Below are 57,671 nucleotides of genomic sequence, written 5' to 3'. Positions count from 1 at the left end.
TCTGCGCAGGATTCTATACCGGCAACTGGAATAACATTTCCGACGAGGAAGCCCACCAGGATGGTTTTGTAACACCCTACTCCATGGCCAGTTTTGACGAAGATTTTGTAGAGATGGTATCCACTATGCTGGTAGAAGGAAAAGCCGGATTTGATGCCATTGTTAACAGCATCCCGGAAGGTACCAGCATCAATGGTGTGTCTAAAGCAACGGCACAATCACGGTTGCGTCAAAAGGAAGCCCTCGTGGTCAGTTACTTCTCCATTGTATGGCATATCGACTTCTACAGTCTCCAAACACGCACGCGAAGAGAAATTAATCAGCTACTCTATTAATAGCAACGCTCCGCAAGAGTAAAAATAACAGTATGAGAAACAACCTGATCTTTTTATTATTCATCCTGGCCGGCATCTACTCCTGTAAAAAGGAAACAGATCCCGTTTTTGATAAATCACCGGATGAGCGTATCAATGATACGTTGTCACATTACCAGCAGGTACTTACCGGTGCTCCCTATGGCTGGAGGGCGCTGGTATACCCGGCAGGCGTTCCCGGAAGTGTATACAGCTTCTATTTCAGTTTCTCCGATGCCAACCGGGTACAAATGTTTTCTGATTTCGATGCTGCCAGTACCAACAACGTACGTGAAAGCAGCTGGCGACTGAAAGCATTACAACAGCCTTCCCTGCTATTTGATACGTACTCCTATCTGCATGTACTCTGCGACCCTGATGCCAGCCATAACGGCGGTGTTTACGGCAATGGTCTCGGTTCCGATTTTGAGTTTGCCATCAACGGTGCGCAAGGTGATTCTGTATGGCTCACCGGTCGCTTTCATGGCAGTAAAGCGGTGCTGATCAAAGCCACGCAACAGGACCAGGCGAACTACCTGCAACATAAGATCAACCGGTCGATCGACAGCATTGGCGCACTGCTTACTTACTTTCACCGGCTGTCTACCAGCTCCGGCGACTATGATGTAAGCATTAACCAATACCTGCACTGGATAACCTTTACCTGGATAGCAGATGGAAAACCACAACAGGTAACTACCGGTTACACCTATACGCCTGGTGGAATTACCCTGCTTCCTGCATTCAAAGCCAACAACACCATCATCAGCAGCCTGGACCAGGTAAAATGGGAGAACGGTACCATCACCTTTACCATCAACAGTAAGCCGGCTACCATCAGTAACACGGCTACACCACTGGTGATTGACTCTTCAGCGGCCCAGCGGTGGTACCGGTACGCCCTACAAAATGAAAAATATTGGGTAACCGTTACCGGGTTTCATGCAGATGGTAAAGATGATGCCTATCATATCACCCACTTACCCAATTACGCCTTTCTTACCTACTACCCGCGGATCAATGGCCCCGGTACATCACTGGATCTCCTCGGCTTTGTAATAAAGCAAGACGATGGTAAGAATAGTATCGAGTTTGGACCGGGTTACAGCGCGCCCTCTTTTACCACTGATGGACGGATCATTTTTAATGACGATGGTTTTTATGGAGATCCTGCCAACTACACTCCTGCCGTGCAAAAAACAAGGGCACAGATGGCGGATCCGCAGGGCTACTACCTGGTACAAACCAGCGCATCCACCTATGACATGGTCAATGCCAGGGATGGCAAATCGTGGATCAACTGGCAGACTTTCTAATCGCAACAACCAAATTCTAAATAGCCTCATATGAGAAATTGTACGGTTCGTTATTTATATAAAACAACATTACTTATAGGAGTACTACTTATGTTGGTAGGCCGGCTATCGGCCCAAACAGATATCAGCATCGGCCATAGTACTTCCGGTAATTCAGACCTGGGATATCCCTGCCCCTTGCAGGATTACTACGAAGGCAGCCGCGCGCAGTTCCTGTACCGCGCATCTGAGCTACACAGCGCAGGTATGGCTGCAGGCGTGATCAATGCCCTGAAGTTTAATGTGCTTAATCTCAATGCCACAGATACCATTGAGCAATACACCATTAAAATTGGCGTCACCTCCGACACCACGCTGAGCAACACCACCTGGATCACTGTCAGCAACCAGGTATACGGCCCGGTGGATTACCTGCCCAAAACAGGTATCAATATCCTGACTTTCTCTTCCGGCTTTTTCTGGAATGGATCAGATAATATCGTAGTGGAAATATGTAATGGCGCACCCGATTCAGATACGCGTCTTACCTATTCCCACAACCCTGAAGTACCTTTTACAACGGGACTTTCCTTTAATGGCTCGCATACTTACAGAACCGATGGACTCAACTATTTATGCGGCACTACCAATACCAGCAACACGGGTGCAATGACTACCCGCCCCGATATTAAATTTTCCTGGACACCAGCAGTTGCGTGTACCGGCACACCTACCGCCGGTACTGCCACTGCTAACCCCTCCACCGTTTGTATGAACGGACAGGCCACTGTTACCTTATCAGGTACCACGATCGCCTCGGGGATACATTACCAATGGCAATCATCTCCCAATAACAGCACCTGGACAGATATCCCCAACGATACTACCAACAGGCTGGAGATCACACAAACAGTTACTACCTATTACCGTTGTAAAGTAACCTGTACCGCCACCAATGCCACCGCTATTTCCAGCAGTGCCACCGTAACATCCCCCCTGGCAGTATCCGGTACGTTTACCATTAACAAGGCATTGCCTACCGGCGGTACCAACTTTGCTTCTTTTAACGACGCCTACAACTCGATTAAATGCGGGATCAACGGCCCCGTTATATTCAACGTAGCGGCAGGCGGCAGCGCCTATAACGAACAACTGTTGATCAGCCCTGTTCCCGGCGCCTCCGCCACCAATACCATTACTTTTAACGGTAACGGAGATACGCTGACTTACAGCGGTACTTCTTCTTCACCGGCGGTCATTAAACTCTCTAACGCAGATTATTTCACATTCAATAATCTCGTGATCAAACCCATCGGTACCAACAACGGATGGGGAGTACACCTGACCAATGATGCGGATTACAACAGCATCCGCAACTGTACTTTTTTACTGGACACCACCTCCAGCTCTACCAGTAACGCAGGTATCGTCATCAGCAATTCTACTTCTGCCACCTCTACCGGCGAAGCGAAATGCGATTTCAATACCTTCGCTGATAACAACATCAACGGTGGCTACTACGGTATTGTCTTAACCGGCAGCAATACATTTGCGAACGGCAACAATAAGCTCATCAATAATAAAATCAGTAACTTCTACAGCTATGGTATTTATGTAACCGGCTCGTTTAACACACTGATTGAAAACAATATCATCAGCAGGCCTACACGTAGTAATGTTACTTCTTTCTATGGTATCTATTTTACAGACCTGAGTACGAAGGCAAATATTACACGTAACATTATCCGCAATCCTTTTGGCGGTGCGCCCAACAGTACCAGCACTGCCTATGGCATCTATTTCTCCAGCACCGATGCACTCTCCCAATTGGAGAATGTGGTCAGCAATAACCTGCTGCATAATTTCACCGGTAAGGGAGATGTATATGGCATCTATAACTATGGGTCAGACAACGTTTGGTATTATCACAATACCATTGCACTGGATGGCGCGTCCACTGGCTCTGCAACTTATACCACCCGCGGATTTTACCAGACATCCAAAGCCGATGGTGTTGAATTTGTAAACAACCTCATTTCAGTAACACGCACCGGTGGCGGCAATAAATATTGTGTTTATTTCTCTGCTACCAATGGCACCATCCACGCCAACCGGAACGATTATTACCTGGCAGCGGCCGGCGGTACCAATAACGTTGGCTACTATGGCGCTAACAACGCCAGCCTGCTTGATTGGCAAACTGCGTCCAAACAGGACAGCAACTCCGTAAGTTCCAATCCGCTGTTTGTATCTGTTAGCAGCGGCAACTATCAACCGGCCAACGCTTCTATTGATAATAAAGGCGTACCGGTAAATATCACGGTGGATATTAACAATGCCATCAGGAGTACTACCACACCGGACATCGGTGCATATGAATTTACGCCTGGCCCCTGCGTAACGCCTCCTTTGGGTGGTAATGCACAGGTAAGCCCTTCTGTGATTTGTGTGAACAGAAAAGTATCGTTAACGCTGACAGACAATACCATCGGCCTGGGGCAAACCTACCAATGGCAAAAATCTGCCACTGCTACCGGCACGTATACACCGGTAGGTGGTTTGCTGACAAATCCGGATACTGTGATTACCGCTGTTACCACCTCCTGGTATCGTGTAGCCGTTACCTGTAGTGGTAATACGGCTTACTCGCAGCCCATACTGCTCACCGTAAACCAGGCATTCCCTGCAGGATCTTACACTATTAATAAAAATATCCCTGCCAGCGCCACCAACTTTATCAGCTTCAATGCGGCTAAAGCGGCAATGGAATGCGGTATTCAGGGTCCTGTGGTGATGAATGTAGCGCCGGCCTCCGGTCCTTACCTCGAACAACTGGTGCTGGATTCTATCGCGGGTACCTCTGCTATCAATACCATTACTTTTAACGGTAACGGTAATACGATAAAATTTGCGCCCACGGACGGCAACGAAAGAGCTGTTATCAAACTGCGCGGTGCAGATCACATCACGTTCGACAGTCTTGTTATAGACGCCACCAGCGACGACTACGGATATGGCGTACAGCTGCTGAACAACGCTGACAGCAACAAAATCACGCGCTGTACGATCCTGACAGATACAGAAGGTACCTACTACGAATATGCAGGTATTGTGGTAAATGGCAGTGAATCCAGCCTCACCAGCGGTACCAATAATGGTTGTGAGGGTAACCTCTTCTCTAAAAACAGGATCACCGGTGGATACTATGGTATTATGATCTATGCAGAAACGGCTGCACCAGCTACCCGTAACAGCATCAGCTACAATACCATCAAAGAGTTTTATGAAACAGGTATCTCCTTAAGCTATGCCACCAACACCCTGGTGGACCACAACGATATTTCCAGGCCGGGACGTACCAATAGCAGCTATTCTGTATACGGTATCGGCATAGAAAATAAATCAGCAGATGTAGTGGTAAGCAATAACCGTATCCACAATATGCTTGGTGGTGCGCCTACTTCCACCTCTTCTGTATACGGGATCGAGTTTTCGTATGCTGATGCCACCGCTACCAGTCCTGCCAGAGTTTTCAACAACGTGGTATATGATTTCCGGGGACAGGGTACACAGTACGGTTTCTCTAACTACAGTGCCGATTACATTTACTACTATCACAACACCATTGTGCTGAACGATAGTAAAAATACTTCTTCCAATACCACCACCGGTTTATACCAGTCAGGTACTTCCAGCGGCATACAGTTCTTTGATAATATACTCGATATCAGCAGAGCTGGTAAAGGCAGCAGGATAGGTATAAGCATTGGCACCGGCACGGTGATGACCTCCAACTACAACGACATCTCTGTAAAAAGCGATTTCAATACCGCTTACACCGGCATAGCAAGCGCCAACTATGTTACCCTGGCAGCATGGACAACCGGTACCAAACTGGATAGCAACTCGCTGGCTGTTCCGCCCGTATTTGCAGATCCTGTTGCCGGCAACTTTGCCCCGGTAATATCTCCCCTTGACAATACCGGTAAAGCAGTAGGCATTACCACAGATATTCTGGGTACAAGCAGAAGTACTACCAAACCAGATATGGGCGCTTATGAAGTAAGCGTACCTAATTGCAGCAAACCGGTAGTACCAGGCACCTCTACCGTATTCCCGCTTACCCCGGTATGTATGGGTACCAACATTAAACTGGATCTCACAGGCAACAGTACCGGTGGTACCCAAACCTATCAGTGGCAACGCTCCGCGTCCGCTACAGGTCCATGGGTAAACGCCAGTGATACCCAGTATGTAAGCGTTTTCAATACTACCATTAGTATCGAAAACTACTACCGCTGCCTGATTGTATGCGGGGGTACCGACAGCGCTTATTCTACTACCGTAAAGGCCAATCTGAATCCGCCACTACTGTCGGGTGTGTATACTATTAACCCGGCGTTGCCCACCAGCACCACCAACTTCCAGTCGTTCAGCAGCGCTGTTTCCAAACTGGAATGCGGTATAGCCGGTCCCGTTACCTTCCTTGCAAAAGCAGGTACCTACACCGAGCAAATTACCATGCATCATATCCCGGGTGCGTCTGCGGTGAACAGGGTTACCTTTAGCAGCGAAACCGGCAATGCTACCGCCGTAACGCTGACCTACACCGGTACCAGCGCACTGAATTATGTGCTGAAACTGGATAGCGTGGACTACGTTACCTGGAAGGCCATCACGGTTAAACCAGCAGGTACCACTAATGCAATAGGCGTGGTGTATACCAACACATCCTCTTACGACAGCATCAGTGCGTGTATCATTCCTTTACCAACCACTACCAGCACAGGAACCGCAGTAAGCGGTATATACGGCGACGAATGTACCGGTACCGGCAACGTGATTAGCGGCAATACCATCAGCAACGGATCTAATGGCATCTACTGGTCTGGCTCTTACGGCGCTGTTACGCCAGGTTTGGTACTGGACAGCAACAAGCTGGATCAGTCGTATGTAAACGGTATCTATGCAGAATATACGGACAGCCTGATCATTCAGCGCAACCAGGTGAGCATGAGCGGCAACCTCGCTTCCGATGCTTATGGCGTCCATACAGATAATGCCAACGGCTATATTATATCTGGCAACAAAGTTAGCATCAACAATACCGCCGATGATATCCACGGCATTTACCTGGAAAATGCAGAAGCTAATGCAGGTATTAAAGGATTGGTATCCGGCAACCGGATCATTACAAGAGGAAATATTACCGGGGACGTACGCGGACTGGAACTTTACCAGGTTAATGCTGCCACTATTTCCAACAACGTGATCAGCGTTAAATCCAGTGGTACCAATGCCTATGGCATTTATAGCGAAAGCAGTTCCAATCTCAATTACTATAACAACTCGGTGCTGAACAGCGGTGTTGCTACGGGCGACAACTACGCCGCATATTTCAGGCATACCTCCAGCTACTATGGCAATGTGAAGGTCAAAAACAACATCTTTGCATCAGACACCAGCGGCGTGGCAATGTATGTGGCCGACCCGCTTTACCTGAAAAGCGATTACAATACACTGTATACCAAAGGTACTGTGCTCGTAGAACAGGCAACACCTGCCGGCAGCTTTGCTACCTTGCATGATTATATCAGCGCAGATACCCTTGATATCAATTCGATTGTTTACAAACCTGCTTTTGTAAATGATACCACGCTGCAACCTGCCATTGCCAACCCTGAAGTATGGGCAATCCATGGTCGTGGCGTCCAGATAGAAGGTAACGACAAAGATATCAACGGCGCAACCAGACCGGTTAAACTGACCGATGGCGTACCGGACATGGGTGCTTATGAGTTCCTGCCAACTGCTGTACCTCCGGTATTACCTGCGTTCCCCGCCACACCGGCGCCGGGCATAACACAAACATTTATGTTTGGTACGGATACCGTTACAAAAATCACCTGGAATCCAGGTACCGCCATCCCTACCAATATCGCAGTAAGACGTTACTCCGGTATTAAGCCACCTAACCTGGCTAACGGTACCGCATATATGTATTTTTATACCGATGTGGATGTAACACCTGCCAATGGTCAATATAACTTCAACATCGATCAATTCTATATCGATCCATGGCAAGGCTTCATCAGGCGTCAGAAAGACATCAGGATGGGCCGTACTGACAATGCCAATACCTGGATAGTAGATTCACTGAGCCATGTATATGATATCCCGAATGTAATCAGGGATAGCTCACTGCACTTCCTGGATAAATTTACCGGGTTGAACGGTGGCGCCAACAATACACAATTGTTACAACCGGCCGACAGTTCCAACAGGGGTACCCGGTTCTGGGTAGGCTATGGCCATCACCAGTTCTTCTCGGGCGATAATTCGCAGAACATGGTATTGTACCTCAATGCGCAGGATTCTGCCAATGTTACCGTTCGTATCAATGGTACCAGTTGGGAACGTATATATCATATTCCGGCCAACAAAACCATCACTACGGAGATTATACCAAAGAACGGACTGAATGATGCCCGTCTGATAGAAGAAGGCTTGTCCGATAAAGGCATCAGTATAGAAAGTGATGTGCCCATTGTTGCCTATGCGCATATCTATGGCAGCGCCTCCTCCGGTGCCACCATGCTATTGCCCGTAGGTACTTATGGATATGAATATGCGACCTTGTCGTCCAGGCAGAATTACAGTACTGACACCTATTCCTGGTTCTATGTGATCGCTGACTATGACAATACGAAAGTAGAAATTACACCTTCCGTACCAACATTGGCCGGCAAGCCAGCCAATACAACGTTCACGGTTACACTGAATAAAGGTGAAGTGTACCAGGTGCTGGGCGCTATGATGCCAGGCGGCGGCAGCGAAGGATATGATTTGTCGGGCAGCCGTGTAAGATCGGTGATCAATGAAGATGGCAAATGCTACCCGATGGCTGTATTCTCCGGCAGTAGCCGTACGGGCATTGGTTGTGGCGGATCCACAGGCGGCTCAGGTGATAACCTGATCCAGCAAAACTTCCCGTCACAGGCATGGGGTAGAAAGTACCTCACCGCACCTACATCCAACAGCAGCGGCGCCAGCTCCTTTATGACCAATATATACCGCGTGCTGGTGAAAGATCCTGCCACCCAGGTAAAAGTTAATGGTATTGTATTAACAGGTTTGATCAACAACCGGTTCTACCAGTTTGAAAGTAATACCGCTGACAACATTGAAGCAAATCAGCCTATCATGGTAGCCCAGTATATGTCGTCCAGTGGAAGCTGTGCCAATACCAATGGCGATGGCGATCCGGAAATGATCTATCTGAGCCCGGTAGAACAGGGTATCAAAAAAGTAGGGTTATACCGCAATACACAGGAAGCCATCGACATCAATTACCTGACCCTTATTATACCAACAGGAGGTTTGTCTTCCCTGTTGATTGATGGCAGCGCAACCGTTGATCATACTTATCCACATCCTAACGCTACCGGCTATACGGTTGTAGTGAAACGCTGGCCGGCCGCACCTGCACAGTGTACTGTCACCAGCGACTCCGCGTTTACGGCTATCACCTATGGTCTCGGAAGTGTGGAAAGCTACGGTTACAACGCCGGTACTTTGGTGAAAAATCTGAACATCCTGCCTTCATTCAACAACGTAATGAATAACAGTGGTCAGAATAACACCTACACCTGTGTTAAAACACCGTTCCGCTTTTCTATGCTGATACCGGTGAAACCAACCAGCATCACCTGGAAATTCAGCCAGGTAGCCAATCTGGCGCCTAAAACGGATATTGTACAGAATAACCCGGTACCGGTAGATTCTATGATCAGCAACGAGCGTAAGTACTATCGCTTCACCGTACCAGCAGACTACATCTTCAGTAAACCAGGTATGTACGATGTACCTATCCTGATTTCACATCCTGATATAGAAAGTTGTAGCAATAGCTTTGAAAGCATCCTGCAGATTAAAGTAATTCCTGCACCGGTGGTGAATTTCAGCATCGATTACACCGGCTGCTTAAACGACGGCGCCCTGTTTAAAGGAACCGCTGCTACCAGCAATGGTGTAGCTATCAGCAGCTGGAAATGGAACTTCGGCGATTCTACTTTGGGTACGGCAAAAGATACCCTGAAATACTACAAGTATCCAGGCGTAAAACAGGTAAAACTCAGTATTGTCGCTGCAGAAGGCTGCGTAGGCGATACCACCAAAGAAGTGGAGGTATATGCTCCTGCTGTAGCTCAGATCGTAAAAGACTCCATGACCGTTTGCAGTGGCACCAACGTAACCCTGTCTGCCAAAAATCCGGAACCAGGCGTGTTGTATAACTGGTACGACGCACCGGTAGCAGGTAACCTGTTACATACCGGAGACGACTACACGATTAATAACATCGCCGCTGACGGCACCTACTACCTGGAAACACTCACACACGGATGCCCCGGCGCTTCCCGCGCCAAAGCCATCGTGCATGTGTTACCGGTGCTTGCTACACCAGTAGTAACAGTAGACAGCATAGGCGTGAATACGATCCGGTTTAAATGGAAAGCAATAGCTAACGCCACCGGCTATGAAGTATCTGTTGACGGCGGTACTACCTGGACCCTGCCTTCATCCGGCAAAGAAGGACTGGTACACATTATCAGCGGCTTACAACCGGTGCAGACCGTGAAACTGATTGTGCGTGCTAAAGGTTGCGAAGACAAGGAATCACTGCCTGCTGAAGGTAAAACCTTACCTGACGGCATCTACATTCCAAATACGTTTACGCCAAACAACGATGGTAAAAATGATGTGCTGCTGGTATATGGCTATATCATCAAACAAATGCACATGACCATTTTTGACCAGTGGGGCGAAAAAGTATTCGAATCCAATAACCAGACAACAGGCTGGGATGGCCAGTACAAAGGGAAAGCATTGCCTTCCGGCGTGTACATCTATGTATGTCATCTCACCCTTACCGATGGAAGTAAAACAGAAAAGAAAGGTGTTATTAACCTGATTCGTTAAAAGGAGTTGTATGAAAAAAATGAGCATAGCAAAACTGTTACTGTTTGCCACCGGATATATGATGTTGCATTGGCCTTGTGCCAATGCAACCATCCCGGTCTTCCGGCAGGGAATAGACACCATCGCCACGAACAACCGGTCGGTACTGGTGTATCCTAACCCGGTGATGGCAGCTCTGAATATACGGTCGCGCAAACCCGTTCAGCAACTGATACTCTACGCCATGGATGGGAGAACCATTAAAAAAGTCACCACCACCGGCAAACAGAACCAGCTATATGTGCAGGATATAAAGAGCGGAGCCTATATGCTGAATACCATTTTTGAAGATGGTACCAGGACGTCGAAGATGATCATCAAACAGTAATCATTTCAATATGAAAAATTGAAGCAGATGTCAACCAAGCTAATATATTACAGAGCACATTTGATTGCCATATCCCTGATCCTGTTTCAGTTCGTAGCCAATGTTGCATACGCCCAGAATCTTTCCAACAAAGGGAAAGACTTCTGGGTGGGCTACGGACACCATCAGTTCATGGAAATGGGTCAAAGCAATAGCCAGGAAATGATCCTGTATCTCAGTGCTGAACAGCCGGCTACGGTCACCGTTAGCATCACCGGTACTTCCTGGACGCGTACTTATAACATCCCGGCTAATACTGTGATTGCATCGGACCTGATTCCCAAATCAGGCGCTATTGATGCCAGGCTTTATTCCCTTCCCCCCTCTTTTGGCGGTACCGGTGGGGAAGGTATTTTTAACGGTAAGTCAATTCACATACAAAGCAATGTGCCCATCGTGGCCTATGCGCATATCTATGGCAGCGCCTCTTCCGGTGCCACCATGCTTATGCCGGAAGAAACCTGGGGCTACTCCTATATTTCGGTTAACAGTATGCAGAACTATGCAGATGACTGTTTTTCCTGGATGTTTGTGATTGCCAACCAGAATAATACCGTAGTAGAAATTACCCCTTCGGTACTTACGCGTAATGGTCGCCCGGCGGGCGTACCTTTTACGGTGACCCTGAACCGCGGCGATATTTACCAACTGGTAGGCGCCTCACTTGGCGGCGGTGTGGGCCGGCAGTTAACCGGCACCACTATTAAATCTATCGGCAACCCTATGGGGCAATGTTACCCCGTAGCCGTGTTCTCCGGTAGCAGTCGTACTGCGATCACCTGTAACAACAGTGGCAGCAGCGGCGATAACAATATCCAGCAGATCTTTCCTTTCCAGGCATGGGGTAAACGTTACCTGACAGCGCCTACTTCGGAAGACGATATCCCTTCTACCCTGCAGTATAATATTTATAAAGTAGCGGTAAAAGATCCTACTACTATCGTAAAAAGAAATGGCGTTACGCTCACGGGGCTGATTTCCAATTCTTACTACGAGTTTGTCAGCAATACGGCCGATTATATTGAGTCCAACAAACCCGTACTGGTAGCACAGTTTATGTCGTCTGCCGGCGCCTGCGGCAACAACAACGGACTTGGCGATCCGGAGATGGTATACTTAAGCCCGGTGGAACAAGCTATTAAAAGGATAGGTTTTTACCGAAACGACCGGGAGTTTATAGAGACCAACTATCTCACCATGATCATTCCAACGGCTGGTCTTACCTCTCTGCGTATAGATGGTAGTCCTTTATATGACTTCGCTTATCCTCACCCTAACCTGAACGGTTATACGGTGGTGATAAAGCGATGGCCCGCTGCTCCCGCGCAGTGTATTGTAAGCAGCGACTCCGCATTTACTGCCGTTACCTATGGTTTGGGAAGCGTGGAAAGCTATGGCTATAACGCCGGTACATTGATCAACAACCTCAACGCGGTAGGATCCATCCATAACAGTTATGATACCTCTAAAACATCTAATGACTTTACTTGTACCAATACACCGGTAGAGCTGTCTATTTTAATGGCTTACAAGCCCACCAAAATGGTGTGGAAGCTCAGCTCCCTCGGCACTGTCATTACACCTAATGCAGATGTAACGGTGAATACACCGGTAAGCACCGGCACAGTGGTGATCAATGGCATCACTTACTATAAATATTCTTTGCCTGGTACTTACCAGTTCAGCACCATCGGGGAATATGATATCCCTGTGATGTCAACACATCCCAGCATAGAAAACTGTACCAACACGGAAAAAGTAGGCTTTACCATATCGGTAAAAGGTAAACCCCGTGCGGTAATGACTTATGCGCATACCGGGTGTACGCTCGATACTGTATATTTTAAGGGAGATACCAGCCTGAAAACTCCGCTGATTGACCGCTGGAACTGGGAATTTCCGGGGGCGGTAAAAGACAGCGGCATAAAGGTTGGCAAGGTATTCCCGGTAGGCACTGTCGCGGTTAAGCTGACCGTTATATCAAGGGATGGTTGTGTGGGAGACACCGCCTTCCAGGTGGCCACCGTAGCCAAGCCCGTGGCAACATTCACTACAGATGCTGCTGCGCTCTGCGAAGCGGGCGTGTTGAAAATTACCGACAACTCCACCTATGGCGGCACCGCTCCACTGAAATCGTGGTACTGGAATTTTGGTAACGACTCCGTATTAACCGCCACTACCGGCGCCGCACAAACGATTACCTACAAAGATCATAATACCTATACCATAAAGCATGTGGTAAAAGTAAGTGAACTGTGTGTGAGCGATACCGTGTCCAAAACTGTAACAGTATACGCCAAACCCACGCCGCTGTTCAGCTATCCCGGCGATTGTTTGCCGGTAGGAGGTTTGGTACAGTTTACCAGCGGTGCTACGGTCCCCGATGCGCAAACACTGACAGCACATGCCTGGAATTTCGGCGATGCCAATGCAACGGGTACCAATCCGAATACCTCTGTACTGAAAGATCCCACGCACGCCTATACGAAGTTTGGCACTTATGCTATTAAATACAGTGTTACTACCGATAAAGGCTGTACGAAAGATACTACGGTAACGGCTACCTTTAAATTAAAACCACAGCTCGCGTATGCTGCGCTGACTGGTGTTTGCGTGAATACGCCAGGTACCGTAGCCATTGGTAAAGCAAGCATTCAGAACGGCGTAACCGGAAAGGGCTACTACCGCGGACCGGCCACTGATTCAAGTGGTAACTTTACGCCTGCTACCGCCGGTGCGGGCACGCATACTATCTGGTATATTTTCAACACCGATAGTGGCTGTGCTGATTCCATCTCCACCACCATGGTAGTATATCCTAAACCTACAGCGGCCTTTACCGCCCCCGCGGATCTGTGCCTGGGTCAAAACACCACCTTCACAGACCAGTCTACTATTTCCACCGGCAGCATTAGCAACTGGAAATGGGACCTGGCAGACGGCACACAGAAAAACAACACCAACAACAATCCGTTTACCATCACTTACCAGAAAGACAGCAACTACCTTGTGAAACTGGTGACGGTGAGTGATCATAACTGTATCAGTGATACGGCTAAAGTTGCGGTGCTTGTACATCCTTTACCGGTAGCAGATTTCAGCTTACCTGCCAAAGTATGTATGCCGGATGGCAACGCTGCTTTTGTCAATCTTACTACAATAAAAGATAAAACAAGCCTCGCCTACCAATGGAATTTTGGTGACGGCGGCGCCGGTGCTGCCACGAAAGATCCCACCTGGCAGTACAAAGCCTTCGGACCGTTTGATGTGAAACTGGTAGCCACCAGCGCTTATGGTTGTAAAGATTCAGCTACCAAAACGTTAAGCGCCTTCTTCGGACAGCCAACTGCTTCCTTTAAAGTAACACCAGATACCCTTTGCCAGGGTACAGACAATGTATTCACGGATCAGAGCACGGATGCCACCGGCACTATCAACAAGTGGCAGTGGAGCTTTGGCGATGGCACTGTTTCTACCGATCAAAACCCGGTGAAAAAATATACAGCACCCGGTGAATACGATGTACAGTTACAGGTGTCCAACCAGTCGGGTTGTGGCTCCTCTGCGTATAGCAGCAAAGTGATCGTTTACCTGCAACCGGTGATTGATGCGGGGCCTTCCTTTGTAGTACCACAGGGTACTATCATCAGCTTCAAACCGGTAGCCAACGATTCCGTAAACCTGCAATTCGCCTGGGATCCGGCAGCCGACTTCCCGAATCCAACGCTGCTGTCGCCCGTAATACCTGCGATGCACGACGCTACTTATACGCTGACAGCTATCGGCAAACACGGTTGTATGGCACGCGACGGTATGACGGTGAAAGTGCTGAAACCCGTTGCACCTCCAACAGCTTTCTCTCCTAATGGCGATAATATCAACGATACCTGGATCATCACCAACCTGGCTGATTATGCAACATGTACCGTGGAAATATTCAACCGGTATGGAGAAAGAATATACCGTTCTACCGGTTACAACGTACCGTGGGACGGCCGGTTTAAGGGTAATGTGCTCCCGATGGCCACTTACTATTATGTAATCAGGCTCCGGGCAGGTATTGCACCTATAACAGGTTATGTAACAATTATCAGGTAAAGTAAATCATTCACATAAAATCATACTGTAAATGAGAACGATCATTGCAACCCTAGTCCTCCTTGTTGTGGCCACATGCACCGGTACCCGGCTGATGGCGCAAACAGATCCTCACTTTTCGCAATACTACGTGTACCCGTCGTGGTTAAACCCTGCATTAACCGGTGTATTTGATGGCGACTACCGGGTAGCGGCCATTTACCGCACCCAGTGGGGTAATATCAGTCCGTTTAAGACCTATGGCGTGAGCGGGGAAATACCCACCAACCGTAACATCAACATCGGGGCCAGTGTATTAAATCAAACTGCCGGTGATGGCGGATACAACTATACTACGGCTTATGTAAGCGCGGCCTATACCGGTGTAAAACTGGATGCTTCGCATTATCATCAGTTAAATTTCGGATTGCAGTTGGGTTTTATACAGCGCAGATTTGATCCCTCCAAGCTGACATACGGAGAGCAGTGGAACCCGGTAACCGGCTATAATCCAGGCAACCCGGTGTCTGATGCGCTGACGCGTACTTCAGCCGGGTCCTTTGATGCAGGTGCCGGCGCATTATATTATGACGCTACTCCAGGGAAAAAATTCAATATCTATGGTGGCTTCTCTGTCATGCATCTCACAAAACCACAGGATCAGTTCAGTGCAAAAGGCGATGCCCGCTTCCCGATGCGTTTTAACGTACACGGCGGCGTAAAACTAACGTTATCGGATATACTGAGTATTACGCCCAATTTCCTCTTTATGCAACAGGGACCTGCGCAGGAAAAAATGATCGGTGCTTATGGGCAGCTGAATGCAGCTCCCGGAACCGATTTCCTGCTGGGCCTGAACTACCGCTATAAAGATGCCATTACCACACATGCGGGTTTTATTTATAAAAATATGATGCTGGGCGCCAGTTATGATATCAATACTTCTGATCTCAGCAAGATGGCGCATGGCTCCAACAGCTTTGAAATATCGCTGACGTTCATCGGCCGCAGATCGGTAAGAACACCTGATGTGGAATTTGTTTGTCCAAGATTGTAATCAACTTTTAAAGCAACAGTATCTCATGAAAAAAATATTCTTCACATCAGCAATGTTATTATCGGCGATGGTATCGTACGCGCAGTTCACGTATAACTACCTCAAAGCAGCGGATCAATACTACAGCAAAGCCGACTACAATTCAGCGGCTACTTACTATGAGAAGTATCTCGGCTCCCGTAACAAAACCGTGAAACCGGATACCTATAAGCCTTATGCCGCGGTATCTGTTACCAAAAATAAAACAGTAAAAGTAAGCAGCGAGCAACAGGCCGTTTATAAGCTGGCTGAGAGTTACCGCAACCTGCATAATTATGGTAAAGCCGCACCGCATTATGAATCTGTGATGGAACTGGGTCAAAGCAGTTTCCCGCTGGCTGCCTATTACTATGCAGTTTCCCTGCGGGCGCTGGCTAAATATGAAGAAGCAGCCCAGGCATTCCGCAACTTTCTGAACGGTTATAGCGCCAATGATAAATTCACCGAAGCGGCAAAAAGGGAATTGCAAAACCTGGAGTTTATCACTGCCCAGTTAAATAAAAAAGATCTGTCGGAGTACAAAGTAACAAAAGCGCCGGCGTCTTTAAACACCACCGGCGCCAGTTACGCCCCCCTGTGGAGTAGTGGCAGCAACCTGATCTTTACTTCTACCCGGCCCGATAGTTCTTTCCAGAAAAACCACACCTATATCAACCGGTTGTATACGGGGGATTATGAGGCGGGGCAGGTATCCAACATCCGCCTGTTGCGGCTGGATCAGCCGGAGGGACTACACCAGGGTGCGGCCTGTTTATCGCCCGACGGGCAACTGTTATTCCTCACCCGCTGGCATATTGATCATGGCAAAAAAATATCGTCCATCTTCATTGCCCGCAAAAATGGAGACCACTGGAGTGACCCGGTACCCATGGATGCCATGGTAAATACCGCAGGTAATAATACCCAGCACCCCTATCTTCTGGGAGATGGTAAAACATTGTTGTATGCCAGCGACAGGGCCGATGGATACGGCGGTTTCGATCTGTGGTATGCCACCCTCGATGAAAGCGGCAAGCCGCTGCAAACAGCCAACCTGGGGGAAGTGATCAATACTGCCGGCAATGAACAGGCCCCATTTTACCATGCAGCTACCGGCACCCTGATCTTTTCAGCAGACAACCGGATTGGTATGGGTGGCTATGATTTCTTTTCTTCCAAAGGAAATATCGGTAGCTGGAAAGTACCGGTGAACATGGGTTATCCGGTGAACTCGGTAAAAGATGATATCTATTTCGCCAGCAGGAGCAACAATAAAAATCTACTGGATGAAGTATTGCTGGGCACCGATCGCGCTGCCGAATGTTGCCTGGAATTATTTTTTGTGCATAAAAACCGGCCGTTAAAACAACTCAGCGGCGTGGTAGTGTCCTGCGACCATCAAACGCCATTGGCCGGTGCCACCGTCAATATTATAGACACCGTTAACAATAAAGTGGTGTTTACCCAACAAACCGGTGCAGATGGTGGATACGCTTTTACCATCCCGGAATTTCTGCCGCTTAAAGCAGCAGCTAACGCCGACGGTTATACGACCAACTCACAACAGATAACCCTGCCGGTCAATGAAGATACTACCGCGATGACGGTGCCGGTATTATGCCTTGTAAAGCTCGTTACACCGGAAGCACCGGTGGTACTGGAAAATGTGTACTACGATTTCAGCAAAGCCTCTTTACAGGAAGCCTCTTATGCTTCGCTGGATAAACTCGTGGAGCTTCTCCATGCTAACCCGGGCATGTATATAGAACTAAGTGCGCATACCGACAGCAAAGGCTCCGCTACATTGAACCAGCGCTTGTCGGAAGCCCGTGCAAAGAGTTGTGTGGATTACCTGGTTAGTAAAGGCATCGACCGGAACAGGCTCACTTACGTAGGTTATGGCGCTACACAACCCGTAGCCCCCAACACACTGGAAGACGGCAGCGATAACCCGGAAGGAAGACAAAAGAACAGGAGAACTGCTTTTACCATTATTAAAAAGTAACAGCCCGGCTGTTTCACCCAAAATCACTGATCCATGAAAAACATTGTGTTCACAGGTTGGTTACTGCTGCTGCTGCATTTCGCGCAGGCGCAGCAACAGCCACATTATACGCAGTACATCATGAATCCATTTATTATCAATCCCGCTTTGGCTGGTATTGAAAATTACTGGGACCTGCGTTTAAGTCACCGGCATCAGTGGGTAGGTATGAAAGGTTCACCGGTAACTACCTACCTCACCCTACAGGGGCCTTTGCGTAAATCGGATTACAGTACTGCTTCTCCTACCGGCTTCAATCCTGAAGGCAATAATCCACGTGGGAAGGCTTACTGGCAGGATTACACCACACCACCTCCGCATCCTGGTGTAGGGCTCACCGTTCTCAACGACAGGACCGGGCCCCTGAATCGTTTTTCTGTTACAGGCGCCTATGCGCATCATATCAACCTTTCTCCGAGAACCAGCGTGAGCGCCGGTATCGGGATAGGGATGCAACAGGTAAGTCTCGACGCCAGCAAGGTGCAGTTCTTTGATCCATCCGATCCTGTGCTGGGCAGCAGTTCCGGCGTGTTGAATAAATGGAAACCTGAAGTAAACGCCGGGCTTTGGCTTTACTCTGCCGATTATTTCGCTGGCTTGTCTGTACAGAATATTATCCCGCAGCAAATTGGTTTTGACAACGGAAAGGTAGTGGGCGATTCTGTTTACAGCGGCAAACTGGTACCACATTTATTTTTTACCACCGGCTATCGTTTATGGATAAACGACGACCTCAATGTGATGCCATCTGTTATGCTGAAAATGATTACCGCCATGCCGCTGAGCATAGATATCAACGCCAGGTTTATGTACCGCGACCTGCTCTGGCTGGGTGCTTCCTACCGGTTACACGATGGCGTGGCGGCTATGTTTGGCGTGAACATCAGCTCCCAGTTTAACATAGGCTACTCTTACGACTATACGGCGTCTTCGCTGAATACCGTTACGAAAGGCTCACACGAAATCATGATCGGCTTCCTGTTGGGTAATAAGTATGGCGACACCTGCCCGCGGAACGTATGGTAGCACCCTTATTTTTTCATTCTTTTCATTCATAAATAAAAAAAACAATTGTCATTATGAAACAGGTTACGCGCTTTATGCCCTATGCATTGATCACTGCTGTTGTATTATTTTTTGCGGCCTGCTCCAAAGACGGAGCACAGGGCCCCGCCGGTCCGGCTGGCCCTCCCGGACCCTCTGGTATCCCCGGCTCCACTGGCCCCAAAGGTGATTCAGGTGTACCGGGCAGCGCCAACGTTATTTACTCTGCCTGGCAGGATGTAAAGTTTGCACCGGTAGATACTATCCGTAACCAGGATGGCAGTATTAATACCATCCTGTTCGGATACTCACTCACTGCCGCCAAGCTCAACGCAGCAATGCTGGCAAATGCTTCTATCAATGTATATATTAACCTGGGTACAGCAGCGACTCCATTCGTACAGCCTTTACCGTATGTAGATGAATATGGTTATCTCGTGCGATTTGTAGCATCCGCCGGAAAAATTGACCTGATTGCCAACGCACCTATCAGTACCACTGCTACGGATAAACGCTACCAGTACCGGTATGTGATCATTCCCGGTGGCGTAAACGCCAGAACAGCGGCGGGCATCGACTGGAATGACTACAACCAGGTGAAAAAATATTTAAATCTTAAGGACTAGGTTGGCTAATACAACCACCAGTATATACAGGGCTGCCTTATTCAAGGCGGCCCCTTCCCAAAATCTATTGACAACATTATACGAAACCAGCATGAACCCATATAGTAACCTTACAGACCAGGAGTTAATCCGCCTGTATACTGCAGGAAATAACCCGGCATTTACCACATTGGTACACCGCCATAAAAACAAGATCTTTACCACTATTGTATTATTGGTCAGAGACCGCAACCTGGCAGAAGATATTTTCCAGGAAGTATTTATAAAAATTGTAAACGCGCTGCAATCCGGTCAGTATGTGGATAACAGCCGTTTCTCCGCCTGGGCAGTAAGGATTGCGCACAATGCCTGTATCAGTCATTTCAGGAAAGCACATACCTGGCCACAGGTAGTGGTTAGCTACAATGACGGCCTGGGCGATAGCATGGAGCTATCAGAGCATAGCCAGGAACACCACATGATCAAAGCAGAGATCGCCGAAGAAATCAACGTGATGCTGGATCGCCTGCCCCGCTTACAACGCGAAGCACTAATACTACGGTACTATGCCGGCCTGAGTTATAAAGAAATGGCACAAACTATTGGCATCAGCATCAATACCGCTTTGGGCAGGGTGCGTTATGCAATAGGAAACTTAAGAAAACAGATGGGCGTAGAAAGCCTGGTATCCATATAATTAAAAGGACCTCATCCCCCGCTTCTTCTTCGCCTGCATTATTTGCGCCAGGGAATTGATAACCTGTGCTTTACCGGCCGGCATCAATTCCTTTAAGCCTGTTTCCATACCCTTATTATATTATAAAATCACTAAAAAAGTTGTAACTATGTACGTATGTTTATACATTTAAGGATTAATACTTTTCTGCCACGTTATGAAAGCAACCAGATTTAGTTCGTTTATTTATTTGTCGGATCATCCAACAGCATCCTGCGGTACAGCAGCGCGTTACATCTTGAACAGCTGTAAAATGCTGATGCTGGTAATGATACTATCAGTATCCTCCGCCATGGCGCAACAGCCCAAAACCGCTATTAACCCACGGGTAACGGATGTATGGGTGGTATTTAAAACGCACTTTGACCTTGGCTTTACGGATTTACCGGAAAACGTATTCAAACGTTACCGGGGTGAAATGATGGATAATGCCTTAGCGGTAATTGAGAAAAGCGCCACGCTTCCTCCCGAAAAACGTTTTGCGTGGACCGTTTCCGGCTGGCCATTACAAGCCCAGATACTGGGTCCCCTGCAAACACCAGAACAAAGAATAAGAATAGAAAAGGCGATTAAAACGGGCGCCCTGGTAGTGCATGCTCTTCCCTTTACCACGCATACAGAATCCCTGGATTATGAAGACCTGGTACGGGGACTGGGCTATTCTTCTGCGGTTACCCGCAAATATGGACTGCCTATGACCATCAGTGCAAAGATGACGGATGTACCGGATCATTCCTGGATAATGCCCACCTTACTTCATCATGCAGGCATTCAATTCCTGCAGTTAGGCTGTAATCCTGCCAGTCAATATCCCCGGTTTCCGGAATTATTCTGGTGGGAAGGACCAGACGGCTCAAAAGTACTGTGTAACTATACGGCCGTTTATGGTTCCGACATCCGGCCTACGCAAAACTGGCCTTGTAAAAACTACCTGGCCATGCAAATGACCGGAGATAACCATGGCCCGCCTTCTGTTGCAGAAATAGATCAGCTCCTGGCTTATGCCGCGAAAGAAATGCCGGGCGTTAAAATCCATTTTGGTACGCTGGATGATTTTACCCGGGCTGTTTTGGCGGAGCATCCCAACCTCCCAACAGTGAAAGGTGATTGCCCGGATACCTGGATTCATGGCATCCAGTCAAATCCACAGGAAACCAAAATAGCAAGAAATATCCGTCCATTGGAATCTGCGCTGGATGCGCTGAACACGCAAATGAATGCCTGGGGCATCCCTACTCCATCTGTTTCTGAAAAGCTGGCTAAGGCCTACGAACAAAGTCTCCTGTACGGAGAGCATACCTGGGGCATGAATGCCGAATATGGCCCCCGTTACAGCTACGGCGACGATTGGAAGAAATGGATGGCTGAAGCAGCCGCGGAGCCTATTCCTGAAAATGGTAATTATGCAGCGCTTAAAAACAGCGATGCGCATCATACGGCTACCGGCAGCAAAAAGAAATGGCTTTATTCTTATGAGGTAAAGCGTCAATATATCCGCAATACCCGCGACATCGTTGACCCGGCGCTACATCAGCGCCTGGATCTGCTGGCGGCTGGCATCAACAAAAATGGGCAACGGGTGGTGATCTACAACCCACTTCCCTGGAAAAGATCCGGCATGATTGAAAATCCGTGGATAAAAGGCGCCTATTGCTACATAAAGGATATCCCTGCATCTGGTTATGTGGCCTATTCTTCTGCTGAACTTTCCCGGGAAACAATTACCAACAGTGAGCAAACCACCTTTAGTACGCCATACTATACGGTGGCCTTTGATTTAAAGAGAGGTGGTATTTCCTCCCTGGTAGAAAAATCTACCGGTCGCCAATTAGTAGATACAACAGCAGCGTATGCAATGGGGCAGTTCTTACACGAACGTTTCAGCACCCATGAAGTTGACAAATGGTTCAATGCCTATAGCCGGATAAAAGATGGCTGGGGGTTAAATGACCTTGGAAAACCGGGCATGCAGGATGCCACGAAAGCGCCTTATGTGGCCTATACACCTACGGCATGGAAAATAGCGGTGGCACACAGCGGCACCGCTGATATTGTTACCTTAACCGCCCTGGAAACAGCGGGCTACGCGAAAGATTATGTGCTCACCTTTACCTTCCCTGCCAATGCACCTTATGTGGATGTGGCGTGGACAGTGAACAATAAAACGCCGGATAAACAACCTGAAGGAGGATGGCTATGCTTTCCTTTCAACGTGAAAGATCCTTCCTTTACTATTGGCCGTTTAGGCGCGCCTATCAACCCGGCCACGGATATTGTACCGGGTTGCAACCGCTACCTGATGGCATTAAATTCCGGCGTGGCGGTGACGCAGCCGGACAAATCCGGTATGGCATTGTCCTCTGCGGATGCGCCATTAATCAGCCCGGGGCAACCAGGCCTATGGAAATATGATATGGATTATATCCCTACATCACCCGCTATATTTGTTAACCTTTATAATAACATGTGGAATACCAATTTCCCATTATGGCAGGATGGATCGTGGAGCGAAAGTGTTCGTGTTTGGCCGGTTGATAAAGGTACGCCTACTATCCCCAACCTGGTGCAGCATTCGTGGGAAACCCGTGTGCCACTCTTAACAGGAGTAGCAGCAGGTAAACCGGGTAAATTGCCGGCAAAACAGGAAGGTATCACCGTTTCCAGAACAGGTGTATTAATAACAGCCTTCGGCGAAAACCCGGATGGTAAAGGAACCATTTTACGCTTATGGGAACAGGCTGGTGTTTCAGGCAACTGCCAGGTAACCTTCCATCACCAACCCATCATTAAAGCGGTGATACCTATTGACCTGCGCGGAAATAAAACAGGGGCAGCGATTGCAGTAAAGAATGGCGTATTTAATTTCCATCTTTCTAAATATTCTCCGGCCTCCTTCCTGCTTATTAACTAAAATCGGATGACGCTACATGACTAGTCATGTAGCGTCACTTAGCGTAGATACACCATCAGAAAAACGATACTCACATAGCTCCAAAGCAGGGTCGCTATTATATGTACATATGTTTCAAAACGTTTCCCTTTCCATAACTTCGGTGAGTACACGAAAAACTGGAAGAGTAACCGGATCACCCAAAAGATAAAACATCCCAACGCCAACAGGTGCCCCAGCCGCGTTTGCAGGAGATCTGCTGCTGCATAGATACAGCAAATACCCATCAGCAAAATAATCAATCCAATAAAAAAAGTATGCACGTACATGATTTGCCGGCTCAAAAGACTCACCGCTGCAAACTCTTTCTTCCAATTAAAATAAGTGGGAAAGAAACAATGCAACAACGATAATAAGATGAGCAGATAACCTACGATATTAAGATGCAGTTCCATTTTTTCCGAGAATAAAAGCTGACAGGAAAGGAGTAATTTTGGTTTCTTTTTCTATATTAAGCTGCGCTGCTGCAAAGGTTCGTCTCCATGTTTTTGCAGAAAAAAAATGCAGGCATCCAATATTATACGCCACAAAGTTGGGTACATCTCTCAGATGCTCCAATACAATTATTTTTCCATCCGGCTGCAGACTATGCTGCAATTGCAGAAAAAAATGTTTTCTTTCTTCCTCATTCCTGATTTCATGGGCGGCGAACAATAAAAAGATAACCGCTACAGATGCAGGCTGCAAGGGAATTTCCGCGGTATTAACAGACATCGTTCCAGGATAAGGGGCATATGCCTTCCTTGCGCGTTCAATAGATATTTCTGTATGCTTTGCCGGATCGTAAAAGTCGAAAACAAGTAATTCGGCCGCCGGATATTTACTCCGTAGGGAAACACTTGTTTCATCAAATCCTGCATGAATATTCACCATCTGCTGCCCGGGGGGAACGGTCCCCGCATCCAGCCAGGATAACTGGTATAAGTTAGTCCCGTCGTAGATATACCAGGAGACGATGAGTGACAATACTATACTGAGAACCATAAGCGCTAACAGCGGCGGCACAAAAATCAGTTGTCTTAATAAAAGTCCTCCCAATAATAGGAATGCCGACAAAACATAAAAATGCCAGTTAAACCGGATAATATTTCTCAGACCCTGAAAGGGTGTTCGTGTCAGGCTGTCCATATATCTACCTTTCCTTTTTTCCAGTAATACGGGATCTGTTGAATCAGAAATGCGTTTGCCAGTATAGTATTTTCAAATGCGGGAGTTTTCAAAAAATCGATTTCTGCTTTGATCACTTCTACTGGTCTGGGTGTCCAGTTTTCCCGCACGCCTTCAATGATCAGTACTTCATTGGAAGCATCATTACAGGTAAACGTAAATGGCAGTGGGCCTGCAAATCGCCTGGCTTCCTTCCAGTTAGCAAAAGGAGACATAGCAGGTAATGCTGCGTTGGCATTTTCAATATCCACCAGGATATCCACACCTGATTTTGCAGACTTCACCTGGATACTATTGGGTCTGTTGCTCACTTCAATATCTGTACTGGTGTAATTATAGTGGGTAAACAAGTTCCCTAAAAAAGCCATCTTTTTCCTATCTGTTTCAGATTTCAGGATATACAATCCGCGTAATCTTTTCCCCTGGCTGGTTGTATAACGTACAAAAACCCGGTAGCCTGCCAATACAAAGTCATTCCCCATAAAAGCAGGAAAGCCTCTGGGTCTTAGTTGCCGGGTTTGCACCACTGCAATGGCTATAAAGGCCCACTTGTCCTGGAAAAGATCGAGTTCCAGTTTGGCCGGTACCAAAGGCCGTATCATTTCTGCCGGAATAGCATAAGTGAGTACCAACGAACTGTCGAAAAACGCGGAAACGGCAAAGGGATGATTTTTTAAAAAGGCTAACATCAGTAACTGGGTTTTAATAAATGAGGTCGTAACTGAAACCAGTAAATAAATAGTATAAACAATGCTGCTACAAAAATATTCAATCTTCCAAATAATAACAAATCAGGTGCTAAAGTAAACTCAATGATGTTCATCACCGCCACCAGCGTTATTTGTGCGATGGCGCACCACGCTGGCTTTATACGCGATAATATCCACACAGCCATGCATACTTCGAGTATGCCAATCACGGTAGTTAACAGCGGGGCGTAATTGGCGCCCAGTATCCTGGCTACTATCCACTGATGCCGGGGTACGAGGTGACATACTTTACAAAATAAACCATTTACTATCCATACGGTAGCGAGGAGGTAAAGCACATATTTATAATAACCTTTTAGCATGATAATTATTTAGATGGAAAGTAAAAGAAGATGTTACTAAATATAATGCTTACTACTTATAGTTCATAGCCATCTTTCCCTCTCCGGATATAAAAAAGTCTTCTCATTCATATAACGAGAAGACTTTTTTACCATTGACAAATATATTTATTCAAAGGTCATTGTACCAATGCGGTAACGGGAACGGCCACCTGTTTTAAGATGAACGGCATTGTAGATAATCGCCGAATCTCCTTTTCTTTTATAATCGTTCATAGACAGATGATATCCTTTCCGGATGGGCCTATATACAAATGTTTTACTTACTTCTCCTTCGCTGGTAATCAGCACCCGCGCCAATCCTCTATTCCTCATTCTTCTTCCGAGATATACCTTCGATACCTCCTTATCTTTCATGTCTATATTATTATTGAAGTCTTTATTAACTAGGTGGTCGTGAAAATAGATGCATAAATCTCCCTGGCTGGTCAAATCGGCAATAAAACCAGTGAAGTTAAAGTCATCTGACTCCGTATGGTTTCTATACACCACCCGCTGCCATACACATTCACGGGCAGCATTGATTTTAATTACGTAAATATTTCCTCCTCCAAATTTAACGACAGATTCTTTCGTAGCCTGAGATACTATCATACCGCTTGAGTAAAAGCTGCTGAAGTTGTAGATCAATAAAGCGCCTCCATCTTTGGTGTCAATAATCTGATCCAAATCTGCATTAGCAGCCACCTCTTCCTTCAACTGCACTATCTTCACCTGGGAAGCACTATGCTGATTAACGTCTACTACTCCATAAGCGACTCTGTCGAAGCCTTTACGATCGGGAGCCGACAACAGCCCCACAAAAGCCGGGCTATTGCCGGATGCTTTCCAGGAAACTCTATGAACAATATTGTTCGGAAGGCCTGTTACCTGGAAACTTTGTGCAATTCCCTTGTCATTCCAATCTATGATCATTTGCCGGAAGATATCCTCCTTCTTTTCTTTGCTATAAATTTTCAGGGTCAGAAAAAATTTTCCGCTATCGGTCAATACCATTCCTATCTCTTTCACGTTATCCGGGACCGTTTTCGGGCTATAGAAATGTTTCTTAATCATGTTCATCTGCCGGTCGAAAACAACCACCTGGAAAGCGTCATTTTTGTCTGAGAATTTATCCCTGAAACAAACATAGTTGTAAGCACTGTCAGGAGAGAAGCCCTGATACCGGTCAACATACCGGCTGGATATTGCGCAAAGCCGCTTCTTTGACTTTACTGTTGCCTTATTTATATCCAACTCACAATTGTACAGCATCTTATCTTTATCTACATAACAGGCATATAAACGATTATCGACTACCGTACCTGATAAACACTTCATACCATTTAACTCTTTAATGGGCAACGAGTAAAGCTGATTCATAGCGGTATCATAAGCAGCCATTCGGGTAAAAATGGGATCTATCAACTTTACCAATGGGCTCAATTTAGGGATGACCGTTCCCAGGTCTATGCATTTATCGCCCACCCAGTATAAACTGTGATAATTTTCTTTTGTGGAAATAGACGACTCGATCTTTCTGAACTGAGCGGTGGCCGAATTAAGGACAAATAGCACCATGGCTAACAGGCAGGCTGCTTTCTTTTTCATAGGTATATTTATAAAATACTAATTATTCATTTCCAGGTAAGAGAACTAAAAAAACATTGGCTCTTCATAAAAATTTCGGGGCAAATGTATGATTTATAATTCAACGGGTTAATAACTCCTCATCTGCAACTTTATTATAGCCCATACCCAGGATAATACGATAGTTACCGCCACCAAAAAAGCAGGCCATAAAACGATATTCCATCCGGTTTTAAATCCGTTATAGAAAAAATAAGTGCCAAGCAGGTAACAAAACATCAACAAACTCATTACCGTTGCATATTTTATGATGGTTACCGCCGGGTTCCGCGACTTAGTCAGGACATCCACCCCTGCCATTCTTCCCAGTAAATAGCTTCCTCCGAGGAGAAGTATAAAAAAGAGGAATACCGGAGGATGCAGTTGGTCATCAATAAAGAAAATAATGTTGTTGGCAAAATCGCCTGGAACCGTTGTTATCAGCATCCAGAGAAAATACAACAGCATAATTGCCAGCAGCTGGGCTTTCAACACCTTTCTGCCGCCAAGTTGCCTGGCTACATCGGATTTCATACAGATATATTGTTGGAACTACAAGATATAGATTTATTCTGCATGCAAGCTACAATTGATGAATAAGGTGTTGCAAAGCAGGTTACGCGGCCCCCTTCTTAAACTCCCGCACAATCTTGATAACTACCGGAATAGTTACTACCAGGATAATAATTGTAATAAAATATTTGAGATAGGGCTTTAAAAAAGGCATGGTACCCATCAAATACCCTGCTAATACAAAGCTCAGGGCGTAACCGATGGATCCCAGGGTTACCAACAACAGGAACCGGCGGAAATCAAGGCGAATCATACCCGCTACAATGGGGGCAAAGGTGCGGATTAATGGCAAAAATACACCCGCCGTCAAAGCAATGGATCCATACTTATGATAAAACTGCTCTGCTGACACCAGGTATTGTTTGCGAAAAAAGCGGGTATCTTGCCGGTTGGCCAGTAGCGGGCCCGTTTTGCGGCCAAATACATATCCTGTTATACTTCCGGCAACGGCGCCCGCAGCCGCTACGGCACAAACCAGCAATATATTGTAATGCAAACTTCCGGTAGCTGCCAATACCCCGGCGGTAAACATAAACCCGCCACTGGGGAGGAAGAAACAGAAGAACAATCCGGTTTGTGCAAAAACAACAAGGAACAAAAACAACAGACCTCCATAGTTCAGGAGCGATACAGCATCAGACATTCGTAGCGTTATTAAAAAGTAATGCGGAGCGTTTTACATGGTAAATTTAAGCGAAGTCATTCAATTTTAGCGTGCTTTTCCCGCGGTATGATAATTGAGGCCCCCTTTATATGCCATCCTCTGTGGTTGCACATATGATTTATAATGCCGATACACGTACGCTGCGGATTATCTTCGTATCGGGCATGATATACGATTATCAGGAAGTACCAGAGGCCGCTTATACCGCGATGAAACAGTCGGGGTCAAAAGGTACCTATCTCAATAAATACATAAAAGGGCATTATTCTTTTAAGAAAATAAAGTAAGTACGCTTTTAGCAAAAATGCAGGGGTGTAAAACACTTATTAAATGTTTTCCCCTGCATTTTTACTAAAAGCTAACAGCTAATAGCTAATAGCTTTAATGAGGCAATAATTCTTCCAGCTTCTTATCCAGTGCCTCTCCCCGCAGGTTCTTTGCCACTATTTTCCCATTGGGATCCAGCAGGAAATTCTGAGGTACTGCTCTTACGCCATATAATTTTGCCACTTCGTTTTCCCAGAACTTCAGATCGGATACATGTGTCCAGGTGAGTTGATCGGTATGGATAGCTTTCAGCCAGGCCTCATGTCCGTTCGCCTGATCCAGGGATACGCCGAGGATGGTAAACTGTTTGTCTTTGTACTTGTTGTAAGCTGCTACCACATGCGGGTTCTCCGCGCGGCAAGGACCACACCAGCTGGCCCAGAAATCCACCAGTACATACTTACCGCGGAAATCGGATAAGCTTACCGGTTTGCCGAGGGTATCATTCTGTGTGAAAGCTGGGGCTATAGCACCTATGGCCGTTTGTTTCCAGCCACCGATAATACCTGCTACTTCTTTCCCTTTTTTACCGTCTTTTACAACGGGAGATAATGCATTGTACATTGCTTCGATTTCCTCCACGTTATCTGGAATTGATCCGGCGAAATTTTGCAGGGCATCGAGGCTTACGGGCGACTTACCATTGTCTTTTACAAAGTTTTTGTAGATTTCTTTTTCTGTAGCACGGATGGCTTTACTTTTCTCCTCGTATGATTTTCTAAAAGCATCTGATTTACGGGTTTCTTCTGTAGCGGCGATGTAATCTTCTGTTAGCTGATCCCGTTGCGCGTTGGTACTTTTTAATTTGGCCTGCAGGCGTTGCTGGTCATCATTCAAACGGGAACCTTTTACTACCGCATTATATACAGAGTCTTTTGCGGAAAGCGTGATAGTTCCTTTCTCCAGGTATACTGTGAGCATATCTGATTTATAAGACATCATCATGGTTGGCGCCGTATGACGCAGTACCAGGGAGGCTCTCACCGGGTCGTTTACTTTTCCTTTGAATTCAAACACGCCATTTTGCAGGGCGGCAGAATCGCGGATCGTTTCTCCGTTGGCGCGGTAGGTAAGAAACAGTTTTGCAGGCGCGTCCAGTGTACCGATTTTTCCTTTCAGTATAAAGGCGCCTTCCTGGGCAAATAAGGTGGCTGGCAGTAAAGCCAGCATCGTAATTAGCATGCGGTTCATATGGTGCTTGTTTTTGATTTAGAAGGGTCTTCCATCCAATGGAATGTTCCACTGTGGATTAAATTTCAATACCGGGTTAGAAATTGTGAGAATAAAGTCTTTCGAATCTACCGTTCCTTCGTGTATTTCTCTACCTATCTTATGCGTGACTTTTGTTTTGCACCAGGGCTTGCCGGTTTCAACACAAAACCGCTTCAGGTCGAGGAAGCGTTTGAATGAACCCAATGGTAACTCTCTTCTTCTTTCATCCAGCACCTGTTGAATCACTTCTTCCTGGGACCCGGCGGTCAGATCCGGTGTACCGGTTTTATAACGGTAACGGCGCAACGTATTCAGGTCGGTGATAGCGGCGGCTAACTGGTTGGTGCGTGCGTATCCTTCTGCACGCATCAGCAGTAGTTCCGGATAGGTGAACCCGGCCGTCATCCTGGATTTGGAGCCGCGATAGTATTGTATGCGGTTACCATCATCATAGGTAACATTGTTATACGTTGTTTTATAACCGGGCGCTGTTAAGAAGAAATACTTAAAGCGCAGGTCATTGGTTTGATCATATAAGGCAATCACTTCATCCGAAGGATAAGAAGACGATGACCTGCCTGCGGCCGCATCCAGGTTTCTATAGAATAAATTTTCCCGGCTGTTGGCAGTAGTCAGGAAATCATCGGGGGCTTTAATGGTGCTGTTGATGATGTTGGTGGGATCCGTCCACGAAAAGCTGTTATAGTTGTAGATGATTTTGTCTGTTCCACCGGCGCTGGCAGCAGTCCAGGCAAGATTGGCGTAGTATACCACGCTATCATACTTCTGCGTAAACAGGTGATAGTAGGCCAGCAACGCCTGTGCAGTTGCCTTATTAGGACGCGATGGCCAGTTGGTCACGTCCGGCATATCGGGTAAAGCTGTTTGTATATCTTTCGATACCAGGTCGAAAGCCTGCGCCTGTGTGGACAAATCCGGTAACACCGCTCCTACGTCCGCGCTTATTACATAAGGAATTGTTTTGGTATCGTTGGCGGTACCGGGTTTATATACCGGTCCATATACCAGTGTAGACACCAGGTACGACCAGGCCCTGTTTACAAGCGCCTGTGCTACTACCCTTTTGGCATACTGTTGATTTTCTGCGCTCAGGTTGGGAATAGCACGTACACCGTCTATCACGTTATTGAAATAGGCCATAGAACGGTAGGTACCCCAGTCCCAGAAGTAGTCGGACGTAGCGGGATTTTTATATGGCTGCCGGTATACATATGCCCAGTAGCGATCAATATTAGGATGGTTATTGGCCTTGTAGTTGATGTTTCCGATACCTTCGGATAGCGACAGGTTATCTGTCAGGTATCCCAGGTTACATCCATTGTTGTTATCCACAAAGGCCCATTGCGCAATGTTGGAATTATCGAGCAGGTGGTCAAAATCGGCTACCTCTGTAGGGATCAGTTTCCCTTTGGGTTTTACATCCAGGAATTTATTGCAGGAAGCCAGGCTGGTAGCAATAATAGTGGATAGAATAAGTATATGCTGTTTCATGGTTACCATGATTAATATTAAAGCGTGAATGATAAGCCAACGTAAAACTCAGGCCGCAATGGCAGGGAGCTAAAGCCCTGTTCCGTAAATGCGCCGGTACCGCCGGTGAGATTCAGTTCAGATGTTTCCGGATCACGATGATCACTGTTGGCCGTAATCATCAGCAGGTTGCGGCTTTGCAGGTATATCCTGGCATTGGTGAAGCCTATCTGTTTTAAGATCCGCGGATTGATGTCGTAGGTCAACGTGATGTCGCGCAGCTTCATATAGTTACCACTTTCAATCAGGATATCTGAATACGGGAAGTAGAACATATCCATATTCCAGTCGCTGAGTTTGGGATAGATTGTTTTTGCTTCATCACCGGGCTTACGCCATCTTTCGCCCACATGTTTATTTAAAATATTAGATCCGCTGAAGGCATCTCTCCTTAATACATTTCCTAATTTGGCAATGAACATAAAGGACAGATCGAAGTTTTTCACCCGCAGGGAGTTGGTCATGCTGATGGCATACCTGGGACGCAGGGTACCGCTATATATCAAATCGCCTACTGCCACGTTTCCGCCGCCTATTTTCTCTCCTTTGTTGGAATAAAACTGCGATATACCGTTATTATCAAGGCCTGCATACCGGTAGCTATAAAGGGCATCCAGCGGGTCGCCGGCTTTTTTAATAGCGCCGTTGGTAATGGAAGATGCATACTGATAGGTTACATTATAGGTAAGCACCTTATTGTTATTATAGCTGAAGTTGAAGAAGGTATTCCATACCAGGTTCTTTTTGCGGATCACATCCGCATCTACTGATACTTCATAGCCCTGGTTACGTACTTGTCCTACGTTTTTGGTAAGGGAGCTAAAGCCGCGGGTAGGATCAATGGCGTCTGCCGCCAGCAGGTCGCTGCTATTACGCAGGTAGTAGTCGAGGGTTACGTTGATGCGTCTTTTCAACAAAGACACGTCCACACCCAGGTTGGTGCTTTTTGTTTTTTCCCAGCGCAGCGAGTTATTAGGCGGAGAAGTAATACCATAAGATATATCCCCGGTATAAGTTGAATAACTACCTGGTGTGATGATCAGGAAAGGGCCTGAGTTCAGGGAGATGTTTCCATTGATTCCATAGGAAGCACGCAGATCCAGGCGATCGATCAAGGGTACCTGGAAGAATTTTTCTTCTGCCAGTTTATAGGTACCTCCGGCCGACCACAGCGGCTTATAGCGGTAGCGGGGATCGGTACCAAAGAAGTTGGTTTGATCCAGGCGTATACTACCGCTGAGGATAAAGCGGCTATCATACTCGTAGGAGCCGTTGGCATACCAGGAAACAAAGCGGTTATCCTGGAAGGCATAGCTGCCGATGCTGGCCGAAGGGCTGCTGGTACCCAGCTTGTCTGCATTATAGTTACCGGCATTATAATCAGCGTAGTTAAAAGTAGCAAAGGTGCCTGCCTGATCGTTGTAGCCGAAGCGGGTAGGCAGGGTATTGTTATCTGTTGTATTGCGACTGATTTCATTTCCGGCGATGGCCGCTATGCGGTGACGGGGAGCAACGAGCCGGCTAAAGTTCAGCTGGGTACGGAACATATAGCTTTGGTTAAAATTGCGGCTTTCATTTACTACGGCGCCATCGGGTATATAATGTTTGGAAGTATTGGATATCGAGGTATTGTCATCGTACCAAAGTCTTACCCGGTAAGCATTTTTATCATACAGGCTTCTGCCCAGCATATCGCCCCGGCTCCAGGAACCACCGGCTTCTGCGCTTAATCCATCCAATAGTTTGATGGTGATACTACCGCCGAGTCGTAGCTGCAGGGTTTTAGTGGAGGTATTTTCCAGCGCCAGGTCTTCGAGCGGATTATAATACAGCGGCTTGGTACCGGCGATGGCGGCATAGCGATCCCGTTTTTTGGCATTTTTGTAATCCATGGTCAATGGTGCTCCTGTAGCAGGATCTACCACCAGGTCATAGGGTTGTAAGAGAGAGGTGTTGGTATATGCCAGCATATCCTGCCAACCTTTTACCGGTGCGGTGGTGGTGGCATAGTTCACGTTAGAGAACAGCCGTATAGCCACCCGTTTGCCTGGGCGCCAGTCGTTCTTCATGTCGAAGATCAGGCGGTTATCTGAATTACGGATGGTGTTATTTTCATTCGAGATATATTTCACCGCCGCATTCAACATACTTTTTTCGCTACCGCCGGATAAAGAGATATTATGTTGTTGCGTAAACTGGTTCCTGAAATAATACTTCTGCAGTTGTGCTTGTCCGTCGCTTTTTCTCAGTACATCCAGTTGTGCGTCGGCATCTTTTTCGCTCAGCCATCCCTGTGACTTTGCGATCATGAGATAGTTCACTTTAGAGGTGACGTTGTAATCATTATAGTCTGTCAGGTTGCCGTTGGGATCCAGGTTGTAGAGTTCTATTTCTGCGTCTACATAGTCTGCCGAAGAAGCCCTGTTCAGGTATTTCAGGTCTGGTTTCAGGGTGATGCCGGTAGATCCTTTGTATTCTACCTGCAGTGCACCTTTTCTGCCCTGGCGGGTAGCCACTACAATTACGCCGTTGGAAGAGCGGGCGCCGTAAATGGAGGCTGCTACCGCGTCTTTTAGGATGGTAATGGATTCAATGTTATCTATGTTCAGTGATTCCAGTCCGGCGTTGGTAGGGTATCCGTCGATTACCAGCAGCGGGGCGCTGGCAGCGGTACCCAGCATGGTAGATACGCCACGTATTTCCAGGTTGCCTTCTTTGGTGAGGACTACGCCGGTAGCTTGTCCTTCGAGGGCTGATTTTACATCGGGTTTTAATTTGCTGCGGAGGCGATATGGGTCAATCACAGAAAATGAGCCGGTGGCTCTTTCCCGGGAAATCATCTGGTACCCGGTGTTTACCACGTCGATGCCTGTCAGCTTGTTGTTGGATGCTTTCAATTGCAGGCTGATAACGGCGTTTTTACCAACTACCAGTTCCTGTTTTTCGAAACCGATATAGGTAAATGACAGCACGGCATTTTCATCTTTCACCACTACCGTATATTCCCCGTTGGTATTGGTTTGCGTGCCTTTGGTGGTACCTTTTACCACCACTGAAACGCCGGCCAGTGGGATACCGTTTTCGTCTGTGATGCGGCCGGTCACCACGATCTGTGCAGGCAGTACAGGTATTTCGGGTACGCGCGGGATGATTTTAGTGACCGTAATGGTTTTATCATCGATCGCATATTCCAGGCCCTGTCCCATCAGGGATACGTGTAACAGTTCCTGGATAGTAGCATTTTTCACTTCAACGGTCACGGGCCGGGTAGTTTCCAGTGCTTCATAGTTATAAAAAACGATGTAGCCCGTTTGCCGGTTAATGTTGCTAAAAACCGTTGATAGCGGCGTATTTCTGACGGACATGGTCACCCGCTGTGCCAGTCCTTTGGCGCTGATTTGCAAAGCGCCCGCCATTAGTAATAAAGCAGATAATCTCATGATCCTCCAAATTTTGGTTGGCTGACTATTTCTTTTCATTGCGCCGGTATGTGTCGGCGAGTAAGATCTGCATTGGTGGTGATGCGTTTCTAAGGTATTGTTGCGGGGATAATCTGGTTGATGATTATGCACATAGGCCTCCCCTTCTCTGTTTTGGAACAAAGCAGTTAAAATCATACTTTTGATTTCGGTGATAAAAATGAGTTTACACGAATAATTTATTGCCTGTAACCAGTGATGTTTGCCCATCACTGGTTTTTTTAATGGCGCTGGTTTTTTAGCAATGATTTCTTAATTCAAAGGCGCGTTGGTTTAAGTATGTTAAAAAATATGGTGTGCTTACTATCGTAGTACAGTTATTTTCCGACCCTCTATTTTGAATAACACCTGGTTTCTCTCAAGAATATTTAATACGCGTGACAGGGGCAGACTACGCTGCATCCCGCCACCAAAATACATTTCACGTGGTGTTCCTTCATAAACCACGTCTATATCATACCACCTTTCCAGCTGCCGCATTACCGTAGCAATATCGGCCCGCTCGAAGATGAAAAATCCATTTTTCCAGGCAACTGCCGTCTGTGTATCTACGGGTATCACCGTGATGTTATTGTTGCCTTCCATCCGTGCCTGCTGCCCTGGTTGTAACTTCTTTACGATACCATTCCGGCTTACATTCACGGCACCTTGCAGCAAGGTAACCGCCATCATTTTTTCGTTGGGATACGCCATGATATTAAACTGTGTACCCAATACCGCGATTTCTGTTTCATTTACTTTTACCCGGAATGGTTTGCCGGGCAATGGCGCCACCTCAAAGTATCCTTCTCCCGTTAATGTTACTTCCCGGTTATTACCCATAAAAGCAGTCGGAAAATGCAGGGAGCTGGCGGCATTCAGCCATACTTTTGTACCATCGGGTAAGGTCAGCTGGTATTGTCCTCCACGTGGGGTAGTGAGCGTATTATAGCTCACCGCAGCGGATCCTTCTGCCGCTTTATATTGTACCTGCCCGTTTTGCAGCTTGATGATGGTGGTGTTTCCCTGTTTGCCCAGGGTATCATTCTTTGCTTCGTCCAGGGTAATGACCGCGCCATTGGCCAGTGTCAGTGTTGCCTTATTACCACCCGGAGGCACCTCATTTTTATAACGTTGTGCTACTACCGGCAGGGGCGCCACACTTGTTACTGGTTTCAGCCACCAATAGCTAACGGCCGCCAGTACGATTCCTCCTATAACTGCCGCAGCCCACCACCAGCGCAGGTAGCGTACGGGGTGTACGGATTCCACAAAAGGTAAGGTAACATCGGTGGCGGTAATACTCTTCAGCAGTGCCTGATGAGTAGCCGTATCCGGTGTGTCCGTTGCCGGCGCCTGCCACATCAGGTCCGTTAACGCCGCCATAAACAATTCCATATTCTCATCATTCCTGAGAAGGTGGTATAGTTCTTCCTGTTCTCCGGGAGTTTCCTTTCCCGAAAGGCGCTGTTGCAATATATACTTAACCCTTTGCTCCTCCATGCTAATAGGGGTCTATTTAAGAGTACTCCCAATAATAAGAATGAGCTGCTGACAGAAAGGACCTATCTGCCCGAAAAAAAATTATCTGCAAATAAAAATGATATAAACAAGTGGGATGGTATGACCATAACGGCGCAGGTGTTCCCGGATAGACTTCAGGGAAAAAACGAGGGCATTTTTAACAGAATGGGGGGATAAATCCAGTTCAGTGGCTATTTCCGGGATCTTCATGCCCTGGTTACGACTCATCTGGAAAATACGCCTGCGTTGGGGAGATAATAACTGTACGGCTTCTTCAATGAGTACATGCAGTTCCTTCAGGCTTAGCTGCCGGCTGGTGGTATCTATTTCATCATCTGCAGTGGTCACTGCTTCCCGTAAACGGTATTCTGTGGCTTCTTTCCGGAGGTAGGTATAACATTCATTGGCGGCCACCTTATATAGCCAGGCTTTTGGATGATCAATCTCTGTGAGTTTATCGCGGCTTAACCATACCCGCAAGAAAGTGGCCTGTATCACTTCCTGCGCGTTGTGCGGCGATTTCACCATTTTCTGAATAAAGGGCTCCAGGCTTTGCATGGAGGCATTGAACAGGACACCAAACGCTTCTTCATCACCTTCTGAGATGCGTTGAAACAATGCTTTGTCAATATAGCTGTTATCGTGCATTATAATTAGCAGGCTTATATAAAAAGGTTGGTGGTATTCCTGCTAAAGTAATAAAAATTGGGCGGATACAAGGGCCGCTTTAGCTGATCTGCTGAGAATAGCGTTCCAGTTTTTCTTTCTCCTCTTTTGTGAGGCTATGGATGCCTTTCTTATGGATTTTGTCGAGGATAGCGTCTAATTCCCGTTGCCGTTGGGCCCGGTCGAAATTATATTTATCGTCGATATCTGCAAAAACGTGGTGCTGCCGGTAGAAGAAATTGTCTACCAGCAATACATGCGGCCGGGTAATGATGACATACATAAAGAATATCGCCGGCACCGCTATAATCACTACCGTAGCGAAGTTGGCTACCATCGCCTGCGGTTCCAGCGCAATGGCGATCGTCATCCCCACCAAGGCTCCCCCCAGGTGTGCATCGTGCCCGATGTTATCATTGCGCGACTTAATCCCGTAAATAGCATATAAGATATAAATCAACCCATAGAGCCAGCCAGCCACCGGGAACAATCCCAGGAAATTGACAGACATCCCGGGAAATAAAGCAATAGAGGCGAAAATCACGCCACACACCGCTCCGGAAGCCCCCACTGAGCTGTAATCACTGTCGCGCCGGTGTATATACAGCGACAATAAATCGCCTCCTATCAAACTACCAAAGTAAATCAACAGAAAAGCCACGCTGCCTAATCCCTCCTCGAGGAACAGGCTAAAGCCCAGCAACGAAATCATATTAAACAACAAATGTTGCCAGCCTACATGCAGAAACCCGGATGTCATTAACCGCCAGTATTCTTTAAACAGCAATACTCTTTCCACCACGAAAGCATATTTATCGAAAAATACGCGGTTCCTGAATCCTTTATAGGAGAAAAAGAAATTTGCAATAACAATACCCAGGGTGATAAATCCGGTGTTGTTCATAAGTATAGCATATTTTGACGGGTCAGTTTTCAAACGTTTATGCAATATGTAGAATTGTTTAAATATATCAAAATGTGGGGGGAAGAAAGCACTAGATAACAAGGAGGTTATAAACATTAATTCCCGTAGCTTTGAATCATACTCCTTTACATCATGTTTCCCTACCGGTATTGCCTGTATACCTTGCTGATACTGCTTTTTTCCTGTAAGCCGGAAGAAAAGCCTCCTATTCAACATTCCTTCTATTACTGGAGATCCAGTTTTGCTATGTCGGAGGAGGAAAAAGAAAAACTAGTACAACTGCAAACATCCCATATCTACCTGCATTATTTTGATGTAGACTGGAGTGAAACAATGCACATGGCCATTCCCAAAGCGGTGGTTGACAATTATATCTACGACGACAAGTTCCTGTACGGTATAACATTTACCCCGGTTATATTCATTACCAACAGAACGTTTGAGCAGCTGAATACTGCCACAAGCGAGGAGCTGGCACACAAAATAACGGCCAAAATAAATGCGGTGACCACCCGGATGAAAGCCCGCATCAGCAACTATGCTGTACCTGAAATACAGATAGACTGTGACTGGACAGCTGGTACAAAGCAGCTATATTTCCATTTCCTGGAAGCATTCAAAAAAGCGAATCCGGGCATTACGATATCCGCCACTATTCGTTTATATCCTTATAAATATTGGGAGAAAATGGGGGTTCCACCTGTGGATAAAGGGATGCTGATGTGTTATAATCTCGGTAAAATAGCTAATCCTGCCACGCAGAACTCCATTTTTGACCTGTCCGAACTCCGGCAATATCTGGGTGGTAAAGCTTATCCGTTACCGTTAGACCTGGCATTCCCTGTATTTGGCTGGTATACCTGGTTCCGGGATCATCAATTTAAACGTATCATATACCAGGATGAAGCTTTCATTTCTGATACGACCGTATTTACCCACGAGCAGGACCAGCGTTATCGCTTTCTGCGGGACACCGTGATCGATGATCTCTATTTCCGGGAAGGAGATCTCTTACGTATGGAGTATCCCGACCCACAAGCATTAACTGCCGCAGTAGCTCTTATGACTGACAAGCTACCTGGCTACCAGCATATAGCATTTTATTACTGGAATCTCCCTTCAATTATTACTTATGAAAGCGTTATCTGGGAAACTGTTCATCGCTATTAGTGCTTTATTGCTAATTCTTATTACTTACCGTCCTACCAATAGTTGTCCTCCTGACAGCTATCCGGACGAAAGCCGGATCATGCTGTTCCGCAGTTATCTTAGCGGCCTCGATCATCTACAGACATTTAATTATACGCTGGCCTTTACTAATGCCGTGGATACGGACCCGTTGAAAACCGACAAGCACCGCAACTGCCGGGAATGGCAACAGCTCACCGGTAATCAGGTATCACTCAAAGACATTTATGAAGTACAATATGCGATGTCGCCAGATGACTTTTTGTATACCATTAAGCATAAGGGCGACAGTACTGATAATAGTTTTGTCAACTGGTTATTGCTGCCGGAACATCAGGCGGTGGCGGATTACCTGTCATTTGCCAAAAAGATAGAATTTACCACTGCAGCTGTCAGCATGGATCCATGGGAAACAAACGGCCCTATTTATAGTAATCATTTCCTCGACTCTCTCGCTACTTACGCCGAACAGCAATGCCGCCGCGTTAAGCTCCCCTTTTTACAGGAGCGTTACGCCTTCCAGGTGCTTAAAATACTTTCGTATACCATTTATGGCAATAATGAACCTGCACCTCCTGATCTTGGTGAGCGTATCCGCTCTTTTTACGATCAATACCTCCTCCATAAAAAAACCATTGTAGCAGATTGGGGATTGATCTATTACGCCGATGTACAAAAAGATGAAAACGGCCGGCTGCTGGTGCTATTACAGGCGTTTGACCGTAGCGAAGAAAAAAAAGCTTACGCAGCAAGATTCTTTACCACCAAAAAGCTAGTTGCCCTAAAGGGGTCTGTCACGGATCCGGCTACCCGCAGATTAATTGCGGCCGCAATCGGACTTAAAAATACCGGCAGGGGATTAAGGGAAATACAGGAAATAAGTGCTGCTGATCCATCCAATAAGTATCTGCCATTACTCATTTGCCGGGAAATCAATAAACTGGAAGATTGGCTGCTATCACCCCAGCTACTGGGTTTTGGTGGAACAAAAGAGGATCGGCCCTTTGGGCCCTATCATCAAAAGAACTTTCAGAAGGATTTGCTATATCTCCGACAAGTACGTACTCAACTGATTAGCCAGTTAAAATACCCAGGGTCTGATAAAACCTTGCTACAACTGGCTATTGTTCATTTATTTCAAATAGATAAACAATATCCTGAAGCCGCTGCGTACCTGCGAACCATCCATACCAGGCAGCCACGATACGCTAAACAAAAGGCAATCGCCAACACTATTCAGCTTATTTACACCGCCGATATCACCCAACCCACCATACAGGAAGCTTTATATAAGCAACTCTCTACTGTTATCCGTATGGGCGAAGAAAGTTACCATTTTGATGAATTTTATTGGGTTGCCCGACCTTACACGGCTATTTCTCAACTATATCTGCTCCTTAGCCGGCAAATGAAAATTAAAGGCGATATCGTGAAAGCCGGACTATTATTTCAAAAAGCAAATGTGTTGGTAGATGACTATTATGGCATTTCCGGCAGATATACCGATTCCGAATCTGATACCATTTGCTATAACAAAATCGCCTTCTTTGATAAATATGCTACCCCGGCAGATATAGATATGTTGCTGTCTCTTAAATACCGCGCCCATAAAACAGCTTTTGAAAAAATGATTTCGCCCGATGTTTGGTCTACCGATGATTTTTACCTGGACCTGAAAGGTACACTCCAACTGCGGCGGCAACAGTACCAGGCTGCGATGACTACCTTTAATCGCATTCCGGATCATTTCTGGAAAGAAAAATATGCCTATGCCGATGGGTTGCCCTTACGGTATATTGGTACCGCAACGCCATTGAAAGGCATTGATAAAACACCCTACAAGGCGTATCCCTATGTAAGTAAAAAGTTAATTCTCCGGGATATGATACAGTTGATGGATACCCTCGGCGCGGCCAAATTACCCGCTGAAAAAGCGCGCCTGTCTATGCTGCTAGGTAATGCTTATTTTAATATCTCCAGGCCGGGATCCGCCTGGATGATGTTCAGCTATGGTAAGAGTGCAGCCGAAATGGACTTCCATGATGAATGGTGGCAGGGCTATCGGTGGGCATGGTATACTTTTTACCCGAATGCTCATACTTATAAACAACCTTACTACCGCTGTGCAGATGCTATCCGAATGTATCAGCAAGTGCTTGCCTATACAAGAGATAATAAGGAATTAGCCGCGCAGGCCACTGTAATGCTGGCGGTTTGTGATCAGGCTATTCATTCTACTGACAACCGTTATCATTCTCCCTATGAGCGTATGTTTACCACCCGGTATGGCAGCACTGCCGCCTTTGCAGCAGCCATGAGCAGTTGTCCGGATATTAATAGCTGGAAAAAATAATTTCCTTTTTTTGAAAATTTATTTGGAGGAATGGAAATAATGTTGCTACATTTGCACTCCCAAACGGGGAATACCAATCGGCTGAAAGGCCCTACAGTATTACGGATCGGTAGTTCAGTTGGTTAGAATGCCGCCCTGTCACGGCGGAGGTCGCGGGTTCGAGTCCCGTCCGGTCCGCAAAATCTCGAAGAAACCCGCGCTAGTCGCGGGTTTTCTATTTTAAGTCGAGTATTTAGTCGAGTTCCGATTAATTCTCTCCTGTTTTTTTATGTTACCTTATTAAGTTTAACGATCACTTACTGAGATACAAATATTATTACTGATTTTTACCGCTCCTCCGCCCGTAGTAAGGTGTCACTAAAATAGATTAGGAAAAAGTGTATTCATTTCCGTATGTATTATAATACCCCAGTATTTTGTTTACTATAAAAGGAAGTGAAATGAGAAAATAGGATATCCAATCTAGTAAAGGATTTCACTAGTTCGATTTACAATTATTTGTCCCCTTTTCTTTTCCTAAACATTTCTTGTATTCAGCATATAATTTTTATGCAATTACATTAAAGATCAAATAAAAAGTAAAAGCCTCTCGTGTGAAAGGCTTCTTATGTTGTTCTCTACTCTGGTTCCGGTACTAACACCATCGTAATCGAACTTAATACATCATATGGCCGAGTGTAACATACAACTGGTCCAACTCCTTGTCAAAATACATATGAAACGTCTGGAAACCATCCCCTGTCAATTATGTATGGCATTGGAATTATGATACAAAACAAGTCCATCTCCCAAAACACTTCATAATAAGGGGCACTTAGGTCAAAAACATTAACTATTGGTTCGAAAGCGTCTGGTGCAGGGTTACAATGAGTACTTCTCCTTATGATGCGAATTTCTTCGTCACCCAATGTTCTATTAAAGGTGGCTATTGTCGCATTGTTGGAAAACAAAATGGCACTCACATTCTCAGGTTCTGGAAGTTCAAAAAAATTCGATTGAATGGCTTTTTACAGGAGTAGTTAAAATAAATTTGCGCAAGTCAAACCTTGCATATATATTTGCAAGAAATCACTTGCGCAATATGGCACCAACAAAAGACATCTTTCAGGCAATAGCAGATCCAACCCGCAGGCAAATTATTGGTATGTTGGCTCGGAAATCACTAAATGTTAATGCTATTGCCAAGGAGTTTGATATTACCCGTCAAGCAGTTTCATTGCATGTACAGTTTCTTAACGATTGTGGTCTTATTGTAATCAAACAACAGGGCAGGGAAAGATATTGCGAAGCCAAACTCGAAAGATTAAAGGAAGTAACAGACTGGGTAGATCAATATCGAAACTATTGGGACAATAAATTAGACTCATTGGAAAATTATCTGGCTAAAATTCAAAACAAGAAAAAATAGATAGATGGAGAAGTACAATACATTCAAACAGGAAGGGAACAGTCTTATACATACGAGAATTCTCGATGCTCCAAGGGATTTGGTTTGGGAAGTATGGACCACCCCGGAGCATATAAAAGAATGGTGGGGGCCAGATGGTTTTTCGCTGACTATAAAATCAATGAACGTAGCATCTGGCAAAACCTGGGATTCTATTATGCATGGTTGGGGACAAGATTGGGATAGCAAAGTTGAGTATTTGGAAGTAGAAAAACCTTCCCTTTTATCCTATAGACATTTTGGCGAAAGCGAAGATTATAATTTCACAGTTTCAATTTCATTTGAAGAGGTTGAAGAAAAAACATTACTGACAATGAAGTCAATATTTAAGTCAAAAGAAATTATTGAAGAACTGAATAGACGGATAAATGCCATTGAAGGTGGCAAGCAGACTTTAAATCGACTTGAAAAATATATTAAAATATTACAAAGTAAAAAACCATAAATAAAAAAAATATGAGAAAAATAATTTCATTTATGCACATATCGCTTGACGGCTTTGTAGCAGGACCGAACGGAGAGATGAACTGGATCAAACTTGGTGAGGAAATTTTTGATCATGTCGGTAAGCGGATCGGCGAAACCGATACGGCTTTATACGGACGAGCAACTTACCAGATGATGGAAAATTACTGGCCTACCGCAGGAGACAAGCCGAATGCGACCAAGCACGACACTCAACATTCAAAGTGGTATAACAAAGCTCACAAAGTTGTTTTATCGAAAACAATGAAAGACGCGGGTTTTACTAATACAACAATTATTAGCGACAACGTTTCAGATAAAATAAACGAAATAAAACAACAGGCAGGTGGAGAAGTCTTACTTTTTGGTAGCCCGACAGCCACACATTCACTTATTCAACAGAACTTAATTGATGGCTATTGGCTATTTGTTAATCCAGTTATTCTTGGACGAGGCATTCCATTATTTGTAGACATCAAAGATAAAATAAAACTAAACCTGGTGACTACCAGACAATTTACTTGTGGGGTAACTGAACTGAATTACACAGTGGACAGACAATAACAACGAACCACTAACAGGATGTTAGCAGTCATTGAAACAAACGAAAATATAAACATTGACTTCAAATCCACTATATGAAAAATGTAACAATCATTCTGTTATTTATAACACAGACTTTTTCTGTAAAATCGCAGTCCGCCCTTGACTCCGTAAGGCGACTAAATTCAAATGCATTCAGAAATGACATTGCTATACGCGAGTTAATTGACAGTTTTGCATATTACGCGGACAGGACTAAAGCTCAACGGCAGGCAGCTCTTTTTGTTGAAAATGGTACGTTGGAAATTTATCGGTCAGAGCCCGATACAAGCAAGCCTATTGTCGTATTAAAAGGGCGCAAAGAATTAGAAAAAGCGTTCAAGGGCCTGGAAAAATACAATATGACGTTTCACCTTAACGGGCAGAACCTGATCAAATTCGGGGATGACACCACCGGGTTTGTCCAATGTCTTGCCCATCATATTTTTTTTGAAGATGGAAAAAGAATATTACAAACCGAAGCTATCCGCTATTATGATACTTATACCCACCAAAATAATCAATGGCTATTTGTAAAAAGAAAACTAATTATTGATTGGGAAGACAAAAGATTGTCAACGCCGTAAATCCCTATTTAGATGAGATTCATTGGGCTAGTTTTAGCACGATTATCCAACCTAAATAGACTGTACATTGAGTAAAAATAACAACGCCTTATTATTTTTACTCCCTTAGATATAATTATAAAACTTGCTTGGCAAACTGGTAGATTTTCCCCAAATCGGAGACAAAAAAGTTCGATATTTGTCCCCTACAGCCGGCAAAATATAGAAGAAACCCTCGCTAGTCGCGGGTTTTCTATTTTAGATAATCCCCAGTTGGTAATTGCCGATTTGGGGGATCCCTATCGCACAAAACTCGAACCTTTTGATATCTGATTGAGTGAGAATATCGATTATATGTGATCTCTGTGCGTTTCTATTTCCAAATAAAAGGTACCTCCATCCCATCACACCAATTGGTTTCAAGGGACAAGCCCTTTTTATCTTCCTTATCCTACCTACCTTTCAACAAAAGACTCGCTGTGAATCCGCGGAGCGGAAAAATGCTGTTATCAGCCAACCAAGAGAGTCCGGGAGTTTTAACATTTTTTTACAAGTAATTTGCAGTTGAAATAGCGGACCAGTCTTTAACACCGGCGCATAAAAATGGGAGGCGCTAAAACAGCGCCCCCTTCAGTTGTAAGTATGATTAACTTTAAATCACAATTGAGGTCAACATAACCATATCTGTAATAAAAACAGCAAAAGTTGAAATCTTCCTACGTCGAAAAAAAAAATTTCAAATGTGAAGTATAAGGCAACCACTAGGTAAAGTTAAAAACATTGCGTCCTGACATGGTAAGACTATCACCGCTGGGTTACCGGTTCCAGGCAACCGGATTATATTTACTTTGATATGAAATTTACTTCCCCCTGTAGTCTATCCCCTTCCAACATCTACTAAATGGCCATCCGGGAATCAGAATAGAGGGAATGAAACAACCCTGCGTTATTGATTTATGGAATGAAAAGCTATTGTAAATATAGCTCAGCTACAACTATACGCATTTATCAATTTTCTATATTTTAAAATACATTTGTGAGCACAGATGACCTCTACAGGCAGTTTAGACTGGTATTTGAACAGCAATACAATCCGCTTTGCAAATATGCTTTCAGTTATATAAAAAACAAAGATATATGTGAAGATATTGTGCAGGATGTTTTTGCAAAAATATGGGAAAACCATAGAGGTATTTTGCTTAATCAAGGGATAAAGTATTACCTCTTTACAGCGGTTCGTAACAACAGCCTAACTTATATTCGGCGTGAACAACGTCTTCCCATTTATAGTCTTACCAACATAGATATTGAAGATGAAATTCCAACACCGGTACCCGACAGTCTGGAAGAAGGGGATGTAAATTACAAGGACCTGCTGAATGACGGAATCAAACAACTCCCGCCCAAATGCAAAGAGGTATTCCTTCTAAGCCGTCTTGGCAATTTCAGCAACCAGGAAGTTGCCGACAATTTGGGCATATCTATCAAAACTGTCAACAACCAGCTATGGAAGGCATTGAAATTACTAAGAACTTTTGTTAAAAGTGGTTAAAAATATTCTCCGGTAGCCGTAGGAATTTCACAAAATTTTAAGTTTTAGTAATTGGGAGAAAAAACAAAATGCAAGAATTACCTAACCACATAATCGATACATTGCTTAGAAAGGTCCAGGGAATATCCACCCAGGCAGATGACATAGTGATTATTGACTGGGTATCACATCACCCCGCTGACCAGGACAAAATTAATCAGTTTCTTGAAACGTGGAAACAAACCGATGAATGGGCGGAAGAAAATTCATTTGACACGTCAAAGGCCTGGCTAAAAGTCAACAACCGCGTTATATTAAGAGGGGAAGATGTTAATATCTCTACAGATAAGCCTGTCCGTGTCCAATCCCTGCTCAAACTAATGATAGCAGCTGCTATTCTCACAGTTGTTATTTTCAGCGGGTGGTGGCTTTATAATAATAACAAGCCCAAATTTAACTATTTAACCGCTGCAGCCGACCAGCACTTGACACTATCGGACGGTACAAATGTATGGTTGCGAAATGGAGCAAGCATCAAGTATCCTGTTGATTTTAAGAATACGACACGCAAATTACAGTTGTTAGGTGAAGCATTCTTTGACGTAAAGACTTTAGCCGGCCAACCGTTTCTGATTGAAACGCCAAAAGGACTGATCACTGTGTTAGGCACATCATTCGTGGTAAACGCGGGACATAGAGAGGACAGAGTGGCTGTTCTTACTGGTAAGATTCTATTTGCTGACAGAGAGCATCCGCAAAATAAATGTATCTTATTAGCTCACGAAGAAGCCCTCTTTTCCGGAGAAACATTTGACAAGAAAACATTCATCAGTTTCCCTTTGCAATGGCAGCAGGAAGATTTAATTTTTAGTGGTATCCAACTAAAAGAGGTAATTCGGACGCTTACTATTTATTATAACACTCCCATTAAAATTGACAGTATTCAAAGCCCTGGAATTGGGGAAATAAATATAACTGCCAGCTTTAAGAGCGAGCCCCTAAACCAGGCAATAGAAGAATTAACAAAGCTGGCAAACCTTCATTATCGGCAAAAGCAGGATACCATTATATTATACTAAAACATTAATTTCTTTTATAGTCGGACGTTTCAGACATAGGACATACACAGGCTATGACGACCGGAGGTCGCCACAGAATTTTCATGCTATCCGCCATCTCAGTATATTCCTGGTTATCACTATCCTATTTTGTAGCTGCGGTATCCTAAATGTCAGCGCCCAGCAGTCTCTAATAAGGAAAACATTTACCTGCCACTTTGCAACAGGCACAATTCCTGATCTGTTAACCAAAATAAGCAGATACAGTGGTACAATAATCGAATATTCCAGTATATCTCTGAATACTGACAGCACTTTTTCCATAACAGAAGGAAGTACAACACTTGGCGCAGTGCTTCATCAATTGTTGGATGGACAAAAAGTTACAATAGAAGAGATACACAACAAAATAATCCTGGTTCCTGTTTCTTACAGAAAAATCCCGGACAAATATTCGCTTTATGGTTATACAATGGAGGAAGGCAGCCTGGAACCCCTGGCCTATGCTACTGTAAAAGATCTGGCTACGGGCCAGCTTACACAAGCAAACAGGTTCGGTTACTATCACATATTGCTCACACGAGGCAAGCATTATCTGGAAGTAAGCCACAATAGTTTGCCTTCTAAAATAATCATTGTAGAAATCGAATTACCAACAAAAAAAAATCTAGTCGTTTCCGCCACTAAATTACCAGAGGCAAAAATAGAAGGAGGAAACATGCTTCAACAAGATGGTGGCTCAAGGATAGACAAGTATCAGACAGACGCTTACAACAATTTCCTTGGAGAAGCAGATCCGGTGAGATCGCAATACCTGATGCCTGGTAATATTGAAACGCAGGAAACAACTGGAAAATTAGTGGTCAGAGGCGGAGATCCGGATCAAAGCGTTTTCCTCCTTGACGGCAACCAAGTTTTTAATCCCAGTCATTTACTCGGAGAAATTTCCATTGTCAACAGCACCCTGGTTAAATCAATAAGACAATTTAAAAACGATTTCCCAAGTCGTTTCGATGGCGCCATCTCCTCCATTACAGAAGTGAATACCCGCGATGGCAACATGGAAAAATGGAGCGTGGAAGGCAATGCGGGGCTGTTGGCCGGATCAGTGGCCCTGGACGGACCATTGATAAAAAAAACAACCGCAATGATGTTTTCCATGCGTCACAGTTGGTCCAACCCTTTACTGAATATCATCGATGACAATTACCGGCTGCGCTTCTATGACATCCATTTCAAACTAACACATCTAATTAATGCCAATAGTAAGTTAATGTTTACAGGCTACCTGGGAAAAGACCGGCTGATCCTGCATGATCCCAGTGCCCCGTATATTCAGCGCTGGGGAAATCGTTTGGGCACGCTTAACTGGCTTCAGTTACTTGGATCCCGGTCATTCGTTAGTACTACCTTAAACGCAACCAGCTATAGTAACCTGGCTGGGGTAAAATTAACCGCGTTCAACGATAGTACTACACAAATGGGAGACAACAATGTATTTAATAACTATGGATCCATTCAAAAGCTGGAAGCGAAAACCCAGTTCGAATTTAATTCATGGTCCAATGCACGTTTCAGGTTCGGCAGCAGGTATTCACATACTACCATCAGGCCATTCACCACCAACATATCATCAGCGTTCGTGGAAGGAACTGATGATTACCAGGCCGTCGGCCCATTCCGATTCGGCGAATTCTCTACCTATTTTGAAAATGAATTACATATTGGACCAAATATATTAATCAGACCCGGGTTTAATTTTGCAGTTTACAATTTCAAACACTTTACACATCTGTCTCTGCAACCCAGATTATTTGCAGCGTACCGCATAAACGAACAACAGCAACTAACGTTATCGTATGCTCAAATGACACAATACCTTCACCAGGTCACCAGTCCATCATTAGACATCAACAGCGAATTTTGGGTACCGAGTACAAATCTGCTGCGCCCGGTTGAAAGCATCATGATTAACCTGGGATACAATTTCAAGGATAAAAAAGGGTTATATCTTTCAGCAGATGCTTATTATAAGGTGATGAGAAATATCACCAACTTCACAGAAAAAGGGAATATTTTTTATAACGGGGATTCATGGGAAGAAGACATCCTTACCGGGAAGGGCCGCAGCTATGGCCTGGAACTTCTATCAAGAAAGCAAGTTCGCAAATGGCAATGGCAACTTTCCTATGCACTTACTTATAGCGACAGGCAATTCCCGGGGATTAACGACGGAAAAAGATACCCATTCCGATATGACCGGCGGCATAATTTGAACGCAACCATCAGCTACAGCCCCATTAAAAGCCTGGATTTAAATGCCGTTTGGTACTTCAGTTCAGGAGACACTAAAATGCAGCCGGATAGCACGGGAGCCGGATATCAACCCAGTCGGTTAAAAGCATATCATCGTCTTAATTTAAACGCCGGTTTTACATTTCAGACCAGGAAGCAACTTTCACATAAAATATCAGCAGGATTATATAACGCCTATCAGGCTCGTAACACATACAGCCCTGATCCTGCTATTCCAGACAATAGTGCCTATAACACATCTTCAACAGGCACCCGCCTTTTTGATCTTACTTTTTATTTGTCGTACTCTTTTAAATTTTAATTTTTCGCCACCCCTGATAGGAAGTTTCCCCTTTTCGGAATCTTTAATGCAATCATGGTTATGTTACCCCACTCGTGGCATGTTATGGGAGGCGTTTTCGTGCGCCTCCAATTTCTTCTCCAATTAGGATTGCGCGCATCGCTGATTTTTGCATAATATATTGTTAAAGCGATGTTTCTTTCAAATGAGCAATAGGAAGATAAGAGTTCATTCATGTTATAAGACATAGAATAACATCACCTACGTCATTAAAATTTAAACTTATGAAAATGAGTAAAGCAACAAGGTCCTTAAAAGTATCCTCATTATTAGTGGTAGCAGGTCTTTCCATCACCGCATGCAAGAAGACCTCAATTAGTAATCCGGTACCAGCCATCGCCTATTTACAGGTAATACATGCATCACCCAAAACGGAGCAGGTAACGATTAATGTAAACGAAAAAAAGTATCAGCAAAAAATAACTTATCTGGCCTCCCAAAAACCATATTCCCGGATCCAGGCGGGAAAAGATCTTCCTGTTAAGCTTTCTGTGGAAAACAATATTGTAGCGGACGGCAATTTCAGCTTTGAAAATGGAACCAGCTATAGCTTATTTATATATGATACACTTAAAGCCAATAAGATAAAGTTCATCGTATTAAAAGATCTGATAAACAACCCGGGTACTGCAAAAGCGAATATCCGATTCCTTCACCTATCCCCTACCACCACGCCTGTAGATGTCGACATTTTCAGCGGAAACGACAGTACCAGGTTGATAAAATCCGGCACATACGTTGGCAATAAACCCGATGCTGCCGCACTTGCTCCTTTCAGAACTATCGCTGCCGGCAAATACCGGGTCAAAGTAAAAACACAAGCTGGTAACAGAACAGTTACTTTACTTGATATTCCTTCACTGGAACTGAGTGGGCAAAAAACGTTTACCTTATTCCTTAAAGGCATTAGTACCGGCACAGCAGCTGCGGCAATCGGCCTGCAGCTTTGGATGCATAATTAGGTATACTTCCATTCATGACTGATAACATTGGTACAATGAAACAAATACAAACGCTTATTTACAGTACATTATTGCTGGCATCCTGCAGTCAGGTAACTGCTCCGAAAACTGTTTTCAGTTGCGAATTACATGGAGATACCGTGATTGTAAATCCACAATCTGCCCTGGCAAAAAAACTGCATACAGATACGCTTATCACACAGTTACTAACCCAGCAATTGCCTGCGGTAGGCCAGGTAAAACTGATTCCTAATCAATATGCTGAAATAGCAGCAACCTGTTCAGGAAGGATCACTGCGGCGTACTTAAAACTAGGAATGAAGGTAACTCCATCCACTCCACTGTTCGAAATGAATTCGCCCGATTTCATTACCGCACAAAAAGCATTTTTCCAGGCAAAAGAGCAATTGGCACTGGCGGAAAAAAAATTGTTTCGTCAACGTAACCTGGTTGCTAATGGAGTAGGAATTCAGAAGGAACTGGAAGAGGCGCAGATGAGTTACGATGTAGAAAAAAAAGAGTTTGAAAGCGCCAAATTAAGCATCCGGTTATACAAGACAGATCCCGACAAACTGGTACTCGGACAACCTTTGGTCATTTATGCCCCTATTACAGGTGAGGTAGTAGAGAATAAAGTAGTGGTAGGACAAATGATAAAAAGCGATGGCGCCAGTGTTGCAGCAGTGGCCGAATTATCGAAAGTCTGGGTAGCCGGACATATCAAGGAAAAAGACATAAGTGCCGTTGCTCAGCTAATCCAATCCCGGATTACCGTCACTGGATTGCCGGGTAAAACCATAAATGGAAAAATCTTCCATGTCAATGAATTGATGGAAGAAAGTTCACGTAGCGTGGAGGTATTAATAGAATGCGAAAATCCGGACCACCTGCTCAAGCCCGGTATGTTTGTAAATGTTAATTTCGAAGGCACGCCACAGCCTGCTGTACTGGTGAAGCCACAATCTGTACTGCAACAAAGTAATAGTGCTTTTGTATTCCGGCAGATTTCAGCCAATAGGTATGTCCGGCAGATTGTAAAAACAAATGGACTCCAAAACAACAAAATAGTTGTAAGATCGGGACTTTCAAAAAACGATACTATCATCAGTGATGGCGCCTACTACCTGTTAGACGCCAGATAGCATTTCGCACAAATCTAAGAACAACATGAAGAACTTGATTTTTATAACCATCAAAAAAAGATGGTTACTGGTTGGCTTTTTCCTACTACTGGCGTTGTTTGGATATTATTCATGGAAACAACTGTCTATCGAAGCATATCCTGATATAGCAGACGTAAGTGCCCAGATTATCACACAAGTGCCTGGATTGGCAGCGGAGGAAATTGAGCAACAAATAACGATCCCGGTAGAAAGGGTATTAAACGGGCTCCCGGGCTTGAGTGTCATGCGCAGTAAAAGCACTTTCGGTCTATCCATCGTAACCGTTGTATTCCAGGACGGCTACGAAGATTACTGGGCACGGCAACGTATCACCGAGCGATTGAATTCACTAACCCTTCCTTACAATGCCAAACCAGGAATGGACCCGCTTACGTCACCTATCGGTGAAATTTATAGGTATGTAATCGAAAGTAAAGGACACGACCTGCGTGAACTTACTGACCTGCAAAACTGGGTAATTGTACCTCGATTAAAACAGGAAGCGGGAGTGACCAATGTAACCAATTTCGGAGGCATTACCACCCAGTACCAGGTAGAACTGGACCCTGCGAAGCTGGAACAATACCAGTTGACGCTTTCTGATATTCAGGCTGCCATTAATAACAACAACGCCAATGCCGGCGGTAGTATTCTCAACCAGGGAGATCTTGGTTATGTCATCCGCGGAATCGGGTTGGTAAAAACGCTGGAGGGATTGGGCGATTTGGTTATTAAAACAGGTAATGGAGTTCCTATCCTGTTAAAAGACGTTGGAGACCTAAAATATGGCAACCTGGAGCGAAAAAGTATTCTTGGCTTTACAGATCGGAAAGTTGATTACGACGAAAGTATCGAAGGTGTTGTACAATTACTCAAGGGGCAGAACCCTTCTTTGGTACTCCAGGGCGTACATAGAGCGATTGACGACCTTAATAACAGCCTACTGCCGGAAGGCGTCAGAATAAGGCCCTACATGGACAGAACGGACCTCGTGAATACAACATTAAGCACCGTTTCACACACGCTGATAGAAGGGATGATGCTGGTAATTGTTGTGTTGATTGTATTTCTGGGCAGCTGGCGTGGCGCAATGATTGTTGCTATTACGATTCCTCTTTCATTGCTGATCGCTTTTATACTAATGTATTTTACCAACATTCCTGCTAATCTCCTTTCGCTCGGTGCTATCGATTTCGGGATTATTGTTGATGGGGCGATTGTAATGATGGAAACCATATTGAAAAAGCGGGAAGAAAATGAGAAAGCACCACTGGAAGAACTTACGATAGCCCAGCGGGCCGCCCTCGTTGGTAAACCGGTATTATTTGCCACCATCATTATTATCACAGCATATCTACCTCTATTTGCGTTTGAAAGAGTGGAACGCAAGCTATTTACACCGATGGCATTTACGGTAAGCTATGCTTTATTGGGCGCCTTGATTGTCGCGATGGTGTTAATACCAGGGTTGGCTTACATTGTTTACCGCAAGCCGCAAAAATTATATCACAACAAATGGCTGGAAAAATTATCGGAAAAATACCTGGTTTGTATCAAAAAAATTATGCGTACCCCACAAAGAGTACTGTATCCGCTTGGCCTTGTGTTAATAAGTGCCGGTATACTTTGTGCAACTGTAGGAAAAGATTTTCTTCCTTCACTGGATGAAGGCTCAATCTGGCTGCAAGTACAACTACCTGCGGGCATTTCGCTAAAGAAATCAAAGGAGATGAGCGACTCCTTACGTAGTGTAACGATGCAACATAGGGAGATCACCTATATGATGGTGCATGCCGGCAGAAATGATGATGGAACAGATCCCTGGTCGGCCTCCCATTTTGAATGTTCCATTGGTCTTAAACCATACAAAGATTGGCCTAAGGGAAAGACAAAAGCGGATTTAATCGAAGAACTAACCTCCGACTACGCATCCATGCCCGGTTACACAGTAGGTTTCAGTCAACCAATGATCGATAACGTGATGGACAGGATATCAGGCGCCCACAGTGAACTGGTGGTTAAAATTTACGGCGATGATTTTGTAGAAACCAGGCGGATCGCCAAACAGGTACTGGAAACCTTACAGAAGATTCAGGGAGCTGTAGATCTATCGATCGACCAGGAACCTCCCCTACCACAGTTACAAATAAAAATTGACAGAGCCGCCTTAGCGCAATACGGCCTGAACGTAAACAATGTATCAGAGCTGATCGAAGTTGCCATTGGTGGAAAATCCGTTTCCCAGCTATTCGCCGGTAATAAAGTTTATGATATTACCTGCCGGTATAAGGAGGAAAGCAGAAATACGCCTGAAAAAATTGCCAACCTCATACTGACCACGCCAACCGGCGCAAGAATACCGCTTTCACAAGTAGCATCGATCAGCACAACCACCGGCGAAGGCACCATCACAAGGGAAATGAACAAACGGCACCTGACAGTAAAATTAAATTTACGGAATGCAGACCTTTCATCATTTATGGATAAAGCCAGAAGTACAATTGAGAGAGATATACATTATGACCATGGGAAATACCAGATTGTATGGGGTGGACAATTTGAGAATCAAAAACGTGCCTACGCGAAGCTGGCAGTGGTGGTGCCCATAACATTGTTATTTATGTTCTTTCTGCTGTATGGTGCATTTGGCCGCTTTCGTCAGGCTGGCCTCATATTAAGCACTGTTCCCCTGGCGCTATTTGGTGGCATGCTGGCACTCAATGTTCGGGGTATGACGCTTAATGTTTCGTCTGCAGTGGGATTTATCGCACTGTTCGGAGTAGCTATTCAGAATGGAGTAATCATGATTTCCAACTTTAATGAACTGCGAACACAGGGCGCCAATTTGCTGGAAGCAGTGATAGCAGGGGCTGCTAACAGGTTCAGGCCCATTTTAATGACGGCTACAGTAGCCATTCTGGGCTTACTGCCCGCATCACTCGCCACCGGCATTGGTTCAGATGTTCAGCGGCCATTGGCTACTGTAGTAGTCTATGGACTACTGGCCGCAACAATAATTACCTTATTTGTTTTACCTGCATTGTATTACCTCTGCGAACGTCAGTGGGGAGCAGCGGATTACCAAAAAACATGTGAATGATGGTTATAAGATGGAGCTTAATGCTGATACTACTGCTATCGGCAATCACAATAAGTGCTCAAACGAAGGACTCACTGACCTATAACAATTTCTTATCGGGTGTGACAAATAACAATATGGCTTACGTGGCTGAGCGGTTCAATGTCAGCCAGGCCTCAGCACGCGTAGCTGCTGCAAAAACGTACCCTGACCCAACGCTGTCATTTGGTTGGGTAGACAATGGACAGAAAAGAATGAAAATGGGATATGGGTTCAGCACCTCTTTGAACTGGCTACTTGAACTTGGAAATAAGCGGCAGGCCCGGAGCACAGTTGCCTTAAGCCAATTAGAGCTAACTAATCTGCAGTTAGAAAACTATTATCGCAATCTTCGGGCAGACGCTACCCTGGCCTTTCTGCAAGCCATCCTGCAGCGAAACCTGTTAGATGTTATCAAAGAGTCATATCTCAGCATGGCACAATTTGCAAGGGCAGACAGTCTTCGTTTCCTTCATGGAGAAATCAAAGCTGTGGACGCGCGCCAAAGTAAACTTGAAGCTGGCAACATGTTGAATACTGTTTATAAAAGTGAGGCCAGTCACAAAGCGGCATTACTACAACTAACCATGCTGATGGGAAAATCGTCAGATACCCTCTACGCTCCCATTATAGCCAAAATCAACTTTGACAGGGAATTCAACCTGAAGGAGCTGATAATGACTGCGGTGAACAACCGGGCGGATATTCTGGCTGCCGGTAAGGAAAAAGAAGTAGCCGGCAATCTCGTTAAGCTCGCCCAGGCGAATCGGCTGCCTGACCTGGGACTAACCTTAGGCGTAGCGCAAAACTCAGGAGCTACAAACATTGTAGCTCCTACGCCTTCTACCAATGTGGTTTCCGCCGGCATAAGCATTCCCCTGAAGTTCTCCGGGCGGCCAAGGGCGGAGTTAATGTCGGCTCAATATAACGCTTCGCAGGTGACAGCACGCTATCAACAGGCGGTTCTGCAAGTACAAACGGAAGTCTCCACCAGCTACTACAACTATCTCTCCGCCCGCAAACAGGTAGACCAGTTTCATTCAGGACTATTGGAGGAGGCCCGGAAAGCTTTGGAGGGAAAAATATACAGTTACCGTTCTGGTGAAATCAATTTATTGGAAGTATTGAATGCACAGCGTACCTATAACGTCCTTAAGCAAAGTTATTACGAAGCAATGAATGGGTATGCCGCCGCATTGGTAGAAGTGGAAAGATCGGCCGGGATTTGGGATATCATCTTATAAACAAACCATATGAAATATATATTCGTCATTATATTTTACCTGGGGGTATGTCTGCCACTGTTTGCACAAAGGGATAGCGGCAGTTACAGGAATGTGTCTTTTGGGATTAAAGCCGGAATTTCCAGCGGCTCCTTGTACGGCAGAGACCTTCCCCGACTCTCAGCTAATGGTTACATGAAGCCATTAACTGGAATAATGGCTGGCATCGAGGTCCAGACGAGATTCAGTAAATACCTGGGATTGCAGTCCGAAATTACCATAGGGCAAAATCCAGTAACAATTCACCTGACCGATAGCAGCAACGGCAATATTATATCCGGCGCTTTCAGAAGCACTTACCTGATCATCGCTCCTATTACTCCTACATTCTATTTTGGAAACTTCAGACTATCTGCAGGACCTTATATTGCCGGATTGTTAAACAGCAGCCTGGAAAATGGAAAAAATATCTATGGGTCTCCTACTACACCTGGTGGGTTTCGGTATAAAATGGATGCCGGCATAACAATGCAATTGAGGTATGAAATGCGATGCGGATTGAACATTGGAGCTGCTTATCAGCGGGGATTCATGCCGGTTATAGAGGATCCAAGAATACAAAATCAGTGGAAAATTTATAACCAGCAATTCAACTTTTTTGTGGGGTATCTGTGGAAACGTCGGAGATAGATGGCTGGGCCGGATAAGCAGCTACAGTTGAAGCTGCTTATCCGGCGGCCTATTGAAAATAATCAAGGAGGTTCCTTTTAAAGGTGCTGCCTACGGGCAAGAATACGCCGGTGCTGAGTTGTACCTGTCCACCTGATATTTTACTGATATGGCTAAAGGCAACTATATATGATTTATGAATTCTTACAAACCGCGTTTTATCCACCTTTTGTTCTATCTCCGTAGTTGTAACGGGGCTTAAATACACGGATTGCCGGGTGAATACTTTTATATAGTTTCCCCAACTACGGATATAAATTATATCATCATATGGAACTTT

40 protein-coding genes and 1 tRNA gene (2 of these 41 running past the window's edge) are annotated in these 57,671 nt (G+C 45.3%); 27 read left to right on the top strand and 14 right to left on the bottom strand.

The annotated features are described in order from the left end of the window. The 11 genes from AC5ZC7_RS03200 to AC5ZC7_RS03150 form a co-directional block, all read left to right on the top strand. Positions 1 to 335, top strand: partial view of a substrate import-associated zinc metallohydrolase lipoprotein gene (locus AC5ZC7_RS03200; RefSeq protein ID WP_496163092.1) — the final stretch only. Its footprint begins 565 nt before the window's first position; only the last 335 of its 900 coding nucleotides appear in the window; its start codon lies off the left edge, out of view; its stop codon occupies positions 333 to 335. A gap of 32 nt (positions 336 to 367) precedes the next feature. Further along, positions 368 to 1,669: a DUF4302 domain-containing protein gene (locus AC5ZC7_RS03195; RefSeq protein ID WP_496163090.1), complete on the top strand. Its 1,302-nt coding sequence runs from the start codon at positions 368 to 370 to the stop codon at positions 1,667 to 1,669. A 30-nt stretch (positions 1,670 to 1,699) separates the two neighbouring features. Next, positions 1,700 to 10,627 (top strand): DUF8696 domain-containing protein, encoded by an 8,928-nt coding sequence (locus AC5ZC7_RS03190; protein ID WP_496163089.1) that lies wholly within the window; start codon positions 1,700 to 1,702, stop codon positions 10,625 to 10,627. A gap of 10 nt (positions 10,628 to 10,637) precedes the next feature. Next, complete coding sequence (locus tag AC5ZC7_RS03185) at positions 10,638 to 10,994, top strand: T9SS type A sorting domain-containing protein (RefSeq protein ID WP_496163088.1); 357 nt, start codon at positions 10,638 to 10,640, stop codon at positions 10,992 to 10,994. A gap of 27 nt (positions 10,995 to 11,021) precedes the next feature. Continuing rightward, positions 11,022 to 15,131 (top strand): PKD domain-containing protein, encoded by a 4,110-nt coding sequence (locus AC5ZC7_RS03180; protein ID WP_496163087.1) that lies wholly within the window; start codon positions 11,022 to 11,024, stop codon positions 15,129 to 15,131. Between the two features lie 31 nt (positions 15,132 to 15,162). Continuing rightward, complete coding sequence (locus AC5ZC7_RS03175) at positions 15,163 to 16,167, top strand: PorP/SprF family type IX secretion system membrane protein (protein ID WP_496163085.1); 1,005 nt, start codon at positions 15,163 to 15,165, stop codon at positions 16,165 to 16,167. Between the two features lie 25 nt (positions 16,168 to 16,192). Continuing rightward, a complete protein-coding gene (locus AC5ZC7_RS03170) occupies positions 16,193 to 18,190 on the top strand; it encodes an OmpA family protein (protein ID WP_496163084.1) in 1,998 nt (665 codons plus the stop codon). A gap of 33 nt (positions 18,191 to 18,223) precedes the next feature. Further along, positions 18,224 to 19,255 carry a PorP/SprF family type IX secretion system membrane protein gene (locus tag AC5ZC7_RS03165; protein ID WP_496163083.1) on the top strand — a complete coding sequence of 344 codons (1,032 nt, stop codon included), beginning with the start codon at positions 18,224 to 18,226 and terminating at the stop codon, positions 19,253 to 19,255. A gap of 53 nt (positions 19,256 to 19,308) precedes the next feature. Then, the gene (locus tag AC5ZC7_RS03160; protein WP_496163082.1) at positions 19,309 to 19,899 is read left to right on the top strand and encodes a hypothetical protein; all 591 of its coding nucleotides are present in this window, start codon (positions 19,309 to 19,311) and stop codon (positions 19,897 to 19,899) included. Between the two features lie 91 nt (positions 19,900 to 19,990). Beyond that, positions 19,991 to 20,575, top strand: coding sequence for a sigma-70 family RNA polymerase sigma factor (locus AC5ZC7_RS03155; protein WP_496163081.1), 585 nt, complete (start codon positions 19,991 to 19,993; stop codon positions 20,573 to 20,575). Positions 20,576 to 20,771: 196 nt separating this feature from the next. Further along, entirely contained in the window at positions 20,772 to 23,525 is a 2,754-nt protein-coding gene (locus tag AC5ZC7_RS03150) for a glycoside hydrolase family 38 N-terminal domain-containing protein (RefSeq protein WP_496163080.1), read from the top strand. A gap of 38 nt (positions 23,526 to 23,563) precedes the next feature. Here the strand turns inward: AC5ZC7_RS03150 and AC5ZC7_RS03145 are convergent, their stop codons facing one another. The 7 genes from AC5ZC7_RS03145 to AC5ZC7_RS03115 form a co-directional block, all read right to left on the bottom strand. Further along, on the bottom strand, positions 23,564 to 23,959 hold the full coding sequence (locus tag AC5ZC7_RS03145; protein WP_496163079.1) for a hypothetical protein: 396 nt from the start codon (positions 23,957 to 23,959) through the stop codon (positions 23,564 to 23,566). Then, positions 23,943 to 24,692, bottom strand: coding sequence for a methyltransferase (locus AC5ZC7_RS03140; RefSeq protein WP_496163077.1), 750 nt, complete (start codon positions 24,690 to 24,692; stop codon positions 23,943 to 23,945). Before AC5ZC7_RS03140 ends, AC5ZC7_RS03145 begins: the two co-directional genes overlap by 17 nt. Continuing rightward, positions 24,680 to 25,420 carry a DUF2071 domain-containing protein gene (locus tag AC5ZC7_RS03135; RefSeq protein WP_496163076.1) on the bottom strand — a complete coding sequence of 247 codons (741 nt, stop codon included), beginning with the start codon at positions 25,418 to 25,420 and terminating at the stop codon, positions 24,680 to 24,682. The genes AC5ZC7_RS03140 and AC5ZC7_RS03135 overlap by 13 nt, the downstream gene beginning before the upstream one ends. Continuing rightward, on the bottom strand, positions 25,420 to 25,803 hold the full coding sequence (locus AC5ZC7_RS03130; protein WP_496163075.1) for a DoxX-like family protein: 384 nt from the start codon (positions 25,801 to 25,803) through the stop codon (positions 25,420 to 25,422). Before AC5ZC7_RS03130 ends, AC5ZC7_RS03135 begins: the two co-directional genes overlap by 1 nt. A gap of 147 nt (positions 25,804 to 25,950) precedes the next feature. Beyond that, positions 25,951 to 27,432 carry a hypothetical protein gene (locus AC5ZC7_RS03125; protein WP_496163074.1) on the bottom strand — a complete coding sequence of 494 codons (1,482 nt, stop codon included), beginning with the start codon at positions 27,430 to 27,432 and terminating at the stop codon, positions 25,951 to 25,953. Positions 27,433 to 27,540: 108 nt separating this feature from the next. Further along, positions 27,541 to 27,984 carry a hypothetical protein gene (locus AC5ZC7_RS03120; protein WP_496163073.1) on the bottom strand — a complete coding sequence of 148 codons (444 nt, stop codon included), beginning with the start codon at positions 27,982 to 27,984 and terminating at the stop codon, positions 27,541 to 27,543. Between the two features lie 82 nt (positions 27,985 to 28,066). Then, positions 28,067 to 28,666 carry a VTT domain-containing protein gene (locus AC5ZC7_RS03115; RefSeq protein ID WP_496163072.1) on the bottom strand — a complete coding sequence of 200 codons (600 nt, stop codon included), beginning with the start codon at positions 28,664 to 28,666 and terminating at the stop codon, positions 28,067 to 28,069. 110 nt (positions 28,667 to 28,776) lie between these two features. Here AC5ZC7_RS03115 and AC5ZC7_RS03110 point away from each other — a divergent pair, with 110 nt between their 5' ends. Continuing rightward, positions 28,777 to 28,974 carry a KTSC domain-containing protein gene (locus AC5ZC7_RS03110; RefSeq protein WP_496163071.1) on the top strand — a complete coding sequence of 66 codons (198 nt, stop codon included), beginning with the start codon at positions 28,777 to 28,779 and terminating at the stop codon, positions 28,972 to 28,974. A gap of 94 nt (positions 28,975 to 29,068) precedes the next feature. On the opposite strand, the gene AC5ZC7_RS03105 is transcribed toward AC5ZC7_RS03110, so the two are convergent. From AC5ZC7_RS03105 to AC5ZC7_RS03080, 6 genes are all read right to left on the bottom strand, one after another. Beyond that, positions 29,069 to 30,205 carry a redoxin domain-containing protein gene (locus AC5ZC7_RS03105; protein WP_496163070.1) on the bottom strand — a complete coding sequence of 379 codons (1,137 nt, stop codon included), beginning with the start codon at positions 30,203 to 30,205 and terminating at the stop codon, positions 29,069 to 29,071. An 18-nt stretch (positions 30,206 to 30,223) separates the two neighbouring features. After that, complete coding sequence (locus tag AC5ZC7_RS03100) at positions 30,224 to 31,738, bottom strand: RagB/SusD family nutrient uptake outer membrane protein (RefSeq protein ID WP_496163069.1); 1,515 nt, start codon at positions 31,736 to 31,738, stop codon at positions 30,224 to 30,226. Positions 31,739 to 31,755: 17 nt separating this feature from the next. Then, complete coding sequence (locus tag AC5ZC7_RS03095) at positions 31,756 to 35,217, bottom strand: SusC/RagA family TonB-linked outer membrane protein (protein ID WP_496163068.1); 3,462 nt, start codon at positions 35,215 to 35,217, stop codon at positions 31,756 to 31,758. 342 nt (positions 35,218 to 35,559) lie between these two features. Beyond that, positions 35,560 to 36,738, bottom strand: a complete 1,179-nt coding sequence (locus AC5ZC7_RS03090; protein WP_496163067.1) for a FecR domain-containing protein — start codon at positions 36,736 to 36,738, stop codon at positions 35,560 to 35,562. An 81-nt stretch (positions 36,739 to 36,819) separates the two neighbouring features. After that, on the bottom strand, positions 36,820 to 37,407 hold the full coding sequence (locus AC5ZC7_RS03085) for a sigma-70 family RNA polymerase sigma factor (RefSeq protein ID WP_496163066.1): 588 nt from the start codon (positions 37,405 to 37,407) through the stop codon (positions 36,820 to 36,822). A gap of 79 nt (positions 37,408 to 37,486) precedes the next feature. After that, the gene (locus AC5ZC7_RS03080) at positions 37,487 to 38,329 is read right to left on the bottom strand and encodes a rhomboid family intramembrane serine protease (RefSeq protein WP_496163065.1); all 843 of its coding nucleotides are present in this window, start codon (positions 38,327 to 38,329) and stop codon (positions 37,487 to 37,489) included. Between the two features lie 153 nt (positions 38,330 to 38,482). Here AC5ZC7_RS03080 and AC5ZC7_RS03075 point away from each other — a divergent pair, with 153 nt between their 5' ends. From AC5ZC7_RS03075 to AC5ZC7_RS03005, 15 genes are all read left to right on the top strand, one after another. Further along, complete coding sequence (locus tag AC5ZC7_RS03075; protein WP_496163064.1) at positions 38,483 to 39,520, top strand: hypothetical protein; 1,038 nt, start codon at positions 38,483 to 38,485, stop codon at positions 39,518 to 39,520. Next, a complete protein-coding gene (locus tag AC5ZC7_RS03070; protein ID WP_496163063.1) occupies positions 39,483 to 41,891 on the top strand; it encodes a hypothetical protein in 2,409 nt (802 codons plus the stop codon). Before AC5ZC7_RS03075 ends, AC5ZC7_RS03070 begins: the two co-directional genes overlap by 38 nt. Before the next feature lie 103 nt (positions 41,892 to 41,994). Next, positions 41,995 to 42,068: transfer RNA gene (locus tag AC5ZC7_RS03065), tRNA-Asp, on the top strand. Positions 42,069 to 42,972: 904 nt separating this feature from the next. Beyond that, positions 42,973 to 43,299: an ArsR/SmtB family transcription factor gene (locus AC5ZC7_RS03060; RefSeq protein WP_291923456.1), complete on the top strand. Its 327-nt coding sequence runs from the start codon at positions 42,973 to 42,975 to the stop codon at positions 43,297 to 43,299. A gap of 4 nt (positions 43,300 to 43,303) precedes the next feature. After that, positions 43,304 to 43,783 (top strand): SRPBCC domain-containing protein, encoded by a 480-nt coding sequence (locus AC5ZC7_RS03055; protein ID WP_496163062.1) that lies wholly within the window; start codon positions 43,304 to 43,306, stop codon positions 43,781 to 43,783. An 11-nt stretch (positions 43,784 to 43,794) separates the two neighbouring features. Continuing rightward, entirely contained in the window at positions 43,795 to 44,367 is a 573-nt protein-coding gene (locus AC5ZC7_RS03050) for a dihydrofolate reductase family protein (RefSeq protein ID WP_496163061.1), read from the top strand. Positions 44,368 to 44,441: 74 nt separating this feature from the next. Then, a complete protein-coding gene (locus AC5ZC7_RS03045; protein ID WP_496163060.1) occupies positions 44,442 to 44,972 on the top strand; it encodes a nuclear transport factor 2 family protein in 531 nt (176 codons plus the stop codon). Positions 44,973 to 45,987: 1,015 nt separating this feature from the next. After that, positions 45,988 to 46,503 (top strand): RNA polymerase sigma-70 factor, encoded by a 516-nt coding sequence (locus AC5ZC7_RS03040; protein WP_496163059.1) that lies wholly within the window; start codon positions 45,988 to 45,990, stop codon positions 46,501 to 46,503. A 68-nt stretch (positions 46,504 to 46,571) separates the two neighbouring features. Continuing rightward, a complete protein-coding gene (locus AC5ZC7_RS03035; RefSeq protein WP_496163058.1) occupies positions 46,572 to 47,561 on the top strand; it encodes a FecR domain-containing protein in 990 nt (329 codons plus the stop codon). 451 nt (positions 47,562 to 48,012) lie between these two features. Further along, positions 48,013 to 50,157 (top strand): TonB-dependent receptor, encoded by a 2,145-nt coding sequence (locus tag AC5ZC7_RS03030; protein ID WP_496163057.1) that lies wholly within the window; start codon positions 48,013 to 48,015, stop codon positions 50,155 to 50,157. A 269-nt stretch (positions 50,158 to 50,426) separates the two neighbouring features. Beyond that, complete coding sequence (locus AC5ZC7_RS03025) at positions 50,427 to 51,158, top strand: DUF4397 domain-containing protein (RefSeq protein ID WP_496163056.1); 732 nt, start codon at positions 50,427 to 50,429, stop codon at positions 51,156 to 51,158. A gap of 35 nt (positions 51,159 to 51,193) precedes the next feature. Continuing rightward, positions 51,194 to 52,300, top strand: a complete 1,107-nt coding sequence (locus AC5ZC7_RS03020; RefSeq protein WP_496163055.1) for an efflux RND transporter periplasmic adaptor subunit — start codon at positions 51,194 to 51,196, stop codon at positions 52,298 to 52,300. 25 nt (positions 52,301 to 52,325) lie between these two features. Further along, complete coding sequence (locus AC5ZC7_RS03015; protein WP_496163054.1) at positions 52,326 to 55,421, top strand: CusA/CzcA family heavy metal efflux RND transporter; 3,096 nt, start codon at positions 52,326 to 52,328, stop codon at positions 55,419 to 55,421. Beyond that, on the top strand, positions 55,418 to 56,683 hold the full coding sequence (locus tag AC5ZC7_RS03010; RefSeq protein WP_496163053.1) for a TolC family protein: 1,266 nt from the start codon (positions 55,418 to 55,420) through the stop codon (positions 56,681 to 56,683). Before AC5ZC7_RS03015 ends, AC5ZC7_RS03010 begins: the two co-directional genes overlap by 4 nt. 9 nt (positions 56,684 to 56,692) lie before the next feature. Beyond that, the gene (locus tag AC5ZC7_RS03005) at positions 56,693 to 57,352 is read left to right on the top strand and encodes an outer membrane beta-barrel protein (RefSeq protein ID WP_496163052.1); all 660 of its coding nucleotides are present in this window, start codon (positions 56,693 to 56,695) and stop codon (positions 57,350 to 57,352) included. Positions 57,353 to 57,401: 49 nt separating this feature from the next. Here the strand turns inward: AC5ZC7_RS03005 and AC5ZC7_RS03000 are convergent, their stop codons facing one another. Continuing rightward, positions 57,402 to 57,671 carry the final stretch of a response regulator gene (locus AC5ZC7_RS03000; protein ID WP_496163051.1) on the bottom strand. 447 nt of this gene lie beyond the right edge of the window, so 270 of the gene's 717 nt are visible here — the last part of the coding sequence; its start codon lies off the right edge, out of view; the stop codon is at positions 57,402 to 57,404.

It is taken from the genome of Chitinophaga sp. 9-1-y, assembly GCF_059511905.2.
This window is presented reverse-complemented; position numbering and strand designations above follow the sequence as displayed.

What these genes read in the sequence shown, in the direction of transcription:
- AC5ZC7_RS03015 (WP_496163054.1), top strand. Translation starts at nt 52,326, where the DNA reads ATGAAGAACTTGATTTTTATAACCATCAAAAAAAGATGGTTACTGGTT.
- AC5ZC7_RS03010 (WP_496163053.1), top strand. Translation starts at nt 55,418, where the DNA reads ATGATGGTTATAAGATGGAGCTTAATGCTGATACTACTGCTATCGGCA.
- AC5ZC7_RS03070 (WP_496163063.1), top strand. Translation starts at nt 39,483, where the DNA reads ATGAAAGCGTTATCTGGGAAACTGTTCATCGCTATTAGTGCTTTATTG.
- AC5ZC7_RS03190 (WP_496163089.1), top strand. Translation starts at nt 1,700, where the DNA reads ATGAGAAATTGTACGGTTCGTTATTTATATAAAACAACATTACTTATA.
- AC5ZC7_RS03105 (WP_496163070.1), bottom strand. Translation starts at nt 30,205, where the DNA reads ATGAACCGCATGCTAATTACGATGCTGGCTTTACTGCCAGCCACCTTA.
- AC5ZC7_RS03135 (WP_496163076.1), bottom strand. Translation starts at nt 25,420, where the DNA reads ATGTTAGCCTTTTTAAAAAATCATCCCTTTGCCGTTTCCGCGTTTTTC.
- AC5ZC7_RS03175 (WP_496163085.1), top strand. Translation starts at nt 15,163, where the DNA reads ATGAGAACGATCATTGCAACCCTAGTCCTCCTTGTTGTGGCCACATGC.
- AC5ZC7_RS03165 (WP_496163083.1), top strand. Translation starts at nt 18,224, where the DNA reads ATGAAAAACATTGTGTTCACAGGTTGGTTACTGCTGCTGCTGCATTTC.
- AC5ZC7_RS03125 (WP_496163074.1), bottom strand. Translation starts at nt 27,432, where the DNA reads ATGAAAAAGAAAGCAGCCTGCCTGTTAGCCATGGTGCTATTTGTCCTT.
- AC5ZC7_RS03080 (WP_496163065.1), bottom strand. Translation starts at nt 38,329, where the DNA reads ATGAACAACACCGGATTTATCACCCTGGGTATTGTTATTGCAAATTTC.
- AC5ZC7_RS03155 (WP_496163081.1), top strand. Translation starts at nt 19,991, where the DNA reads ATGAACCCATATAGTAACCTTACAGACCAGGAGTTAATCCGCCTGTAT.
- AC5ZC7_RS03060 (WP_291923456.1), top strand. Translation starts at nt 42,973, where the DNA reads ATGGCACCAACAAAAGACATCTTTCAGGCAATAGCAGATCCAACCCGC.
- AC5ZC7_RS03035 (WP_496163058.1), top strand. Translation starts at nt 46,572, where the DNA reads ATGCAAGAATTACCTAACCACATAATCGATACATTGCTTAGAAAGGTC.
- AC5ZC7_RS03140 (WP_496163077.1), bottom strand. Translation starts at nt 24,692, where the DNA reads ATGGACAGCCTGACACGAACACCCTTTCAGGGTCTGAGAAATATTATC.
- AC5ZC7_RS03090 (WP_496163067.1), bottom strand. Translation starts at nt 36,738, where the DNA reads ATGGAGGAGCAAAGGGTTAAGTATATATTGCAACAGCGCCTTTCGGGA.
- AC5ZC7_RS03150 (WP_496163080.1), top strand. Translation starts at nt 20,772, where the DNA reads ATGAAAGCAACCAGATTTAGTTCGTTTATTTATTTGTCGGATCATCCA.
- AC5ZC7_RS03020 (WP_496163055.1), top strand. Translation starts at nt 51,194, where the DNA reads ATGAAACAAATACAAACGCTTATTTACAGTACATTATTGCTGGCATCC.
- AC5ZC7_RS03195 (WP_496163090.1), top strand. Translation starts at nt 368, where the DNA reads ATGAGAAACAACCTGATCTTTTTATTATTCATCCTGGCCGGCATCTAC.
- AC5ZC7_RS03115 (WP_496163072.1), bottom strand. Translation starts at nt 28,666, where the DNA reads ATGTCTGATGCTGTATCGCTCCTGAACTATGGAGGTCTGTTGTTTTTG.
- AC5ZC7_RS03075 (WP_496163064.1), top strand. Translation starts at nt 38,483, where the DNA reads ATGTTTCCCTACCGGTATTGCCTGTATACCTTGCTGATACTGCTTTTT.
- AC5ZC7_RS03085 (WP_496163066.1), bottom strand. Translation starts at nt 37,407, where the DNA reads ATGCACGATAACAGCTATATTGACAAAGCATTGTTTCAACGCATCTCA.
- AC5ZC7_RS03055 (WP_496163062.1), top strand. Translation starts at nt 43,304, where the DNA reads ATGGAGAAGTACAATACATTCAAACAGGAAGGGAACAGTCTTATACAT.
- AC5ZC7_RS03160 (WP_496163082.1), top strand. Translation starts at nt 19,309, where the DNA reads ATGAAACAGGTTACGCGCTTTATGCCCTATGCATTGATCACTGCTGTT.
- AC5ZC7_RS03025 (WP_496163056.1), top strand. Translation starts at nt 50,427, where the DNA reads ATGAGTAAAGCAACAAGGTCCTTAAAAGTATCCTCATTATTAGTGGTA.
- AC5ZC7_RS03170 (WP_496163084.1), top strand. Translation starts at nt 16,193, where the DNA reads ATGAAAAAAATATTCTTCACATCAGCAATGTTATTATCGGCGATGGTA.
- AC5ZC7_RS03120 (WP_496163073.1), bottom strand. Translation starts at nt 27,984, where the DNA reads ATGAAATCCGATGTAGCCAGGCAACTTGGCGGCAGAAAGGTGTTGAAA.
- AC5ZC7_RS03050 (WP_496163061.1), top strand. Translation starts at nt 43,795, where the DNA reads ATGAGAAAAATAATTTCATTTATGCACATATCGCTTGACGGCTTTGTA.
- AC5ZC7_RS03185 (WP_496163088.1), top strand. Translation starts at nt 10,638, where the DNA reads ATGAAAAAAATGAGCATAGCAAAACTGTTACTGTTTGCCACCGGATAT.
- AC5ZC7_RS03045 (WP_496163060.1), top strand. Translation starts at nt 44,442, where the DNA reads ATGAAAAATGTAACAATCATTCTGTTATTTATAACACAGACTTTTTCT.
- AC5ZC7_RS03005 (WP_496163052.1), top strand. Translation starts at nt 56,693, where the DNA reads ATGAAATATATATTCGTCATTATATTTTACCTGGGGGTATGTCTGCCA.
- AC5ZC7_RS03180 (WP_496163087.1), top strand. Translation starts at nt 11,022, where the DNA reads ATGTCAACCAAGCTAATATATTACAGAGCACATTTGATTGCCATATCC.
- AC5ZC7_RS03095 (WP_496163068.1), bottom strand. Translation starts at nt 35,217, where the DNA reads ATGAGATTATCTGCTTTATTACTAATGGCGGGCGCTTTGCAAATCAGC.
- AC5ZC7_RS03110 (WP_496163071.1), top strand. Translation starts at nt 28,777, where the DNA reads ATGCCATCCTCTGTGGTTGCACATATGATTTATAATGCCGATACACGT.
- AC5ZC7_RS03030 (WP_496163057.1), top strand. Translation starts at nt 48,013, where the DNA reads ATGGAGGAAGGCAGCCTGGAACCCCTGGCCTATGCTACTGTAAAAGAT.
- AC5ZC7_RS03145 (WP_496163079.1), bottom strand. Translation starts at nt 23,959, where the DNA reads ATGGAACTGCATCTTAATATCGTAGGTTATCTGCTCATCTTATTATCG.
- AC5ZC7_RS03130 (WP_496163075.1), bottom strand. Translation starts at nt 25,803, where the DNA reads ATGCTAAAAGGTTATTATAAATATGTGCTTTACCTCCTCGCTACCGTA.
- AC5ZC7_RS03100 (WP_496163069.1), bottom strand. Translation starts at nt 31,738, where the DNA reads ATGAAACAGCATATACTTATTCTATCCACTATTATTGCTACCAGCCTG.